At 67.4% G+C, this 56,900-nt stretch carries 54 protein-coding genes and 2 tRNA genes (1 of these 56 running past the window's edge); 12 read left to right on the forward strand and 44 right to left on the reverse strand.

Going from position 1 to position 56,900, the window contains the following annotated elements; genetic code table 11:
• Positions 1–410: 410 nt before the first annotated feature.
• From F2Q65_RS07005 to rpoE, 14 genes are all read right to left on the reverse strand, one after another.
• Complete coding sequence (locus tag F2Q65_RS07005; RefSeq protein ID WP_150091822.1) at positions 411–1,070, reverse strand: endonuclease III domain-containing protein; 660 nt, start codon at positions 1,068–1,070, stop codon at positions 411–413.
• Between the two features lie 103 nt (positions 1,071–1,173).
• A complete protein-coding gene (locus F2Q65_RS07010; protein ID WP_150091824.1) occupies positions 1,174–2,457 on the reverse strand; it encodes a glucose-1-phosphate adenylyltransferase family protein in 1,284 nt (427 codons plus the stop codon).
• Positions 2,439–3,218, reverse strand: coding sequence for a pyridoxine 5'-phosphate synthase (pdxJ, locus tag F2Q65_RS07015; RefSeq protein ID WP_150091826.1), 780 nt, complete (start codon positions 3,216–3,218; stop codon positions 2,439–2,441). The genes F2Q65_RS07010 and pdxJ overlap by 19 nt, the downstream gene beginning before the upstream one ends.
• Positions 3,219–3,266: 48 nt before the next feature.
• Complete coding sequence (gene recO, locus F2Q65_RS07020; protein WP_150091828.1) at positions 3,267–3,998, reverse strand: DNA repair protein RecO; 732 nt, start codon at positions 3,996–3,998, stop codon at positions 3,267–3,269.
• Between the two features lie 43 nt (positions 3,999–4,041).
• On the reverse strand, positions 4,042–4,932 hold the full coding sequence (gene era, locus F2Q65_RS07025; RefSeq protein ID WP_150091830.1) for a GTPase Era: 891 nt from the start codon (positions 4,930–4,932) through the stop codon (positions 4,042–4,044).
• Positions 4,925–5,626 (reverse strand): ribonuclease III, encoded by a 702-nt coding sequence (gene rnc / locus F2Q65_RS07030; protein ID WP_386115743.1) that lies wholly within the window; start codon positions 5,624–5,626, stop codon positions 4,925–4,927. The genes era and rnc overlap by 8 nt, the downstream gene beginning before the upstream one ends.
• Entirely contained in the window at positions 5,623–6,006 is a 384-nt protein-coding gene (locus tag F2Q65_RS07035) for a DUF4845 domain-containing protein (RefSeq protein WP_150091832.1), read from the reverse strand. The genes rnc and F2Q65_RS07035 overlap by 4 nt, the downstream gene beginning before the upstream one ends.
• A gap of 26 nt (positions 6,007–6,032) precedes the next feature.
• Positions 6,033–6,908: a signal peptidase I gene (gene lepB / locus F2Q65_RS07040; protein WP_150091834.1), complete on the reverse strand. Its 876-nt coding sequence runs from the start codon at positions 6,906–6,908 to the stop codon at positions 6,033–6,035.
• Between the two features lie 107 nt (positions 6,909–7,015).
• A complete protein-coding gene (gene lepA / locus F2Q65_RS07045) occupies positions 7,016–8,821 on the reverse strand; it encodes a translation elongation factor 4 (protein WP_150091836.1) in 1,806 nt (601 codons plus the stop codon).
• Positions 8,822–8,959: 138 nt separating this feature from the next.
• Positions 8,960–10,417 (reverse strand): DegQ family serine endoprotease, encoded by a 1,458-nt coding sequence (locus tag F2Q65_RS07050; RefSeq protein ID WP_150091837.1) that lies wholly within the window; start codon positions 10,415–10,417, stop codon positions 8,960–8,962.
• Between the two features lie 98 nt (positions 10,418–10,515).
• Complete coding sequence (locus F2Q65_RS07055; protein WP_150091840.1) at positions 10,516–10,998, reverse strand: SoxR reducing system RseC family protein; 483 nt, start codon at positions 10,996–10,998, stop codon at positions 10,516–10,518.
• Positions 10,999–11,025: 27 nt separating this feature from the next.
• Positions 11,026–12,168 (reverse strand): MucB/RseB C-terminal domain-containing protein, encoded by a 1,143-nt coding sequence (locus F2Q65_RS07060; protein ID WP_170265577.1) that lies wholly within the window; start codon positions 12,166–12,168, stop codon positions 11,026–11,028.
• A 73-nt stretch (positions 12,169–12,241) separates the two neighbouring features.
• A complete protein-coding gene (locus F2Q65_RS07065) occupies positions 12,242–12,886 on the reverse strand; it encodes a sigma-E factor negative regulatory protein (RefSeq protein WP_170265579.1) in 645 nt (214 codons plus the stop codon).
• A 60-nt stretch (positions 12,887–12,946) separates the two neighbouring features.
• Positions 12,947–13,525 (reverse strand): RNA polymerase sigma factor RpoE, encoded by a 579-nt coding sequence (gene rpoE / locus F2Q65_RS07070; RefSeq protein WP_150091846.1) that lies wholly within the window; start codon positions 13,523–13,525, stop codon positions 12,947–12,949.
• Positions 13,526–13,963: 438 nt separating this feature from the next.
• On the opposite strand from rpoE, the gene nadB reads away from it, so the two are divergent.
• On the forward strand, positions 13,964–15,601 hold the full coding sequence (nadB, locus tag F2Q65_RS07075; RefSeq protein ID WP_150091848.1) for an L-aspartate oxidase: 1,638 nt from the start codon (positions 13,964–13,966) through the stop codon (positions 15,599–15,601).
• Here the strand turns inward: nadB and hypF are convergent.
• From hypF to F2Q65_RS07130, 11 genes are all read right to left on the reverse strand, one after another.
• Positions 15,549–17,960 carry a carbamoyltransferase HypF gene (hypF, locus tag F2Q65_RS07080; protein WP_170265581.1) on the reverse strand — a complete coding sequence of 804 codons (2,412 nt, stop codon included), beginning with the start codon at positions 17,958–17,960 and terminating at the stop codon, positions 15,549–15,551. The two genes, nadB and hypF, sit on opposite strands and share 53 nt — an antisense overlap.
• 143 nt (positions 17,961–18,103) lie before the next feature.
• Positions 18,104–18,180, reverse strand: a tRNA-Pro gene (locus F2Q65_RS07085).
• A gap of 35 nt (positions 18,181–18,215) precedes the next feature.
• Positions 18,216–18,584 carry a MerR family transcriptional regulator gene (locus F2Q65_RS07090; protein WP_150091852.1) on the reverse strand — a complete coding sequence of 123 codons (369 nt, stop codon included), beginning with the start codon at positions 18,582–18,584 and terminating at the stop codon, positions 18,216–18,218.
• Entirely contained in the window at positions 18,565–18,864 is a 300-nt protein-coding gene (ihfA, locus tag F2Q65_RS07095) for an integration host factor subunit alpha (protein WP_150091854.1), read from the reverse strand. Before ihfA ends, F2Q65_RS07090 begins: the two co-directional genes overlap by 20 nt.
• Positions 18,865–18,960: 96 nt before the next feature.
• The gene (pheT, locus tag F2Q65_RS07100; RefSeq protein ID WP_150091856.1) at positions 18,961–21,339 is read right to left on the reverse strand and encodes a phenylalanine--tRNA ligase subunit beta; all 2,379 of its coding nucleotides are present in this window, start codon (positions 21,337–21,339) and stop codon (positions 18,961–18,963) included.
• A gap of 83 nt (positions 21,340–21,422) precedes the next feature.
• Positions 21,423–22,457 (reverse strand): phenylalanine--tRNA ligase subunit alpha, encoded by a 1,035-nt coding sequence (pheS, locus tag F2Q65_RS07105; protein ID WP_150091858.1) that lies wholly within the window; start codon positions 22,455–22,457, stop codon positions 21,423–21,425.
• Positions 22,458–22,695: 238 nt separating this feature from the next.
• Entirely contained in the window at positions 22,696–23,052 is a 357-nt protein-coding gene (rplT, locus tag F2Q65_RS07110) for a 50S ribosomal protein L20 (RefSeq protein WP_150091860.1), read from the reverse strand.
• 52 nt (positions 23,053–23,104) lie between these two features.
• Positions 23,105–23,302, reverse strand: a complete 198-nt coding sequence (gene rpmI / locus F2Q65_RS07115) for a 50S ribosomal protein L35 (RefSeq protein ID WP_150091862.1) — start codon at positions 23,300–23,302, stop codon at positions 23,105–23,107.
• 138 nt (positions 23,303–23,440) lie between these two features.
• The gene (infC, locus tag F2Q65_RS07120) at positions 23,441–23,974 is read right to left on the reverse strand and encodes a translation initiation factor IF-3 (protein ID WP_150091864.1); all 534 of its coding nucleotides are present in this window, start codon (positions 23,972–23,974) and stop codon (positions 23,441–23,443) included.
• A gap of 66 nt (positions 23,975–24,040) precedes the next feature.
• Positions 24,041–25,954: a threonine--tRNA ligase gene (gene thrS / locus F2Q65_RS07125; RefSeq protein WP_150091866.1), complete on the reverse strand. Its 1,914-nt coding sequence runs from the start codon at positions 25,952–25,954 to the stop codon at positions 24,041–24,043.
• Positions 25,955–26,194: 240 nt separating this feature from the next.
• Positions 26,195–26,271: transfer RNA gene (locus tag F2Q65_RS07130), tRNA-Val, on the reverse strand.
• A gap of 311 nt (positions 26,272–26,582) precedes the next feature.
• Here F2Q65_RS07130 and F2Q65_RS07135 point away from each other — a divergent pair.
• The 3 genes from F2Q65_RS07135 to F2Q65_RS07145 are packed head-to-tail and all read left to right on the forward strand — an operon-like array spanning position 26,583 to position 29,444.
• Positions 26,583–28,106: a fumarate hydratase gene (locus F2Q65_RS07135; RefSeq protein ID WP_150091868.1), complete on the forward strand. Its 1,524-nt coding sequence runs from the start codon at positions 26,583–26,585 to the stop codon at positions 28,104–28,106.
• 32 nt (positions 28,107–28,138) lie between these two features.
• The gene (locus tag F2Q65_RS07140; RefSeq protein ID WP_150092083.1) at positions 28,139–29,128 is read left to right on the forward strand and encodes a YhdH/YhfP family quinone oxidoreductase; all 990 of its coding nucleotides are present in this window, start codon (positions 28,139–28,141) and stop codon (positions 29,126–29,128) included.
• A gap of 10 nt (positions 29,129–29,138) precedes the next feature.
• Positions 29,139–29,444, forward strand: a complete 306-nt coding sequence (locus F2Q65_RS07145) for a YhbY family RNA-binding protein (RefSeq protein WP_150091870.1) — start codon at positions 29,139–29,141, stop codon at positions 29,442–29,444.
• A 190-nt stretch (positions 29,445–29,634) separates the two neighbouring features.
• On the opposite strand, the gene F2Q65_RS07150 is transcribed toward F2Q65_RS07145, so the two are convergent.
• From F2Q65_RS07150 to F2Q65_RS07165, 4 genes are all read right to left on the reverse strand, one after another.
• Positions 29,635–30,054: a rubrerythrin family protein gene (locus F2Q65_RS07150; protein ID WP_150091873.1), complete on the reverse strand. Its 420-nt coding sequence runs from the start codon at positions 30,052–30,054 to the stop codon at positions 29,635–29,637.
• Between the two features lie 75 nt (positions 30,055–30,129).
• Positions 30,130–30,909: a DNA/RNA nuclease SfsA gene (gene sfsA / locus F2Q65_RS07155; RefSeq protein ID WP_150091875.1), complete on the reverse strand. Its 780-nt coding sequence runs from the start codon at positions 30,907–30,909 to the stop codon at positions 30,130–30,132.
• A 19-nt stretch (positions 30,910–30,928) separates the two neighbouring features.
• Positions 30,929–31,225, reverse strand: a complete 297-nt coding sequence (locus tag F2Q65_RS07160) for an acylphosphatase (RefSeq protein WP_150091877.1) — start codon at positions 31,223–31,225, stop codon at positions 30,929–30,931.
• 3 nt (positions 31,226–31,228) lie between these two features.
• Positions 31,229–31,762 carry a thioredoxin family protein gene (locus tag F2Q65_RS07165; RefSeq protein WP_150092085.1) on the reverse strand — a complete coding sequence of 178 codons (534 nt, stop codon included), beginning with the start codon at positions 31,760–31,762 and terminating at the stop codon, positions 31,229–31,231.
• A 238-nt stretch (positions 31,763–32,000) separates the two neighbouring features.
• On the opposite strand from F2Q65_RS07165, the gene F2Q65_RS07170 reads away from it, so the two are divergent.
• Positions 32,001–33,275: a NupC/NupG family nucleoside CNT transporter gene (locus tag F2Q65_RS07170; protein WP_150091879.1), complete on the forward strand. Its 1,275-nt coding sequence runs from the start codon at positions 32,001–32,003 to the stop codon at positions 33,273–33,275.
• Positions 33,276–33,474: 199 nt separating this feature from the next.
• Here the strand turns inward: F2Q65_RS07170 and F2Q65_RS07175 are convergent, their stop codons facing one another.
• The 4 genes from F2Q65_RS07175 to F2Q65_RS07190 form a co-directional block, all read right to left on the reverse strand.
• Positions 33,475–34,386 (reverse strand): patatin-like phospholipase family protein, encoded by a 912-nt coding sequence (locus F2Q65_RS07175; protein ID WP_150091881.1) that lies wholly within the window; start codon positions 34,384–34,386, stop codon positions 33,475–33,477.
• Positions 34,387–34,449: 63 nt separating this feature from the next.
• Positions 34,450–35,448 (reverse strand): S49 family peptidase, encoded by a 999-nt coding sequence (locus F2Q65_RS07180; RefSeq protein ID WP_211353982.1) that lies wholly within the window; start codon positions 35,446–35,448, stop codon positions 34,450–34,452.
• Positions 35,445–36,152 (reverse strand): HAD-IA family hydrolase, encoded by a 708-nt coding sequence (locus F2Q65_RS07185; RefSeq protein WP_342782226.1) that lies wholly within the window; start codon positions 36,150–36,152, stop codon positions 35,445–35,447. The genes F2Q65_RS07180 and F2Q65_RS07185 overlap by 4 nt, the downstream gene beginning before the upstream one ends.
• A gap of 13 nt (positions 36,153–36,165) precedes the next feature.
• Positions 36,166–37,209 (reverse strand): RluA family pseudouridine synthase, encoded by a 1,044-nt coding sequence (locus F2Q65_RS07190; RefSeq protein WP_386115771.1) that lies wholly within the window; start codon positions 37,207–37,209, stop codon positions 36,166–36,168.
• A gap of 508 nt (positions 37,210–37,717) precedes the next feature.
• Between F2Q65_RS07190 and rne the strand changes: the two genes are divergently transcribed.
• The 6 genes from rne to F2Q65_RS07220 all read left to right on the forward strand — a co-directional run bounded on the left by rne (position 37,718) and on the right by F2Q65_RS07220 (position 45,708).
• Positions 37,718–40,780 (forward strand): ribonuclease E, encoded by a 3,063-nt coding sequence (gene rne / locus F2Q65_RS07195; RefSeq protein WP_150091885.1) that lies wholly within the window; start codon positions 37,718–37,720, stop codon positions 40,778–40,780.
• A 105-nt stretch (positions 40,781–40,885) separates the two neighbouring features.
• Positions 40,886–42,157 carry a sulfotransferase gene (locus F2Q65_RS07200; protein ID WP_150091887.1) on the forward strand — a complete coding sequence of 424 codons (1,272 nt, stop codon included), beginning with the start codon at positions 40,886–40,888 and terminating at the stop codon, positions 42,155–42,157.
• Complete coding sequence (locus tag F2Q65_RS07205; protein ID WP_150091889.1) at positions 42,154–43,332, forward strand: glycosyltransferase; 1,179 nt, start codon at positions 42,154–42,156, stop codon at positions 43,330–43,332. The genes F2Q65_RS07200 and F2Q65_RS07205 overlap by 4 nt, the downstream gene beginning before the upstream one ends.
• A complete protein-coding gene (locus F2Q65_RS07210) occupies positions 43,316–44,122 on the forward strand; it encodes a polysaccharide deacetylase family protein (protein ID WP_150091891.1) in 807 nt (268 codons plus the stop codon). Before F2Q65_RS07205 ends, F2Q65_RS07210 begins: the two co-directional genes overlap by 17 nt.
• 55 nt (positions 44,123–44,177) lie before the next feature.
• Positions 44,178–45,008, forward strand: coding sequence for an acetolactate decarboxylase (gene budA, locus F2Q65_RS07215; RefSeq protein ID WP_150091893.1), 831 nt, complete (start codon positions 44,178–44,180; stop codon positions 45,006–45,008).
• Positions 45,009–45,027: 19 nt separating this feature from the next.
• A complete protein-coding gene (locus tag F2Q65_RS07220; RefSeq protein ID WP_150091895.1) occupies positions 45,028–45,708 on the forward strand; it encodes a hypothetical protein in 681 nt (226 codons plus the stop codon).
• A 133-nt stretch (positions 45,709–45,841) separates the two neighbouring features.
• Here the strand turns inward: F2Q65_RS07220 and F2Q65_RS07225 are convergent, their stop codons facing one another.
• The 11 genes from F2Q65_RS07225 to F2Q65_RS07275 all read right to left on the reverse strand — a co-directional run bounded on the left by F2Q65_RS07225 (position 45,842) and on the right by F2Q65_RS07275 (position 55,150).
• Positions 45,842–46,336, reverse strand: a complete 495-nt coding sequence (locus F2Q65_RS07225; RefSeq protein WP_150091897.1) for a low molecular weight protein-tyrosine-phosphatase — start codon at positions 46,334–46,336, stop codon at positions 45,842–45,844.
• A gap of 46 nt (positions 46,337–46,382) precedes the next feature.
• Positions 46,383–46,787 (reverse strand): hypothetical protein, encoded by a 405-nt coding sequence (locus F2Q65_RS07230; RefSeq protein WP_170265584.1) that lies wholly within the window; start codon positions 46,785–46,787, stop codon positions 46,383–46,385.
• A 377-nt stretch (positions 46,788–47,164) separates the two neighbouring features.
• On the reverse strand, positions 47,165–47,935 hold the full coding sequence (kdsB, locus tag F2Q65_RS07235; protein ID WP_150091901.1) for a 3-deoxy-manno-octulosonate cytidylyltransferase: 771 nt from the start codon (positions 47,933–47,935) through the stop codon (positions 47,165–47,167).
• A complete protein-coding gene (locus F2Q65_RS07240; RefSeq protein ID WP_150091903.1) occupies positions 47,932–48,120 on the reverse strand; it encodes a Trm112 family protein in 189 nt (62 codons plus the stop codon). Before F2Q65_RS07240 ends, kdsB begins: the two co-directional genes overlap by 4 nt.
• Before the next feature lie 81 nt (positions 48,121–48,201).
• Complete coding sequence (gene lpxK / locus F2Q65_RS07245) at positions 48,202–49,212, reverse strand: tetraacyldisaccharide 4'-kinase (protein WP_150091905.1); 1,011 nt, start codon at positions 49,210–49,212, stop codon at positions 48,202–48,204.
• A complete protein-coding gene (msbA, locus tag F2Q65_RS07250) occupies positions 49,209–51,005 on the reverse strand; it encodes a lipid A export permease/ATP-binding protein MsbA (RefSeq protein ID WP_150091907.1) in 1,797 nt (598 codons plus the stop codon). Before msbA ends, lpxK begins: the two co-directional genes overlap by 4 nt.
• Positions 51,002–51,565: an ExbD/TolR family protein gene (locus F2Q65_RS07255; protein ID WP_150091909.1), complete on the reverse strand. Its 564-nt coding sequence runs from the start codon at positions 51,563–51,565 to the stop codon at positions 51,002–51,004. The genes msbA and F2Q65_RS07255 overlap by 4 nt, the downstream gene beginning before the upstream one ends.
• Positions 51,562–52,158: a MotA/TolQ/ExbB proton channel family protein gene (locus F2Q65_RS07260; protein ID WP_386115802.1), complete on the reverse strand. Its 597-nt coding sequence runs from the start codon at positions 52,156–52,158 to the stop codon at positions 51,562–51,564. The genes F2Q65_RS07255 and F2Q65_RS07260 overlap by 4 nt, the downstream gene beginning before the upstream one ends.
• Before the next feature lie 79 nt (positions 52,159–52,237).
• The gene (locus F2Q65_RS07265) at positions 52,238–53,644 is read right to left on the reverse strand and encodes an NAD(P)(+) transhydrogenase (Re/Si-specific) subunit beta (protein WP_150091913.1); all 1,407 of its coding nucleotides are present in this window, start codon (positions 53,642–53,644) and stop codon (positions 52,238–52,240) included.
• Positions 53,645–53,656: 12 nt separating this feature from the next.
• Entirely contained in the window at positions 53,657–53,941 is a 285-nt protein-coding gene (locus F2Q65_RS07270; protein WP_150091915.1) for a proton-translocating transhydrogenase family protein, read from the reverse strand.
• 120 nt (positions 53,942–54,061) lie between these two features.
• Positions 54,062–55,150 (reverse strand): Re/Si-specific NAD(P)(+) transhydrogenase subunit alpha, encoded by a 1,089-nt coding sequence (locus F2Q65_RS07275; protein WP_150091917.1) that lies wholly within the window; start codon positions 55,148–55,150, stop codon positions 54,062–54,064.
• Between the two features lie 493 nt (positions 55,151–55,643).
• Here F2Q65_RS07275 and F2Q65_RS07280 point away from each other — a divergent pair, with 493 nt between their 5' ends.
• A protein-coding gene (locus F2Q65_RS07280) for a proline--tRNA ligase (RefSeq protein WP_150091919.1) crosses the window boundary here: on the forward strand, positions 55,644–56,900 show its 5' portion. The gene runs 471 nt beyond the window's last position; 1,257 of the gene's 1,728 nt are visible here — the first part of the coding sequence; the start codon lies at positions 55,644–55,646; the stop codon falls past the right edge of the window.

Raw genomic sequence — 56,900 nt, forward strand, 5'->3', positions numbered from 1 at the left:
CGGCACAAGTCGTTGATCGCACAACCCTTATGCCAGATAGAGCCGCCCTCCTTCAATCCCTTGGTGAGATTTGCGGGTTAGAATCACAAACGTAGCGTCTGTCAAGCCGAATCGAGCCTGTGGCGAGAGAGGGTAACGGAAATAACGTTAAATCAAAGACCTTCACAATTCGGGTGCGGCATCGACGGCCGTAGCATGCCCGCCCTCGGGCCGATGCGCGTCGTGAAATGCTATGCTCGGCGCGGAAATTGGGGACGTACCATCATTCCGATATGAGGACGCGCCACCGTCGCCTTCTTCGTAGGAGGCCCGCCCTCGGGCCGATTCGCCCGCTCGGGAGCGCGTGCACGGTATCGGTCGCGCTGGGGGCGGCGCACCTAGGCCATGACGCGCCTCCGCGGTTGATTCAGTCAGGCTAAGGCAGCCGGACAGATATCCATCAGGCAGCACTGGGCGCAGCGGGGCTTGCGGGCGCGGCAGACGTCCTTGGCGTGACGGACGATCAGCGCGTGGTATTCGTTGAACAGAGACACATCGGGGCCGAGGGCCTGCTCAAAGCCCAGGCGGATCTGGTCGTAGGTCTCGTCGCCGGCGAGCCAGCCCAGGCGACCGAACAGCCGGCGCGTATAGGCATCGACGACGAACACCGGGCGGTCGAAGGCGTAGAGCAGGATATCGTCGGCGGTTTCGGGTCCGACGCCATGGATGTCCAGCAACAGGCGCCGCAACGGCGGGGTGTCGATGGCGGCGAGGGCCGGCTCGCCACCGGACTCCAGCAGCGTCGCGCAGAAGGCCCGCAGGCGCCGCGCCTTGACGTTGAAATACCCCGCCGGCCGGATTGCCTCTGCCAGGTCCGGCTCCGGCAGTGCCAGCAGCGTGTCGGCCCGCAGCGGTACCCGTGCGCTCAGCCGTTGCAAGGCCCGCTCCACGTTGATCCAGGCCGTGTTTTGTGTCAGCACGGCGCCGATCATGACCTCGAACGGGGTCTCAGCGGGCCACCAGCCCTGGGGACCGTAGGCAATCAGCAGGCGTTCAAAGACCCCGCGCAACAGTTCCACCGGACTTGCCATCGGCCTTCCTATCGGCCGCGCCCCGCCCGGTCATCCGGGGCGGGACCACCGCGGCCCCGGCGGTCGGGACCGGAGGCGACAAACGGATCGAAACGTGCAGGTTTCAGAGGCGCTGTCCCTTCGGAATCACCACGATTCCCTGCGGAGAGACGAAGAAGCGTGCCTCGTCTTCGCCCCGATCGAAACCGATCTTCGCCCCGGCCGGGATGACGACGTCCTTGTCGCAGATGCAGCGGCGGATCTGGGCCCCTGCGCCGACCCTGACCCCTTCGAACAAGATGGCCTCATCGACGATGGCGCCGTCGTCGACCTGAACCTGCGGAAACAGCACCGAATGGCTGACGCCTCCGCCGTGAATCACGCTGCCAGCGGCGAGCATCGAGTTGACGAAGATGCCCTCGGTGCCGGACACGGAGCCGGGGACAGTGCGTGCCGGCGGAAACTGGCCCTGGTAGGTCAGGATGTTCCAGTCCGGTTGATACAGGTCCAGCGGCGGCTCCGCCTCCAGCAGGGCCATGTTGGCGCGGAAGTAGGCATCGATGGAGCCCAGGTCGGCCCAGTAACGGTCCGGCGTCACCCGCCCTCGCTCACCGCCGAAGCGGTAGCCGAAGACCGCCTGCTCCGGGATCAGCGGCGCCAGCAGATGCCGCCCGATGTCGGCCCAGACGCCCGGAAAGGCCCCGGGCGCTCCCTCGTCAACGGATGCCGGATCAACCGCAGATGCCTCCGCTGCGGCCAGGCGGTCGAGTCGGGACAACAGCAGGGCCTTGTCGATCACATAGGCCCCCAGGGGCGCCTCGACGCCAGCCGGCGTCTGCTGTGCCGGATCCGGGTCTGGGTCCGTGTCTGGCGCCAGTGTCATTCCGATGATGCGCCCCGCGGCATCACAGGCAATGCCAAGCCCGGCGCCACCGGCCGCGGCGTCCTCCTGGCGACGCAACGCGCAGGTCACCGCAGCGCCCTGCTCCCGGTGGAAGTCAATCAGTTCGGCGTAATCCATGCGGTACACCAGACCACCGTCCAGCAGCATCACCTGGCTAGCCGGGCTGCGCTCGATCAGATACCGGTTCTGCCGCAGGGCATCGAGCGCACCGCGATACCAGCCGATGCCATCGCGCATCTGCGGCGGCACTGGCGTGATGAACTCGCCGAGTTGCGGATTGAACAGCGACCAGGCGTCGCGCAGATGCTTGTGCAGCGAGTGCGACTTGTACTGCGTCAGCACCAGGATCTGCCGCAGCCCCGAGTGCAGGCAGTTGGCCAGCGTGAAGTCGATCACCCGGTATTTGCCGCCGAAAGGCACCGCCGCCTTGGTGCGATGTCGCGTCAGGGGTTCGGGCTCGCCACGCGCCATGGCGAAGACGAAGGTCAGGGTGTCAACATGCATGGCAAACCAGCCCCCCGCAGCATGACCGCCTTCATCTCCCGCACCGCGTCTGCCAGGCCGGAGAAGACCGCCCGGGCGATGATCGAGTGGCCGATGTTGAGTTCGCTGATGCCCGGCAGCGCCGCCACAGCCTGTACGTTGTGGTAGTCCAGCCCATGGCCGGCATTGACCTGCAAGCCGAGTCCGCGCCCGTGCTCGACGGCGCGCCGGATGCGGGCGAGCTCCGCCGCGCGCGCCTCCGGGGTGCGCGCATCGGCGTAGTGGCCGGTGTGGATCTCCACCACCGGGGCGCCCACCTCGGCGGCGGCGTCCAGCTGCACCGGATCGGCATCGATGAACAGCGACACGCGCACCCCGGCCTCCGCCAGCAGCGCGCAGAAGTCACTGAGGGTCCGTCGCTGGCCGGCCACGTCCAGACCGCCCTCGGTGGTCAGCTCTTCGCGACGCTCCGGCACCAGGCAGCAGTCCTGTGGCTGGATCTCGCTGGCGATGCGCCCCATCTCCGGCGTCGCCGCCATTTCCAGGTTCATCCGCGTCTGCAGGATGTCGCGCAACAGGCGCACGTCGCGATCCTGGATATGACGGCGATCCTCGCGCAGATGCAGCGTGATGGCATCGGCCCCCGCCTGTTCCGCCACCAAGGCCGCCTGAATCGGCTCCGGATAGCGCGTGCCGCGCGCCTCGCGCAGGGTCGCCACATGGTCGATGTTGACGCCGAGCAGGATGGGTGCCCTGCCGGGCGGGTTCTCGGGCGTTGCCATGGTTCTGGTTCCTCTGGCTGAATGGGTCAGGTGCCTGTCATATGCCGTTCATGTACCGGCCGGTCGCCGGGGGCGGGCGGCAAACAGGGCGCGGCTGCGTAGCGGCCGATCCCCGAGATAGGGCGCCAGCAGCGCACGCAGCAGGCGTCGTGCCTCGCGCGCCTGGCTGCCGCTCAGGGCCTCGCCCCGGCTCAGGCACTGCAGCGTCGCACCGCTGACCGCCCCGTCGCCCTGGGGCGACAGCGCCGGCAGCAGACCACGCTCGTGGCTGTAGACGTAGTACAGATGCGGCTGCACCGGCAACCCCTGCTCCGCGTCGCGGTCGAGTTCCACGGCATAGCCCAGCTCTGCCAGCAGGCGCAGCTCGAACCGCCGCAACGGCGTGTCCAGGTCCCTGCTCGCCGCCAGTTCCTGCAACACCATCTGGTAGAACAGGAACAGCCGTTCATGGGGATCCTGCCGGCCCAGCAGCCGTGTCAGCAGCTCGTTGACATAGAAGCCGCAGTACAGGGCATCGCCGACCAGGGCGACGGGCCGCCCGGCGGGCTCAACGCGCACCAGGGTCTGTACCTCGCCGCGACCACGCCAGGCCAGCAACAGCGGCGTGAACGGCTGCAGCAACGCCGCGCTCGGTGCACGACCACGCTTGGCCCCCTTGGCCAGCAGCGGCAGCCGGCCGTGCTCACCGGTGAAGACCTCCAGCAGCAGGCTGCTGTCGGAGTAGTCGCGCCGGTGCAGGACGAAGCCCGGCTGCAGGCGGTCGCGGTCGGCTGGGAACATGCCGTGCCGGTGCTGCGTCGGCGCGGAACCCGACCCGCCGCGGTCAGCGTTCGCTGTAGCCCAGGCTGGCCAGGGCCGCCTCGTCGCTGCTCCAGCTGTCCTTGACCTTGACCCAGACCTCCAGATGCACCGGGCGGTCGAACAAGGCCTGCATCGCGTGCCGCGCCTGTGTGGCGGCCGCCTTCAGGGCCTCGCCGCGATGGCCGATGATGATGGCCTTCTGACCGGGGCGCTCCACCCAGATCAGGGCATGGATCAGGTAGCGCCCGCCCTGGTCCTCGAAGCGTTCGATCTCGACCGTGGTCTGATAGGGCAGTTCCTCGCCATAGCGCCGCGTGAGTTGCTCGCGCAGCAGTTCGGCGGCGAAGAAGCGTTCGGAACGGTCGGTGAGCTGGTCGTCCGGGAACAGGTTGTCCGCCTCCGGCAGCTGCGCCAGGATCAGTTGCTCGAGCCGCTCGAGCTGATCTCCCCGGCGCGCGGACACCGGCACGATGTCCGCGAACGCATGGCGCCGACCCAGCGCGCCCAGGTAGGGCAGCAAGGCGGTCTTGTCACGCATCAGGTCGATCTTGTTGACCACCGCGATGGTGGGCCGACCGGCGGCGATCACCGCCTTCAGCGCCAGTTCGTCCTCGCTGGTGAAGCGCGGCGCCTCCAGCAGCAGCAGCACCAGATCCACGTCTGCCAGCGTCGCCCGCGCCGTGCGATTGAGATAGCGGTTCAGCGCGGAGCCGCCGCGGGCATGGATCCCCGGGGTATCGACGAACAGCATCTGACCGCCATCCACAGTCTTGACGCCGAGGATGGAGTGCCGCGTCGTCTGTGCCTTGTGCGAGGTAATAGCCAGCTTCTGGCCCAGCAGCCGGTTGAGCAGCGTGGACTTGCCGACATTCGGCCGGCCGACGATGGCGATATAGCCGCAGCGGTTAGTCATGCCGGCCTCCTTCCTGCAACAGTTTCAGCATCTGCTCGGCGGCGTCCTGTTCGGCCCGGCGGCGGCTGGTGCCCTCCCCCTGGCTGATCAGTCCCAGGTCCGGCAGACGGCAATGGACGGCAAAGCGCTGCGCATGCTGCTTGCCGCCCACATCCGCCAGGGCGTAGTCCGGCAGTTGCCGCCGACGCGCCTGCAGTATCTCCTGCAGCCGGGTCTTGGGGTCCTTGACGGCGTCCTGCTGGCCGATCCGGGCCAGCGACTGCGCGAACACCCGCAACACCATGTCGCGCGCGACGGCGAAGCCCTGGGCCTGATACACCGCGCCGATCACCGCCTCGAGGGCATCGGCGAGGATGGAGTCCCGCGCATGCCCGCCGGTGCGCGTCTCGCCGGGGCCCAGACACAGGTAGTCGCCGAGACGCAGGCCCCGCGCCAGACCGGCCAGACTCTCCTTGTTGACCAGCGCGGCGCGGCGACGGCTGAGTTCGCCCTCGTCCGCATCGGGAAACCGCTGCCAGAGGGCATCGGCAATGACCAGTCCGAGCAGGGCGTCGCCGACGAACTCCAGCCGCTCGTTGTTGCGCGGGCCGGCGCTGCGATGGGTCAGCGCCTGGCGCAACAGCGGAACCTGCGCCGGGTCTGCATCATCGCCCAGCAGCTGCGCCAGCAGACGTGCGGGTTCAGCGGCCTTCACGGTCGGTCGAACGCCTCCTGGTGAGAGAAGCTCAGCACCAGGTCCAGGTTGTAGACCAGGTGCCGGCGGACCTCATAGGCCAGTAGCAGGTCGAAGCCAGCGGGCGTCCGCTGTACCTCGAAGGCATCCCGATCCACCCCCTCGACGCCGTCGATGGACAGTTGCCGGGCGATGCCGTCGAGCACCGCCGCCGGGCCCGCCTGGATCAGGTCCGGCCGCTCCTGCATGGCCTGCATGGCAGAGCGCACATGCCAGTAAGCCACATAGGCGGGCAGCGTCTTGATGGCGACGCTGGCGAAGAACAGGATCAACGCCAGCACGATCAGGACGCCCCCCAGACCGGCGCCGCGTTGCCCGTGGATTGTCTGCTTGCGGATCATCGGTTCCTTGCCACAGTGCCGTCGGGTCAGCGAATGCCGTCGCCGAGACGGCCGAAGGCGATGGGGAAGCCATCACGCTGGCTGTCCCAGTGCATCCAGATGGCAAATGCCTTGCCCACCAGATTGTCCTCCGGCACCATGCCCCAGCAGCGGCTGTCGTTGCTGTTGTCGCGGTTGTCGCCCATGACGAAGAACGCCCCCTCGGGAACTGTCACCGGGCCGTAGGCGAGCACATCGCAGCCGCCCGGGAAGTCCCGGGCGCGCGGGTTGATCAGGATCTCGTGCTCCAGCTCGCCGATGTGCTCCACCGCGCGCAGGGCGCCGGTGTGCCCCTTGCCGGCGCCCTCGCCCACATACCGCGGCAGCATGACCTGGCGCATGGGCTCGCCGTTGACGTACAGGGTCTTGTTCCGGTAGTAGACCTCGTCGCCCGGCACGGCCACGATGCGCTTGATGTAGTCGACGGCCTCATTCTCCGGAAAACGGAACACCACCACGTCACCGCGTTCGGGTTCGCCCAGATCCAGGAACTTGCCATTGGTGATGGGCCAGCGCAGGCCGTATGACGACTTGCTCACCAGAATGAAATCCCCCACCAGCAGCGTCGGCATCATGGATCCCGACGGGATGCGGAAGGGCTCTACCACGAACGATCGCAGCAGCAGCACGATCAGCAGCACCGGGAAGAAGGACCGGGCATACTCCACCAGCACCGGCTCCTTGTAGGTCGTCTCGGCGACGGACGCGATCGCCGCCTGCTGCTGCGCCGAACCGCCTCCGGCTGGGGCCGACTCCAGCGCCAGACGCTTGCGGCGGGGCGCGAAGATGACGGCATCGATCAGCCAGATGATGCCGGTGATGGCGGTGGCAGCGACGAGAAAGGTGGGAAAATCAAAACTCATGTCGTGTCATCGGATGGCGACTGTCAGTGACGGCAAGACAGGGCTCGCCGATGGGTTATGGCCGATGGGTTTTAGCCGATTGGATATGGCCGGTCGGGTTCGGGCTATCAAGTATCTTTACCGGCCTGCAGGACCGCAAGGAAGGCCTCCTGCGGGATCTCCACCCGTCCGACCTGCTTCATGCGCTTCTTGCCGGCCTTCTGCTTCTCCAGCAGCTTGCGCTTGCGGGTCACGTCACCGCCGTAACACTTGGCCGTGACGTTCTTGCGCAGGGCCTTGACCGTGGTGCGTGCGATGATCTTGCTGCCGATGGCGGCCTGGATGGCCACCTCATACATCTGCCGCGGGATCAGGTCCTTCATGCGTTCGGTGAGTTCGCGCCCGCGCGTCTGCGAGTTGCTGCGGTGCACGATCAGCGACAGGGCATCGACGCGGTCGCCGTTGATCAGGATGTCCAGCTTGACCAGGTCCGCCACCTGGAAGCGCTTGAGTTCGTACTCGAAGGACGCGTAACCGCGGCTGACGGACTTGAGCCGGTCGAAGAAGTCCAGCACCACCTCGTTCAGCGGCAGCTCGTAGGTGACCTGCACCTGGCCGCCCAGGTACTGCAGCTGCTTCTGCACGCCGCGCTTTTCGATACAGAGGGTGATCACGCCGCCGAGCAGATCCTGCGGCACCAGGATGTGCGCCTCGATGATGGGCTCGCGGATCTCCTGGATCTTGCCGGTCTCCGGCAGATTGGCCGGATTGTCCACCTTGATCAGCTCGCCGTCTGACTGCAGCACCTCGTAGACAACGGTGGGGGCCGTGGTGATCAGGTCGAGGTCGTACTCGCGCTCGAGTCGCTCCTGGATGATCTCCATGTGCAGCATGCCGAGGAAGCCGCAGCGGAAGCCGAACCCCAGCGCCTGCGAGGTCTCCGGCTCGTAGAACAGCGCCGAGTCGTTCAGCCGCAGCTTGCGCAGGGCATCGCGCAGGTCCTCATAATCGTCGGACGACACCGGATACAGGCCGGCGAAGACCCGCGGCTGCACCTCGCGGAAACCGGGCAGCCGCGCCTCCGCCGGCCGGTCGGCCCCGGTGATGGTGTCGCCCACCGGGGCGCCGTCGATCTCCTTGATGCCGGCCACCAGAAAGCCCACCTCGCCGGGGCCGAGCTGCGGGCGCTCGGTCTTCTTCGGCGTGAACACGCCGATGCTGTCGGCCTGATGCACGCGGCCGGTGGACATCACCTTGATCTTGTCGCGCTTGTTCAGGGTGCCGTTCATGACCCGGATCAGCGACACCACGCCGACATAGGAATCGAACCAGGAGTCGATGATCAGGGCTTGCAGCGGTGCGTCCGGATCGCCCTGGGGCGGCGGCACCCGGGCCACCAGCATCTCCAGCAGGTCCGGGATACCGAGCCCGGTCTTGGCACTGACCCGCAGGGCGTCATGCGCCTCCAGGCCGATGATCTCCTCGATCTCGCGGATCACCCGATCCGGCTCCGCCGAGGGCAGATCGATCTTGTTCAGCACCGGCAGCACTTCCAGCCCCAGATCGATCGCGGTGTAGCAGTTGGCGACGCTCTGCGCCTCGACACCCTGGGCCGCGTCCACCACCAGCAGGGCCCCCTCGCAGGCCGCCAGGGAACGCGACACCTCGTAGGAGAAGTCCACATGACCGGGGGTGTCGATGAAGTTCAGCTCGTAGACCTGCCCGTCCCGCGCCGGGTAATCCAGGGTGACGCTCTGCGCCTTGATGGTGATGCCCCGCTCGCGCTCCAGGTCCATGGAGTCCAGCACCTGCGCGGACATCTCGCGGTCGGTCAGGGAACCGCAGTGCTGGATGAACCGGTCGGCGATGGTGGACTTGCCATGATCGATGTGCGCGATGATGGAAAAGTTACGAATGTGCTTCAGATCCGACATCGGGGAGAGACTGATCCTTGGAAAGGGGTGAAGTGCGTCCGGGCGTCACGCGCCCTGTTTGGCGCCTGTCTGGCACCGGTCGGGGCCGGTCGATCGTCACGGGCGCCGACCGGCAGCCAGGGCGCGCGCGGGGGCCTGCTATTCCGCCGGGATGCGAATGGGGTAGAACATGCGGCCGTCGCCGCGCTGCACCAGCACGGCCACCGACTGGCCCGGCTTGACGGCCTCCAGCAGGCCGCGGAAGGTCTTGGCGTCCGTCACCGGCTGACCGTCGAAGCTGACGATGATGTCGCCGCTGCGGATGCCCACCTGTTGCGCCGGGCCGTCCTCGACGCTGTCCACCAGGACACCGCCCTCGGGTACGCGCAGTTCCTCGCGCTCCTCGTCGCTGAGGTCCATCACCACCAGGCCGAGGCGATTCGCCGCCGCTCGCTCCACCTGCCCGGACAGCGCCATCATGGCGTCGTCCTCCGGCAGTTCGGCCAGCAGGACCGGCAATTCGATGATCTCGCCGTCCCGCAGCACCTGCACCCGGGCAATGCTGCCGACCTCGGCGACGCCCACCTGCGGCGGCAGGTTGCTGGAGATGGCGATGTCCTTGCCGTTGAAGCTGAGGATGATGTCACCGGCACGCAGTCCGGCCGCCTCTGCCGGGCTGCCGGGCAGCACCTGAGCCACCAGCGCGCCGCGCGGATGGCGCAGGCCGAAGGTCTCCGCCAGCTCGCGGGTCACGTCCTGGATCAGCACCCCCAGCCAGCCGCGGCTGACGCGCCCCTTCTCCTTCAGTTGCTGCACCACGTCCATGGCGACATCGATGGGGATGGCGAAGGACAGCCCCATGAAGCCGCCGGTGCGGCTGTAGATCTGCGAGTTGACCCCGACCACCTCGCCGTCGAGGTTGAACAGCGGACCACCGGAGTTGCCCGGGTTGATGGCCACGTCCGTCTGGATGAAGGGCACGTAGTTTTCCGTCGGCAGGCTGCGGCCCTTGGCACTGACGATGCCGGCGGTGGCGGAATGCTCGAACCCGAACGGCGAGCCGATGGCGAGCACCCACTCGCCCACCTTGAGGTCGCCAGCGGAACCGATGCGCACGCTGGGCAGGTCGGCGCCCTCGATCTTCAGCAGCGCGATGTCGCTGCGCTCGTCGGCGCCGATGATAGTAGCGATGAACTCGCGCCGGTCGCTGGTACGGACGATGATCTCGTCCGCCGCCTCCACCACATGGGAGTTGGTCAGCACATAGCCGTCCGCGGACACGATGAAGCCCGAGCCGAGGGAACGACCGGGGTCCACGTCCTCCGGGATGGTGCCGTCCTCGCCGAAGAAGCGCTGGAAGAAGTCGTAGAGGGGGCTGTCCTCCGGCAGGCCGTCCTCGCCGCCGAACTCCTGCGGACCGTACATCAGGCTCTGCTTGGTGCTGATGTTCACCACCGCCGGGCCGTTGCGCTCCACCAGCACCGTGAAGTCCGGCAATGCATAGACCAGGGCCGGGCGCGACGCCACCGACGACGGCGCCTCTGCCGCCGCGTCTGCGAATGCAGCGGTCACCGCCAGCAGCGGAACGCTCAGCAGCGCGGCAAGTACTCTGTGCATGATTACGGCCATAGGGCGTTTGGGGTGACCTGGTTCAAATCTGTCTTCTGATCCGTCTGCTGTTCTGGCTGCCGGTCCGTTTGCCGGTCCGGCGTCTGTCAGCCGAGCTTCACCGGCACCCCGGCAGGGTGCGGATCGACGCGTCGCAGCAGCACGGCGCGCCAGCGGGCGTCGACGGCCAACCCGATACTATAACGGCGTAACCACCGCATTGCGAGCACCAGACCCGCCAGCGCACCACCGATGGAAGCGGCCTCCACCGCCGGCAGGCCGGCCCATGCCGTCAGTTCCCCACCGACAATGCCGCCGGCCAGCAACGCCAGCAGCGGCACCAGATAGGCCGACAGCGCGGCGCGTAGCAACACCTGCTCCGGCATGCCCACCACCACGCGCTCGCCCGGGCGAGCGCCGATACTGTTGATCAGGGTCAGACGCAGGGGCCGTCGGCCGAGGAACTGGTCCAGCAATGAGGTGCCGCAGGCGCCCTGGGCGCTGCACTGGCCACAGGTCTGCTGACGCAGGGGCTCCACCTCGACGGAGTCGCCCCGCTGCGCAATGACGATGGCCTGCTGTTCGATCACGTGGATCCGCTCCCCGGCAACCAAGGGTCAGTGACTGGTGCGCCGCAGGCCCCGCAGCAGCAGACGGGCGCTGCGCTCGGGGATCTCGCCGATGACCGTTGCATGGTACTCCCCTGCCGGGCCGCCCACGGCGGTGATCGCGCCCAGCTGGGTGGCACCGTTGAGCCCCCGTTCCCCCGGGGGCTCGATGTAGATCGACGCCGACGCCAGGCCGTCGCCGACCACGATCTGCGCCATCCCAAGCAGTTGTTTCCGGTTTGCCCGATCGCCGTTCGCCGGCTTGCCAATCGCCGGCTCGCCCGTCTCGGGGTCCTGGGCCGCCTGCTCCGTGCCCGACTGATCGCGCTCCGCCTCGTCGCGCCGCTCCATCGCCATGATGCGGAATCCGGGGGGCATGGCTGTCAGCGTCCAGTCACCACCCGCGGCCTGGCCGGGTTCTGCATCGGTGGCCGCTCCGGTTGCGACCTTGGCTCCAGGTTCTGCACCGAAGCCTGCTTCGGCGGGGGGGTTGCGGCGTGTGGGGGCCGGAACCCCTGGGTCCTGGACCGCTTCATTCCGGATATGCACGTTCGTGAACATCACCTGTTCGATGGGCAAGGAATCCTCACCGATGAGGTCGGTCTTCAGCGCCAGCCCGGACGCGCGATCGATGAAGAAGCGGTAGCCGTAGCGATAGCTGTCTCGCGGCAGGATGCCCACGACGTCGGTGTCCCGTCCGGCGATCCGCGCCACGCCCAGGTATTCGAGCTGGTAGTACGCCCGCAGCCGGTCGAAGTCCACGGGGCCCGAGCGCAGTGCCGCGCTCGGGGTCGGTCCGTCGGCCTCGGTGACCGGCAGCATGATCGGGGCCGAATCCGGCAGCATGCAGGCGATGCCCTGATCGGTCCGGGCAAGGGCGCGCACCGGTCCGGTGAGCGCCAGCAGGCGCTCTCGCGGCATCCCGTCGTCCAGACGCCGGGCGACATGCAGCGTGGCCAGCCGGGTGCCGTGCAGGTAGACCAGCGTGCCCTCGTACTCCAGGGCGTTCTGCGCGTGGTTCATGCGTACCAGCAGGGCCTCGGCGGACTTGGCTTCCGCCTCGGCGGCGGCTGGCGTGGCGCTGTCCGCCGCCAGAGCTGCCGCCGGTGCCATGGCAGGGACGCCGGCAATCAGCAGCAGCGCCAGGGCCATGGGTCCGTGCACTGCTCCGAGCCACGGAGACCAGCGACGCGTATTCTGGCTACGCCGCAGGGCGGCGCCGCGATCAGCGACCCGACTCATAACCGACGACGGCGGTATAGGACACGAACCCGGGCATTCCGGTCTGCGACAGGCGTTCCTGATGGTCGAGCAACAGGCTGTCGAGCTTGGCCCTTACCAGGGGGTCGGATTGTTGCCAGCGGGGTTCTGCAGTTGCGAGCGCCGCACCTTCAGCGCTGCTGCCAGGCTGGAGCTGGGGCTGGGTCCAGGTCGGTTCGCCAGGTTCTGCGGCGACCAGGGGTCCGGGCCCGCCTGGCTCGAATCCGGGATCGAATCCGGGCATGCCGCTGCTACCGATCACCACGGCCAGCACGGCGACACTGGCAGCGAGGGCCGAGGCCAGGGGCACAACCTGACGGATGCGCGCAGGCGACCAGGTCCGCGACGGCAAGCGCGTTCGCCGGCGCATGGGCACCAGGTCGCTGCCGATGCGTTCGCGCACCCGCGCGGCAATGTCCCGGGCGTCCAGATCCACCGCCTCGGACCGCATCAGGCGGCCGATCAGGTGGTAGCGTTCCCAACGGGCGCGGGCGTCGGGGTCGCCGAGGACGCGGTCGAGTTCTGGGCCGAGCGCCCTGGCCGGGCATTCGCCGTCGAGCAGCGCGGACAGGGTCTGTTGCAGGTCAGTAGGTCGCGGATCGTCATGCATCGCGGCAGTCTCGGGTGAGATCATCGGTTCGGGTGTCGGAAGGGTTGGGTCTGGTTCGGCCTAGGGCCTCAGCAAGGGGCGCAGCCGCTTGTCGATGGCCTCGCGGGCGCGGAAGATGCGCGAGCGCACGGTGCCGATCGGACACTCCATGGTGGTGGCGATCTCCTCATAGCTCATCCCCTCCAGTTCGCGCAGCACGATCGCGGTGCGCAGATCGTCCGGCAGTTCCTCCAGCGCAGCCTGCACGGTTTGAGCGATCTCGTCCGTCAGCAGTTCCCGCTCCGGGGTGGCGGCATCGCGCAATCGCTCGCCCATGTCCATCTGCTCGGCGATCTCGCTGTCCAGGTCATCCGCCGGCGGTCGTCGCCCCTGCGCCACCAGGTGGTTCTTGACCGTGTTGATGGCGATGCGGTAGATCCAGGTATAGAAGGCGCTCTCTCCGCGAAAGCCAGGTAACGCCCGGTAGGCCTTGAGAAACGCCTCCTGTGTGACGTCGAGCACCTCGGCATGGTCACGGATGTAGCGCGCGATCAGCTTTGCCACGCGCTGCTGATACTTCAGCACCAGCAGGTCGAAGGCACGCCGGTCTCCGCCCTGCGCACGCTCCACCAGCGCTTGATCGATCTCTCGTTCAGACACGTAAACACCCGGTCCTGGATGCTGTCGGCGCCTTGCAGGCATTGACAGCCATCGACTGCAGAAAGTTCGTTGCACCCGTCACCCGCAGAACGTTCTGCACCTGTGAATCGGACGGCGGCCCGTTTCACGCTGTGGCGCCGCGGGCGGCCATCCATCATATACCCTGCGAGCCCTGTCCATCAGCCCGACGGTGACGAGATGCAACGACAGCGTCGTGCCCTTGCCTAAACCTGATCGACCGCAGGCGCAGAGAACACCGGGAAACGTCCGAGTTTGCTGATCTTTTCTGCGTCATCTCCGCCTGCGTCGCCTGCTCTGCGGTTCGTGTCGGAAACCGACGGGTACATCAACCCGGGCAGCACGACACCCCGGCTTGGGGCATACTGAGGTCTTGGCCCCAGCCCAGCACCGTAGCGACGCACATTCGAGACCCCCGCCATGAGCCATATCCATCGACACGACGTCCTCATCATCGGCAGCGGCGCAGCCGGCCTGAGCCTGGCCCTGCGGCTGGGCGGGGAGTTGTCCATCGGCATCATCTCCAAACGCGAACTGCGCGAGGGCAACACCCTGTACGCCCAGGGCGGCATCTCCGCCGTGCTCGATGCGGCGGACTCGGTGGAGTCGCACGTGCAGGACACCCTGGACGCCGGCGCCGGACTATGCGACGCAGACCGTGTTCGGCTGGTGGTGGAGCGCGGCCCGGAAAACATCCGCTGGCTGCTCAAGGAGGGGGTGAAATTCACCCGCGACGAGGACGCCCGAGCCTCCGACGGCTACCACCTCACCCGCGAGGGCGGTCATTCCCACCGGCGCGTGGTGCATGCGGCGGACGCCACCGGCCGCGCCGTGGAGGACACGCTCGAGGGTCGCATCCGCGTACAGCCCAACGTCGAGCTGTTCGAGCACCACACCGCCATCGATCTCATCACCGCCGACCGCTTCGGCGGCGAGGATCATCGCTGCGTCGGCGCCTACATCCTGGACAGTCACAGCGGCGAGGTGTCGACCTATCTGGCGCGTTTCGTGGTGGTTGCAACGGGTGGCGCCAGCAAGGTGTATCTCTACACCAGCAACCCGGACGTCGCCACCGGCGACGGCATCGCCATGGCCTGGCGCGCCGGCAGCCGGGTGGCCAACATGGAATTCATCCAGTTCCATCCCACCTGCCTGTATCACCCCAAGGCCAAGTCGTTCCTGGTCACCGAGGCCTTGCGCGGCGAAGGGGCGCGACTGCTGCTGCCCAACGGCGACCGCTTCATGCCGCGCTTCGACCCGCGCGCCGAACTGGCGCCGCGCGACATCGTCGCCCGCGCCATCGACCATGAGATGAAGCGCATCGGCAGCAAGTACGTCCTGCTGGACATCTCCCACCGCGAGCCGGACTTCATCCGCGAGCACTTCCCCACCATCCATGCCCGCTGCCTCGAACTCGGCATCGACATGACCCGCGAGCCCATCCCGGTGGTGCCGGCGGCGCATTACACCTGCGGCGGCATCCTCACCGATGCCCGCGCCCGCACCGACATCCCGGGGCTGTACGCCGTTGGCGAGGCGGCCTACACCGGCCTGCACGGCGCCAACCGCATGGCCAGCAACTCGCTGCTGGAATGCCTGGTCTTCGCCGAACTGGCGGCGGCGGACATCCTGTCGCTGGCACCGCAGTGGCCGACGCCGTCGGACATCCCGCCCTGGGACGCCAGTCGCGTCACCGAGCCGGACGAGGAGGTGGTGATCTCGCACAACTGGGAGGAACTGCGCCGATTCATGTGGGACTATGTCGGCATCGTGCGTACCAACAAGCGTCTGCAGCGCGCCAAGCGCCGTATCGACCTGCTGCGCCAGGAGATCATCGAGAACTACAGCGATTTCCGCGTCGACAACGACCTGCTGGAACTGCGCAACCTGGTGGAGGTGGCCGACCTGATCGTGCAGTCAGCGCAACGCCGCTGCGAGAGCCGCGGCCTGCATTACACGCTGGACTTCCAGCAGCAGGATCCGGAACAGCTCGCCCCCACCATCCTCATCCCCCACCGCTACCAGCCGCGACCAGCGCGCTGGAACGCAGCGGCCTGAGCAGCCGCGCCGCCGCCATGGCCGCCTGCCCGAGCGCCAGGCCGCCGTCGTTGCTCGGCACCTGCCGGTGGGCCAGGACCTTGAACTGCCGGGCCCGCAGGCCCTGGCTGACGCGCTCGAACAGGGTGCGATTCTGGAACACGCCGCCGGACAGGGCCAGGGTGTCGATACCCCGGGCCGAGGCGAGGCGTGCGCCAAGCCCGACCACGGCGTCCGCCAGTCCGGCGTGGAAGCGGGCGCTGATCAGCGGGGCCTCGACCCCCTCCGCCAGATCATCAAACAACTGCCGCCACATCGGGCTTGGATCCAGCACCAATGCCGCGGTGTCCGCCCGGAGCGCGAACGCATAGCCGTGATCGGGCGCGATGCCCTGGCACAGGGATTCCAGTTCGATGGCCGCCTGCCCCTCGTAGCGGATGCCGTCCGCGCAGATATCCAGCGCGGCAGCAACGGCGTCGAACAGCCGACCGCAGGACGAGGTCATGGGCGAATTGACGCCGGCGGCGATCATCCGGCTAAGCACGGCGACGGGCCGCTGCCGAAGGCGCGCCGTGATCGCCAGATCAGGGTATTGCCGCTGGAAGGCCTCCCAGCCGATGCCGGCGACGATCTGGGCGAACAGGTTGCGCCAGGGCTCCAGGATCGCCTGGGTGCCGCCCGGCAACGCCACTGGCTGCAGGTGCGCGACCCGGGTCAGTTGCCGGTAACCGCCGATGAAGCACTCACCACCCCAGATGCTGCCGTCGTCTCCATAGCCCGAGCCATCCAGGGCAATGCCGAGCACCGGCGGGCCGTCCAGCGGCCAGCCGTTGTCCGCCAGCACCGCGGCCACATGGGCGCGATGGTGCTGCACCTCCAGCAGTGCGAGGCCCTCCGCCGCCGCCAGCGCGCGTCCGGTCCGGCCCGAGTGGTAACCAGGGTGGGCGTCCACTACCACCAGCTGTGTCCGGTGCTGCAGCAGGGCGCGGTACAGGGCGATGGTGCGCTCGTACTCCAGCAGCGTGGTGGTCTCATGCAGGTCGCCAAGGTGCTGCGACAGCACCGCCTGGCCGTGCTGCACCAGGCAGAGGGTGCTCTTGAGTTCGCCCCCCATGGCCAGGATGGGCGACGCATCAACAAAGCCCTCCGGCAGGCGCAGCGGTGCCGGCGCATGGCCCCGTGCCCGGCGCAGCAGTCGCGGCGCCCCGTCCATGATCCGCGCCACGGAGTCGTCCACCCGGTTGACGATGTCGCGGTCATGCAGCAGAAAGGCGTCTGCGAGATCGCCGAGCCGACGGACGGTGTCGTCATTGTTGATACATTGGGGCTCGTCGCTGCTGTTGCCGCTGGTCATCACCAAGGGCACGGACCAGTCCTGCAGCAACAGCCGATGCAGCGGACTGTAAGGCAGCATGAACCCCAGGCTGTGCTGTCCGGGGGCCAGCCCGGACGGCAGGCCCTCACCTCCGTTGGGGGCCAGCAACACGATGGGTGCGGCCGGGCTGCGTAGCAGGTCCGCCTCCGCTGGCGTCACGGTGCAATAGCGCCGAATCACGTCCAGGTCCCGCGCCATCAGCGCAAAGGGCTTTGCCCAGCGGCGCTTGCGTCGACGCAGCTCGGCGATAGCCGCAGGGTTGGTGGCGTCACAGGCCAGATGAACGCCGCCGATGCCCTTCAGCGCGAGGATTCGCCCCTGGGCGAGCAGCCTGCTGGCGACGGCGATGGGGTCGGCCAGGGCACCAATGGCAGCCTGGCTCGCAGGTTGGCTCGCAGGTTCGCTGGCAGGCTGGTCAACCGGCTGGCCATCGGCGTCCTGCAGCCAGACCCGTGGCCCACAGACGGGACAGGCATTGGGCTGGGCATGGAAGCGTCGATCTGCGGGATCGGCATACTCCGCGGCACAGGCAGGGCATTGCCGGAAGGCCGCCATGCTGGTGTTGGCGCGGTCATAGGGGATGGCGCGCACGATACTGAGGCGCGGGCCACAATGGGTGCAATTGGTGAAGGCATAGCGGAACCGGCGGTTGGCCGGATCAGCGATCTCTGCTGCGCAGGCGTCGCAGACGGCCGCATCGGGAACCACGCCGGTCTGCACACTGGTGGCGGCACTGTCGACGATGGCGAACCCCCGCGGTCGGTCCTGGCCGGACAGCGGCGTGCGCTCCAGCGCATCGATGCGCGCCAACGGCGGGCAGTCACGGCGCAGGCGCTCGCAGAATGCGTTCCGCGCATCGGCGTCGCCCCAGAGCGTTACCAGAACGCCCTCGCCGTCGTTTCGCACCGAGCCCTGCAGACCGAGTTCAGTGGCAAGACGCCACACGGTGGGCCGAAAGCCGACCCCCTGCACCAGGCCGCGGACACGGATGGACTCGGCTGCCACCGGCGACTCCGCAGAGGACGCTGACAGAGCCCGCGAGGGTAGCCGCGCTGGATGGTCGGTCATGTCGGGGCTAACATGGAGAGGAAGGGCCAGAAACGAAAAAGGACGCGGCAACTGCTCATGGTTACCGCGTCCTTTAGATATGGTCCGGGCGGCAGGATTTGAACCTGCGACCCCCACAACCCCATTGTGGTGCGCTACCAGACTGCGCTACGCCCGGAAAGCTCGACAGAATACCCGCCGCCGAGAGGCCTGTCAATGGGCGGCTTGCTTCAACTCTTTGAGCAACTCTTCCAGTTCGATCCGCAACTGGCGGATGATCTGGTGACTCTGGGAGCTGTCCTGCCGTGCGGACTCCCCGGAGAGTTGCTGGCGCGCGCCGCCGATGGTGAACCCCTGCTCGTACAGCAGGCCCCGGATCTGGCGCACCATCAGCACGTCATGACGCTGGTAATAGCGGCGATTGCCGCGCCGCTTGACCGGCTTCAGCTGCGGAAACTCCTGCTCCCAGTAGCGCAGCACATGGGGCTTGACATCGCACAGCTCGCTGACCTCGCCGATGGTGAAATAGCGTTTGTCGGGGATCGGCGGCAGCTCGTCGACGCTAATGTTCGTGTCCGGCATAGCTCTCTACCCGTGACTTGAGTTTCTGCCCGGGGCGGAAGGTCACTACCCGACGGGCCGTGATTGGAATCTCTTCACCGGTCTTCGGGTTGCGCCCCGGCCGCTCCTTCTTTTCCCGCAGGTCGAAGTTGCCGAACCCGGACAGCTTGACCTGCTCGCCCCGCTCCAGGGCAACGCGAATCTCTTCGAAGAACGACTCCACCACGTCCTTCGCCTCACGCTTGTTCAGGCCGAGCCTCGCGTGCAGATGCTCGGCCATGTCTGCTTTTGTCAATGCCATCTACTGATTCTCTTCGCGCATTCCGGCACCATCGCGCACCGGCTGTTGACATCCCGGCCCGGCGGTCTTTCCGCCAGTCTCGCCATTGGCCTCTGTCTAACCCCGCAACTCCGCGCCGAACGCCGACGCCAAATGCTCCAGCACCCGGCTGATGACGGCCTCCACATCCTGATCCGTGAGCGTCTGCGACGGCGCCTGCAACATCAGCCCCAGCGCCAGGCTCTTGCGGCCCGCTGCAACATGCTCGCCGGCATACACATCGAACAGCAGCAGCTCGCGCAGCAGTTCCCCCGCCGACTCGCGGATGCCGTCGCGGACCTGTTCGTATGTGAGTGATGCATCGACCACGATGGCGATGTCGCGCCGGATGGAGGGATATTTCGACAACGGACTGAAGCCGGGCTTGGCCGCGTTGCCAAGCCGGTCCACGGCCAGATCGAACAGCTGCAGATTGGCCGGCAGGTCCAGCTCCGCCGCCAGCGATGGATGCAGGGTTCCGGCCCAGCCCAGGGTCTCGCCATCACGCAGCAGTCGGGCGCTCTGCCCCGGGTGCAGCGCCGGGTGCTGATCGGCCACCCACTGGCAGTCCCGCTCGCAGCCGCTGGCCGCCAGCACTGCCGCCACCTCGGCCTTGAGGTCGAAGAAGTCCAGCGGCCGGCTCGGCTCGCCCCATTGCTCCGGCCGCGCGCTGCCGGTCATCAGACCGGACCACATCATCTCCTGATGCAGCACCGTGCCGTCGGGACGGAATCGCAGGCCGCTCTCGAACAACCAGACCCTCCCCTGCTGACGGGCCAGGTTCTGCCGCGCCGCCTGCAGCAGGCCCGGCCAGAGACTGGTGCGCATCACCGACAATTCCGCCGACAGCGGGTTGGACAACGCCAGCGGGGTCAGCGCCGGGTCTACCCAGGCCTGCTGCTCCGGGCTGATGAAGCTGTAGGTAATGGCCTCGAACCAGCCCCGTGCCACCAGCACCTGGCGCACGCGCTCCGGGTCGAAGGCCATCTCCAGCGGGGCGCGCGTGGTGGCCGCGGAACGGGCGTGGGTCACCGGGATCCGGTCGTAGCCATGGACCCGGCCGATCTCGGCGATCAGGTCCTCCTCCAGCAGCACGTCGAAACGGCTGCTGGGGGGCGTCACCTGCCAGCCGTCGGCCCGGGGCTGCAAGCGCATGCCGAGCCGCGACAGGATGTCCTCGATGCGGGCATCGTCCAGCTCGACGCCGAGCACGCGCCCGATCCGCTGGCGACGCAGGTTCAGCGCCAGGGGCTGCGGCAGCCACTGTGCCGATGTCACCTCCTGCACGGGTCCGGCTGAGCCGCCGACAATGTCCAGCAGCAATGCGGTGGCGCGCTCCATGGCCTGTGCCTGCAGGGCGGGATCGACGCCACGCTCGAAGCGGTGCGAGGAATCCGTATGCAGTCCGTAGCTGCGCGCCTTGCCGCTGATGGCGCTGGGCGCGAAGAATGCGCTCTCCAGCAGCAGATTCGTGGTGTCGGCATCGACAGCGGTCTCGGCGCCCCCCATGATGCCGGCCAGGGCCACAGGGCGCGCGGCGTCGGCGATCACCAGGGTGTCGTCCCGCAGGCTGACGTGATCGCCGTTCAGCAGTGCCAGCGACTCGCCGGCCTGCGCCAGGCGCACCTGGATGTCGCCCTGCAGGCGGTCCAGGTCGAAGGCGTGCATCGGCTGCCCCAGTTCCAGCAGCACATAGTTGGTGACATCCACCACCGCACTGATCGGCCGCAGGCCGCTGCGGCGCAGACGCTCCCGCATCCACAGCGGCGTCTCGGCGGCGGCATCGACCCCTTGCACCACTCGGCAGAGGTAACGCGGGCACGCCTCGTCCGCGGACAGGGTCACGGACACGCGGGCATCGATCCCGGTGTCCACCGATGCCGGCGCCGGGGCGCGCACCGGGAGCTGGTTCAGCACCCCGACCTCCCGCGCGACGCCGGCGACGCTGAGGCAATCACCGCGATCCGGGGTCAGGTCCAGTTCGATGCACTGGTCGTCCAGCGCCAGCACGTCGCGCACGGAATCGCCCACGGGCGCTCCCGCCGGCAGCGGCAGGATGCCTTCGGAGCTCTCCGCCAGGCCGAGCTCGGCGGCGGAGCAGATCATGCCGAACGAGGCCACCCCCCGCAGCTTGGCCTTCTTGATCTTGAAACCGCCGGGCAGACAGGCCCCCACCGTGGCCACGGGCACACGCATGCCTGCGGCCACATTGGCCGCTCCACAGACGATCTGCAAAGGCGCGTCGGCCCCAACGTCCACGGTGCAAAGTCGGAGTTTGTGCGCGTCCGGATGCGGCTCCACCGTCATCACATGGCCCACCAGCACGCCGTCGAACGCCGGCGCCGCCGGCTCGACGGCGTCAACCTCGAGACCGGCCATGCTCAGCTGGTCCGCGAGGGCCTGGGTGCCGATGGCGGGGTCCACCCACTCCCGCAGCCAGGCCTCACTGAAGCGCATCAGGCTTCTCCCTCACCCGTAGTGACGTGCGTGCCGAAGTCATAAGTGCCGTAATCACAGTGCAATAGTCACAGCCTGACAAATCAGGCGAATTGCGACAAGAACCTAAGATCGTTGTCGAAGTATAGGCGAATGTCGTCGATGCCGTAACGCAACATGGCCAGACGCTCCACCCCCATGCCGAAGGCATATCCCAGCCAGCGCTCCGGATCGATGCCCACATGGCCGAGCACGGACGGGTGGATCATGCCGCAGCCCAGTACCTCGAGCCAGCCGGTCTGCTTGCAGACCCGGCAGCCGCGGCCACCGCATTTGACACACTGCACGTCCACTTCGGCAGACGGCTCGGTGAAGGGAAAGTAGGACGGACGAAAGCGCAGGCGCAGGTCGTCCTGCTCGAAGAAGTTGCGCAGGAAGTCGTACAGCACACCCTTGAGGTCGGCGAAGGTCGCCTGCTCGTCTACCAGGAACCCTTCCACCTGGTGGAACATCGGCGTGTGGGTCAGGTCGGAATCGCAGCGGTAGACGCGGCCGGGCGCGATGACCCGAAACGGCGGTTGCTGCCCTTCCATCACGCGGATCTGCACCGGCGAGGTGTGCGTTCGCAACAGCCGGCCGTCGTCGAAGTAAAAGGTATCGTGCATGGCCCGGGCGGGATGATGCGCCGGGATGTTGAGCGCCTCGAAGTTGTGGTAGTAGTCCTCGACCTCGGGCCCTTCCTCCACGCCGAAGCCGGCATTGGCGAACAGGCGCTCGATGCGTTGCAGGGTGCGCGTGAGCGGGTGCAGGGCGCCGACGGACTGGCCACGGCCGGGCAGGGTCACGTCCACGCGCTCGTCGGCCAGGCGCCGCGCCAGCACGGCCTGCTCCAGTTCGGCGCGGCGGGTATCCACCAGCCCCTGCAGCACGACCTTGACCTCGTTGATGGCCTGACCCGCCGCCGGACGCTGCTCGGCGGGGAGTTTTCCCAGCCCCTTGAGCCGCGCCGTCAGCAGACCGCTCTTGCCCAGGTACCGCACCCGGACCTCGTCCAGTTCGGCCAGGTCCGATGCCTGCCCCACCGCGGCAGCCGCGGCGGCATGCAGGTCCTCGATGGCGGCAACGTCGCCTTCGCTCATGTTCGACTTCTCCATCACCCGAGGCAGCAATCTCCGGGCGGCGGCGTGGCCCGCGGGAAGCCGGAGAGGTGTGTGCGGCGCCGCGAGGGGAGGCGGCGCCTGTCAGGCCTGCGACCATGATCCGGCCAGGCACCCAGGACCGGGCGCGGCCGATGACAACTGGGTGACCTGAGTCGGGCCTTGTCAGATCCCAGCAAGATCCCGGTCAGGCCGGTTCGGGCCCAGTTCGGGCCGGGTATCAGGCCAGCGCCGCCTTGGCCTGTTCCGCCAATGCGGCGAAGGCCGCCTCGTCGTGGTAGGCGATGTCTGCCAGCACCTTGCGGTCCACCTCGACGCCGGCCTTGTTCAGGCCATCCATGAAGCGGCTGTAGGACAGGCCGTTCATGCGCGCCGCTGCATTGATGCGCGCGATCCACAGGGTGCGGAACTGGCGCTTGCGTTGACGCCGGTCGCGGTAGGCGTACTGCCCTGCCTTGATGACGGCCTGCTTGGCGACACGAAAGACCTTGCTGCGGGCGCCGTAGTAGCCCTTGGCCTCGCTCAGGATCTTCTTGTGACGGGCGTGGGCGGTAACGCCGCGTTTTACTCTTGGCATGATTCAAAGTTCTCCGGGTAGGTTCGCGTTGCGAAAGTGCGCAAGACGGGGCTCAGCAGTAGGGCATCATCCGGCGCGCGGCACGGACATCGGCCTTATGCAGCAGGTGCGAGGCACGCAACTGGCGCTTCCGCTTGGTGCTTTTCTTGGTGAGGATGTGCCGCCGGTGCGACGCATTGCGCTTGAACATCCCGGAGGCGGTGGGCGAAAAACGCTTCGCCGCGCCGCGATTGGTCTTGATCTTGGGCATTTTCGACTCCTTGGTCCTGACGAGACCAGATTATTGGACACGGCTGACTCGGAAGCCCTCCCCGGCCGCCGCTGATGTGCGAGACCGGCCGAACCGACCGCCTCGCCTGTGTGTTGCCGCCCCGCAGGGCGGCGACGATTATTTCTTCTTCGGCCCCAGCACCATCACCATCTGCCGCCCTTCCATCTGCGGCTGCTGCTCGACGATGCTGATGTCGGCCAGGTCCGCCTCGACCCGCCGCAGCAGTTCCAGACCCAACTCGCGGTGGGCATGCTCGCGACCGCGAAAGCGCATGGTCACCTTGGCCTTGTCGCCCTCTTGCAAGAAGCGCGTGAGGTTGCGCAGCTTGACCTGATAGTCGCCGATGTCGGTGCCGGGCCGGAACTTGACCTCCTTGACCTGCACCTGCTTTTGCTTCTTGCGCGCCTCGGCCTGCTTCTTTTTCTGATCGAACCTGAAGCGCCCATAGTCCATCAGGCGACAGACCGGCGGTTCGGCATTCGGCACGATCTCCACCAGGTCCAGACCTTCCTGGTTCGCCCGCTCTTGCGCCGAGGCGACGTCCAACACTCCGACCTGGTCTCCATCCGCGCCAATCAACCGGACCTGTGAGGCGGTGATCTCGTCGTTGACGCGGTTACGTTTTGGTGCAGCGATAGCAGGCTCCTCCAATCGGCTTCAGCAATTCCCTCCGCGGGCCGGCGCAGACGTGCGAGGCTCGCGCGCGCGAGGGTTGGTTCATTGGCGACTTGCGACGGCGTCGGACAGGTGCCGGGTCACGGATTCGATGTCCATCGAACCGAGATCCTGGCCCTTGCGATCGCGCACGGCGACTGTGCCCTGTTCGACCTCCCGGTCGCCCACCACCAGCAGGAATGGGACCCGCTGCAGGGTGTGCTCGCGGATTTTAAAGCCGATTTTTTCGTTCCTCAAGTCGGATTCGACACGGAAGCCGTTGTCGTGCAAGGCCTTGGTGACCTGCCTCACGAAATCGGCCTGGCGATCGGTGATGTTCAGCACCACCGCCTGCACCGGCGACAGCCAGACGGGCATGGCGCCGGCGTAGTGCTCGATCAGGATACCGATGAAGCGCTCCATGGAGCCGAGGATGGCGCGATGGATCATCACCGGCACCTGCTTGCTGTTGTCCTCGGCAATGTAGTGGGCGTCGAGCCGACCGGGCATCGAAAAGTCCACCTGGATGGTGCCGCACTGCCAGGTGCGGCCGATGCTGTCGCGCAGCGTGAACTCGATCTTGGGCCCGTAGAAGGCGCCCTCGCCGGGCTGCACCTTGAACACCAGCCCCTTGTCGCGCAGCGACTTGTCCAGCGCCGCCTCGCCCTTGTCCCACAGGGCGTCACTGCCGACGCGTTTCTCGGGGCGCAGGGACAGGGCCAGCTCGATGTGATCGAAGCCGAAATCGCGATAGGTCTCGAACACCATGTCGATCAGCGTCGAGACTTCCTGCTGCAGCTGGTCTTCGGTGCAGAAGACGTGCGCGTCGTCCTGGGTGAAGCGGCGGGCACGCATCAGCCCGTGCAGGGTGCCGGAGGGCTCGTTGCGATGCACCACGCCGAACTCGGCGATGCGCAGCGGCAGGTCGCGGTAGCTCTTCAGCCCTTGGTTGAATAGCTGGATGTGCCCCGGGCAGTTCATCGGCTTGATGGCGAAGTCATGCTCGTCCAGCTGGGTGGTGAACATGTCGTCGGCAAACTTTTCCCAGTGCCCGGAGCGTTCCCACAGGCTGCGGTCGAGCACCTGGGGCGTCTCCACCTCCTGGTAACCGTACTCGTCCAGCTTGGCCCGCATGTAGCGCTCTACCTCGCGGTAGATGACCCGGCCCTTGTGGTGCCAGAAGGCCATGCCCGGGGCCTCTTCCTGGAAATGGAACAAATCAAGCTGCTTGCCGAGCCGGCGATGGTCGCGCTTTTCGGCCTCTTCCAGGCGATGCAGGTAGGCCTTGAGCTCCTTCTTGTCGCGCCAGGCGGTACCGTAGATGCGCTGCAGCATGGCGTTGCTGGAGTCGCCACGCCAGTAGGCGCCGGCCACCTTCATCAGTTTGAAGCCGTTGCCGAGCTTGCCGGTGCTGGGCAGATGCGGGCCGCGACAGACATCGAACCAGTCTCCCTGACGGTAGACGGACACCGCCTCACCTTCCGGAATGATGTCGTCGATGATCTCCACCTTGTAGGTCTCGCCGAGCTCGGCGAAGGTCTGCTTGGCGGTTTCGCGGTCCCAGACCTCGCGCTCCAGCGGCAGGTCGCGCTTGACGATCTCGTGCATGCGCGCCTCGATGGCGGCCAGGTCGTCGGGCGTGAAGGGCTCGTCGCGCGCGAAGTCGTAGTAGAAGCCGTTCTCGATGGCCGGACCGATGGTCACCTGGGTGTCGGGGTAGAGCTCCTGCACCGCCTGGGCCATGACATGGGCGGCATCGTGACGCAGCAGCTCCAGCGCGTCGTCGTCGCTGCGCGTGACGATGGCCAGGGACGCATCCTGATCGATGACGTGGGAGGTATCCACCAGCACGCCGTCCAGCCGACCGGCCAGGGCGGCCTTGGCAAGGCCGGCACCGATGTCGGCGGCGACGTCTCGCACCGCAACCGGTGCGTCGTACTTTCGAAGGGAACCGTCGGGAAGGGTGATTTGCGGCATCTCGAACCTGCTGGGTCAGTGGTGATCGATACGAGGGATCACATGCAAGAAGTGGCGCGTCGGCCTTGCCGGGATGGCGTGCCGGCCAACGGAATCCCGCTCTCGGCGAGGCGTCAGGTTTTGCGGGTCGCCCACCAGGATGTCGGCCAATGTTGGCCGGGCAACTTGCTGGCACCTGCTGGCAACAGGCCTGCAAAAAATAAAGGCCGCCAGCCTGACGTGAGGCTGGCGGCCTGTGCTTGGTAGGCACGAGTGGACTCGAACCACCGACCCCCACCATGTCAAGGTGGTGCTCTAACCAACTGAGCTACGCGCCTTCAGAAGCCGAGGATAATACCCGGCCGATCCGGCACTGGCAAGCGAAATTTATTTCAACATCCATGTCAGCGGTCACGGCACGCCTGCCTGCAGAGCTTCAGCCGCAAGCCACAACATTCTCAATAGAAAATCGAACACAAATCTGAGACTCATGCATTCCTCTGCGCCCTCTTTGCCTCTGCGGTTGATCCCGAGCCACGGCGAAGGGATGCGTCCTGGATGCCCCAAAGTTCGCAAGGCCGCACGAAAGGCGTGAAATCTCTATACTGGTGGGCTTGATCACTGACCACTGACCACCCGTCCCGAGGCCATGACCACCATCCGGCAGCAAGACCTGATCCAGAGCGTCGCCGACGCCCTGCAGTACATCTCCTATTACCACCCGCCAGACTACATCCGTGCCCTCACCGCCGCCTACGAGGCCGAGGCATCACCCGCCGCCAAGGACGCCATGGCGCAGATCCTGGTGAACTCGCGCCTGTGCGCCGAGGGGCATCGGCCCATCTGTCAGGACACGGGCATGGTGGTGGCCTTCGTGCGCGTCGGCATGGACGTGCGCTGGGAGGCCGAACTGGACCTGCAGGCGATGATCGACGAAGGGGTCCGCCAGGCCTACGGGCATCCGGACAATGTGCTGCGCGCCTCCATGGTGTCGCCACCCATCGGCGCGCGCAAGAACACCGGCGACAACACCCCCGCCATCGTCCATGTGGAACTGGTCCCCGGCGATACGGTGGAGGTGCGCCTGGCAGCCAAGGGCGGCGGTTCCGAGAACAAGGCGCGCTTTGCCATCCTCAATCCCAGCGACAGCCTGGTGGACTGGGTGCTGAAGACCGTGCCCACCCTCGGTGCCGGCTGGTGCCCCCCCGGCATGCTCGGCATCGGCATCGGCGGCTCCGCGGAGAAGGCGATGCTGCTGGCCAAAGAGGCGCTGCTGGAGGACATCGATATCCACGAGCTGAAGGCCCGCAGCCCGGCCGATGCCATCGAAGAACTGCGCCTGGAGCTGTTCGAGAAGGTCAACGCCTTAGGAATCGGCGCCCAGGGCCTCGGTGGCCTGACCACGGTGCTGGACGTGAAGGTCAAGACCTTTCCGACCCACGCCGCCTCCCTGCCCGTGGCCATCATTCCCAATTGCGCCGCCACGCGGCACATCCATTTCCGGCTCGACGGCAGTGGCCCCGCTACGCTGACGCCGCCGCGGCTGGACGACTGGCCCAGGCTCGACTATGACCCGACCGCGGGGGCCAGACGCGTCCAGCTCGACGGCATCACCCGCGAGGAGATCGCCAGCTGGCAGCCCGGCGACCGCCTGCTGTTGTCGGGCAAGCTGCTGACCGGCCGCGACGCCGCGCACAAGCGCATCGCCGATCTGCTCAGCCGCGGCGAGCCGCTACCCGAGGGCGTCGACCTGAGCGATCGCTTCATCTACTACGTCGGGCCGGTGGACCCGGTGCGCGACGAGGTGGTCGGCCCGGCCGGCCCCACCACGGCCACGCGCATGGACAAGTTCACCGAGCAGATACTCGCCGAGACCGGTCTCATCGGCATGATCGGCAAGGCCGAGCGCGGCCCCGCCGCCATCGAGGCCATCCGGCGCCACGGGGCGGTGTATCTCATGGCCGTCGGCGGCGCCGCCTATCTGGTGGCCAAGGCCATCAAGGCCTCACGCCTGGTGGCCTTCGAGGACCTGGGGATGGAAGCGATCCGCGAGTTCGAGGTGCTCGACATGCCGGTTACCGTCGCCGTCGACAGCCGCGGCACATCGGTGCACCAGACCGGTCCGCGAGAATGGCAGCAACGCATTGGCAAGATCCCGGTGGTGGTGGAGTAAGAACCATGACAGGACCTGTAAAGACCCAGCCAATGAGCACCCAGCGCGCCTTTCGTATCCATCATGACGCACAGGGTCATCGCGCCGGCGTCGAGACCCTGGCCGTGCCGGCGCCCGCCGACGGCGAGGTGCTGATCCGCGTCGGCTACTCCGGCGTCAACTACAAGGACGCCCTGGCCGGCACCGGCAAGGGCAAGGTGATCAAGCGCTTTCCGATCACCGGCGGCATCGATGCCGCAGGTGTCGTCGAGACCTCTCTGGACGCGCGCTTCCAGCCCGGCGATGCGGTCATCGCCACCGGCTGGGGCCTGGCCTTCGACCACGATGGCGGCTATGCGCAATTCCTCTGCGTGCCCGGCGACTGGCTGGTGCCCATGCCCGCCGGGCTGGATCCCCGCGCGGCCATGCTCCTCGGCACCGCCGGCTTCACCGCGGCGCTGGCCGTGCAGCGTCTGCTGGTGAACGGCCAGACGCCGGAGATGGGGCCGATCCTGGTCACCGGCGCCAGCGGCGGCGTCGGCTCCATCGCCATTGCCATCCTCGCACGGCTCGGCTTCGAGGTCGCCGCCGTGTCCGGCAAGGCCGAGCTCCAGGACTGGCTGACCACCCTTGGCGCGACGCGCATCCTCGGCCGCGACGCGCTGCCGGGCGGCGACCGCCCGCTGGAGCAGGCCGTGTGGGGCGGCGCCATCGACAATGTCGGCGGCGCCATGCTCGCGCAGATCACCCGTACCGTCGTGCCCTACGGCAACATCGCCGCCGTCGGCCTCGCCGGCGGCACGGCGCTGAACACCACCGTCATGCCCTTCATCCTACGCGGTGTCGGTCTGCTCGGCTGCGATTCCGTGCACATCGCCCAGTCCTTGCGCAACGAGCTCTGGCAGCATCTGGCCAGCGACTGGCGCCCGGCGGACCTGGACGCCATCCGATCGGACAGCACGGGCCTGGACGGCCTGCCGGCGGTCTTCGAGCGCATGCTGGCCGGCCAGACCCACGGGCGCGTACTGGTAGAACTGGGATAGAGAACACCTTATGCCAACGTCCATCACAGAACCACAGCGCCGCTGGCTGAAGAAGCAGGCGCACCACCTGAAGCCTGTCGTGCAGCTGGGCCAGGCCGGCCTGAGCGACGCCGTGCTGGCAGAGATCGAGAGCGCGCTCGATCACCACGAACTGCTCAAGGTCCGCGTCAACGGCGGTGACCACGCACTGCGCGACGCCGAGGTGGCCGGCATTGCCGCGCGCACCGGCGCAACCCTGGTCCAGCGCATCGGCAATGTCGCCATCTACTACCGCGCCAACCCCAAGCGCCGGGAGCCCATCCGCCTGCCCGCCTGACGCTGCTCCGCGCCGCGTTAGGAGTCAGGGAAATGCTGATTTATTCAGCATTTCCCGCGCGGGGCAGGAGGCCCCGCCATGTTTTGCGGCGCACGCCGCTGAATTTGAAGCGATTCGGAAACCGCATTTTCGACTCGCGTGCTGATTTTTGCCTGGCTCGGATCAGGCAGACCAGTCAATCAGCGTCTCCTCAGGTGTCGAGATTGTCCAGCGCCTTGCGGAAACGGTTGGCGTGGGAGCGCTCGGCCTTGGCCAGGGTCTCGAACCAGTCGGCAATCTCGTCGAACCCCTCGTCCCGGGCCGCCCTGGCCATGCCCGGGTACATGTCGGTGTACTCATGGGCCTCGCCAACGATGGCCGACTTCAGGTTGTCGTCGGTGGCGCCGAACGGCAGGCCGGTGATCGGATCACCCACCCGTTCCAGGTACTCCAGATGGCCATGGGCGTGCCCGGTCTCTCCCTCGGCGGTGGAACGGAACACCGCGGCCACGTCGTTGTACCCCTCGATGTCCGCCTTCGACGCGAAATACAGATAGCGTCGGTTGGCTTGGGACTCGCGCGCGAAGGCCAGTTTCAGATTTTCTTCGGTCTTGCTGCCCTTCAGGTCCATGCCTTGCTCCACGTGTTCTCGATCGCGTCAACGACCATCAGTTTTCACCCCTGTCCCGAGCGGTCCGGGCGGCGTTCACCCTGAACCATCTTGCTGGAAACCACCTTGCCGGGAACCATCTTGCCGGGAACCGTCTTGCTGGAGATCCACGGGAACCGAGGCCCCCACCCGGATGCCGTCGGCCTCGTGCAGCAGACGCAGGGCCATCACCTCCACCCCCGCCGCTGCGGCCTGCTGCAACCGCTCCCCGTAGGCCTGATCAATGGCCCATGCGGGTGCGAAACGGTCGCCCTCCGGCCGATTCAGCGCGAATACCATCACACCCCGCAGCCCCTCGGCCACCGCCGCCATCAGCAGGTCCAGATGCCGACGGCCGCGTTCGGTGCGGGCATCCGGAAAGCGCAGACAGTCCCCGTCCAGCAGCGTGACGTTCTTCACCTCCACCAGCACCCGGGGCCGGAAGGGCTGTGCGTCATCGCCCAGTCCGATGTCCAGCCGCCCGGCGCTGCCGTCCGCTGCGCGATAGGCCACCTCGCGTCGCAGCCGCGGATAGCCCGCCAGGGGCGGAATCGCACCACTGGCGATGCCCTCGGCGATCACCGCATTCGGACGGGCGGTGTTGATGCCGATCCAGCCGCCACCCATATCCACCCGCTCCAGGGTCCAGGCCAGCTTGCGCCGCGGATCATCGCTGTGACTCAACTGCACCGGCGCGCCGGGCTCCCAGCAGCCGGCCATGCTGCCGGTATTGGGCACGTGCGCCACCACGGTAGTCCCGTCGGCGAGGGTCACGTCGGCCAGGAAGCGTTTGTAGCGGCGAACGATCCGACCGGCTGTCAGCGTCGGCAGTTGCAGGGTTCCACTCCCGTGTCCTTCAGCCGGTGACGAAGCCCGTCAGGGGACGGTACGCCATCGGCTCGCATGCCACCCCGGTCACCCGGGCATTCGCCGGACCGCGGCTCAGCCAGGCGCGCAGGGCGTCGACCGCCTCCGCCGGGCCACAGGCCAGCACCTCGACCCGGCCGTCCGGCAGATTCCGGGCGTGGCCCGTCAGCCCCAGGTTCTTTGCCTGCTCCCGGGTCGAGGCACGGAAGAAGACACCTTGCACGTGCCCTGCCACATGACAAAGCACGCAGACCTGACCGGATGCATCCTGGTGAAGATCAGACATCGATCATCCGGCTGACGCCGCGCTGTCGCTCTGCTGACGCTTGTACTTGCTGAACGTGGTGTCCCGGTAGGCCCCCTCAACGACATAACGGCCAAGCAGCAGAAATTCCTCCGCGTCCCCTGTCGCCCCGGTGTAGCGGGCGACCAGGTTGCCGTCCAGATCGAAGAAGGCGAACACTGGCGTGGCACGCACACGAAACTGCTTCAGTGCGAAGTCCTTCTGCACCGCCGTGTTGCCCTGGAAATCCGTCACTTCCACGTCGCCTTCCACATCCACTGCGAAGATCAGGAAGTTGTCCTTGAAAAAGTCCTGCACCTCGGGCTGGTTCAGCACCTGGGACTTCATCCGATGACAGAACGGGCATTCGTCCATCTCGAACATCAGCAGGATGCCCTGCTTGCCGTCATCCCGAGCGGTCTGTAACTCTTCGCTGAAATCGCCGAAGGTCTGATCGAAGAAATACTGTCCGGGATCCCGCGGCTCAGCGGCCGCCGCGGCGCCACCCAACCCGAACAGCAGCCCGAACATGAACACCATCAGCACCCCCGGGAGCGGGGTTCGCCGCCAGAGTGAATACGGCACGGAAACCGCAGGCATTGGGCAGTTGGCTGGCATCGTCTGTCTCCTTAGCGGTGGTTTACTTCGGGATTGTCCGCAGATCCGGGGCGCTTTTCAACGCGTGCGTTTGCCGCTGCCGCAGCGCTGATCCGGAAGCGGAGGCGATGGAGTAGACTGGCACGGTCAGCCTTCCCCACGACAGGACGCAGCATCACCCATGGGCGCCATCCTTCACGGCCTGTTCGGCATCACCGTTCTGCTCGGGTTCGCCTGGCTGCTGAGCGAGGACCGGCGACGCATCAGTCTGCGGCTGATCATCGGCGGGCTTGCGCTGCAGATCATGCTCGCGCTGCTGCTGCTGAAGCTGCCGGCGGCACCGGAGCTGTTCGGTGCGGTCAATCAGGTGGTGCTGGCACTGCAACGCGCGACCGAGGCCGGTACCAGTTTCGTCTTCGGTTACCTGGGTGGTGGGCCGACGCCGTTCGAGATCGTCTCGCCGGAGCACGGTTTCGCGCTGGCCTTCAACGCGCTGCCGCTGGTGCTGGTGATCGGCGCCCTGTCATCACTGCTGTTCCACTGGCGCGTGCTGCCGCTGGTGGTCCGCGGCCTGGCCTGGATCCTGCGGCGCACGCTGGGCATCAGCGGGGCGCTGGGACTGGGCGCCGCCGCCAACGTCTTCGTCGGCATGGTGGAGTCGCCGCTGCTGATCAAGCCCTATCTGCACCAGATGAGCCGCGGCGCGCTGTTCGCGCTCATGACCACCGGCATGGCCACCATCGCCGGCACCGTCATGGTGCTCTATGCCACGCTGATCGCGGATGCCGTGCCCAACGCCATCGGCCATATCCTGACCGCATCGCTGATCAACGCGCCCGGCGCACTGATCATCGCCGGCATCCTGGTGCCGGAGTCCGCACCATCGCCGCGCGGGCAGTTGCCGGACAGTGGCCCCGACATCGGTGCCGAGCTTGGCCGAGACACGGGCAGCGCCATGGATGCCCTGACCCGGGGCGCCCTGGACGCCATCCCGCTGCTGCTGAACATCATTGCCATGCTCATCGTCATGATCGCGCTGGTGAGCATCGTCAACGAACTGCTGGGCCTGCTGCCGGGTCCCGGCGGCACCGACCTGACCCTGCAGCGGCTGCTGGGCTGGCTGTTTGCGCCGGTGGTCTGGCTCATGGGCATCCCATGGCACGAGGCCTTCACCGCGGGCCAACTCATGGGCGTAAAGACCGCCCTGAACGAACTGCTCGCCTACCTGGACCTGGCTGCACTGCCCGCCGACGCACTGAGCGAGCGCAGCCGGCTGATCATGACCTACGCCCTGTGCGGTTTCGCCAACTTCGGCAGCCTGGGCATCATGCTCGGCGGCATGGGCACCATGGCCCCGCAGCGCCGTGCCGAGATCGTCGCCCTGGGTCCCCGCTCGATCCTCGCCGGGACCCTGGCCACCCTGCTCACTGGCACCATCGTCGGCATGCTGATCTAGGGAAATGCTGATTTATTCGGCATTTCCCGTGCGGGGCAGGAGGCCCCGCCATTTTTAGCGGCGCAAGCCGCTGAAAATGAAGCGATTCGGAAACCGCGTTTTCGAATCGCGTGCTGATTTTTGGCCAGGAGGCCAATAAATCAGCGTCTCCCTAGCCGAACCCCCGGCACAACATGCAATGCAACAGCGTGCACCGGCCTCAGTCCGGTCGATCACCCCTGGCCATGGCATCCGCCGCCAGCCGGTAGCCGATGTCGATCAATTCGCGGGCGCGGTGGAACTCGTGGGCCTCGCAGACGTCGCGTGAGACGTCGATCACCACGTCAGGGGCGTAGGCCGCCAGCTTGACGGCGGCGATGGCGTTCTGCATGGTCTCGAAGGAGCGGCTGACCAGATCGAACATGCCCAATTCCTCCGCCTTGCCGGAGGATCTGAAGTTCTCGCCGATGTCGTCCAGAAACTGCAGGATGCGAGCTCGCAGGTCGAGGTCGCCCTCCTCCCGTCGGTCGGCAGATGGCGTCGCGGCAGGCGCCGGCGGTGGACAGCTGACCGGATCGGCGTTGAGGTTCACGGCGATGGTCAGGTCGGTGAAGTCGCGAAAGGTCGGCGCAATGGGGATGGGGTTGAGCAGGCCACCGTCGAGCAGCGTCAGTCCCCGGTACTGGTGCGGTGTGAACACCGTCGGCACGGCGATGGAGGCGCGGATGGCATCGAACAGCGGGCCGTCGGAGAACCAGACCTCGCGCTGGCGCTCGATGTCGGTGGCCACCGCCGTGAAGTGGATGGGCAGGTCCTCGATGGCATGCTCGCCGACCATGCGTTTGAGGGTGTCCATGATGCGGTCGCCCTTGATCAGCCCGCCGGAGGCGAATGCCAGATCCAGGAAGCGCAGCACGTCGGTGCGCCGCAGGGCGCAGACCCAGTCGCGATAGCTGTCGAGCTGACCTGCCGCATGGATGCCGCCCACCAGGGCGCCCATGGACGCGCCGGCGATGGATTCGATGCGGTAACCGTTTTCCTCCAGCCACTGGATGATGCCGATGTGGGCCAGCCCCCGGGCGCCGCCGCTGCCCAGGACCAGAGAGACGCGTCGGGCCGATGTATCGGACATGGCCGGGTTCAGCGCCGGATCACGGTCGTTTCGAAGCCGGGCAGGCGCCGTATCATCGCCGGTTCAGCGCAGCGCCGGCGCCGCGTCGAGACCCGTCACCCGGGCCAGGGTGGACGCAAACGACGCGCCCAGGCGGTCGGACAGACGCTCGATCAGGTCCTGCTTGGCGCTGTACTCGACGATGTCCTCGACGCCGATGACCTCGCGGGCCACATAGCTGCTGCTGCCCAGGCCATCGCTCAGCCCCAGCGCGACGCTCTCTTCACCGGTCCAGAACAGGCCGCTGAAGACCTCGTCGCCGCCGGTGAGCCGCTCGCCGCGACCGTCCTTCACTGCCTGGATGAATTGCCCGTGCAGCTTGTCGAGCAACCCCTGGACATAGGCGGTGTCCCAGTCGCTCAGCGGCAGGAAGGGATCGAGGATGCCCTTGTGCTCGCCGGCGGTGAGCAGCCGACGCTGGATGCCGAGTTCGTCGATGGCCCGCTGGAAGCCGAAGCTGTCCAGGCGGACGCCGATGGAGCCGATCAGGGTAGCCTTGTCGACGTAGATCGCGTCGGTTGCGACGGCCACGTAGTAGGCGCCGGAGGCACAGATGTCCGAAGCGACGGCGTAGACCGGCTTGTCGGGATACTCGCCGCGCAGGCGACGGATCTCGTCGTTGATGTACCCGGACTGCACCGGACTGCCGCCGGGGCTGTTGATGCGCAGGATGATGCCCTTGGCGTGGTCCGCCTCGAACGCCTTGCGCAGCGCCGTCACCACCCGGTCGGCGCTGGCGTCGCTGTCCGGCGCGATGATGCCGTCGATGTCGATGAGCGCGGTGTGCTCTTCCACCGCCTTGAGCGAGTCGCCGAAGCCATCGGCGTAGTAGGCGCCCACCAGCAGCAGCAGGTAGAGCAGGATGCCGATGCGGAAGACGATGCCCCAGCGGCGCGAGCGGCGCTGGTCGCGCAGGAACTCGGCCGCCATCTTGTTGATCAGCGCCCGCTCCCACTGCGGATCGTCCGGCGCCGGCATGTCCGAGGTGGACGGCTTCCAGAACTTCCAGGACTCCCTGTTCATGCGCTCGCGACCTCCAGTGCGCCGGTGACGGAAGAGGGGTGCTCCGGCCTTGCCCCCTGCCCCAGCCACTGCGGCAGTTCCGCGATGGCGGACAGGCACCCCAGGGGCTCGAGGGCGAGCAGTCGCTCCGGGGCATGCACACCGTAGCTGACCCCAAGCGCGGCAACACCTGCGTTGCGGGCCATCTGCAGGTCGTATTCGGTGTCACCGATCATCAGGCAGCGGCCGGCGTCGGTGCCGAGTTCGTCCAGCAACTCCAGCAGCATCTGCGGATGCGGCTTGGAGAAGGTCTCGTCGGCACAGCGGGTGGCATGAAAAACGGCATCGAGCCCGGTCTGCCGCAGGGCGCTGTCCAGCCCGCGGCGGCTCTTGCCCGTGGCCACGGCCAGCAGGTAGCCCGCCGCATGCAGTTCGGTGACCACCTCGGCAGCCTGCTCGAACAACGGCGTCGGTGTGTCGTTGGCCTCCAGGAAGTGGTGCCGGTAGCGCTGGATCAGGTCCAGGCGCTGGGTGGGTGCCGACTCTGGCCACAGACGCCGGATCGCCTGCTCCAGCCCGAGCCCGATCACGTCCCGCGCCTGGGCCGGCGGCGGCGGCTGCAGGCCGAGATCGGCAAAGGCCGCGGACATGCTGGCCACGATCCGCGCCTCGGAATCCATCAGGGTCCCATCCCAGTCAAACACCAGCAGGTCGAATTTCATCATCTGTCGGCCATCGTCATCTTGCGGATTTCATCTTTCGGACTTCATGAATAGGGTCTTGTTCCTCGAGTCGCTGCAGGAAGACCGTCAACTCCGTCGGCAGGGGTGCCTCCACGCGGGTCTGCGGCGCCCCTTCGGCGGGCGTGAAGCTCAGGGCGGCGGCGTGCAAAAACAAGCGCTTCAGCCCGACCTGTCGCAACGCGCGGTCAGCTTCGGCATCGCCGTACTTGTCATCGCCAGCCACCGGCGCGCCGATGCTGGCCGCATGCACCCGGATCTGGTGGGTGCGACCGGTATAGAGGTCCACATCCACCAGCGTCAGGCCACCGTAGGCGCGGACGCGCCGGAACACCGTGCGCGCGGGTTTGCCCTGCTCGGTGTCCACCTGCACCAGGCGCTCGCCCCCACGCAACTGGTACTTGCGCAACGGCGCGGTCACCTCCACCGTCGCCCGCGGCAGGGTGCCGGCCAGCAGCGCCTGGTAGCGCTTGCGGATCTCGCCCTCGCGCATCTGCCGATGCAGTTCCCGCAGTGCACTGCGCCGCTTGCTGATCAGCAGGCAGCCCGAGGTGTCGCGGTCCAGCCGGTGCACCAGTTCCAGCTCCGCACCCGGCCGCAGCGCGCGCAGGGCTTCGATGACGCCGTTGCTGATGCCGCTACCGCCATGCACCGCCATACCGGCCGGCTTGTTCACCACCAGCACCCGGGCATCTTCGTACAGCACCGCGTCCGCCAGCGCAGCCAGCATGCCCGTTGCCGGCGCCGGACGCGATGCGGTCTCCGCCTGGCGCACCGGCGGCAGGCGCACCCAGTCGCCGGCGGCGAGGCGCTGCGACGGCTTGGCCCGCCCCTTGTTGACGCGTACTTCGCCGCGTCGCAGCAGCTTGTACACCAGGCTGCGCGGCACACCCTTGAGGCGCTGCAGCAGGAAATTATCCAGCCGCTGACCGGCCAGGGCCGCCGGCACCTGCACCTGCTGCACGCCCGTGGGCCCGTTTCGCGCCGCACTCTCCGGCGACGCGGACGCGTCGCCGAGCCGCGGACGCGAAGCCCGGCGCACGCCGCCACCGCTTGGCCGGGTCGCCCTGCCCCGTGGTTGTCTGGAATCCGGCGTCGAGGTCAATTGCTGGTCCCGCAAAAGCTTGCTAGTATGCCGGACTTGTGTTGCGCTGGCGAGACGATTGCCCGAAAAGGGCTCACCGCCTGCGCGCCCGGTCCGCCGGTCGCGGCATCCCGCAGCCGGCATCGAGCGCCAGCCAAACCCGCAGTACAGAGAATTCTTAACCGGTCGGCAACCAAGGTCGCCGACCTGCCCGGCACCTGCATCCACCCTGGCAGGGGCACACTTTGAATTTTGGCGCGTGCTCGACGCGCGCCCCGCCTCGGACCGCCCGTCCCGCTGCTCCGGCCCTCCGCCGGATGCCCGGACTGGCAGGCGCCCCCTGGCGGCCCGCGTCGAGCGTGGCGGCACAGGGGGCCGACTGCGCGCGTACACCCCTCGGGAACTGGCCAGATGCCGGCCCGAGGGCCTGTCGCCCCGCGCCATGGCGAGAGACTCACCTCACCTCATGAAACGCATGCTGATCAACGCAACGCAGCCTGAAGAGCTGCGCGTTGCGATCGTCGACGGTCAACAACTGTTCAACCTGGATATCGAAACCCCCGGCCGGGAACAAAAGAAGGCCAATATCTATAAGGGCGTGATCACCCGGGTGGAGCCCAGCCTGGAGGCAGCCTTCGTCGACTACGGCGCCGAGCGCCACGGCTTCCTGCCGCTGAAGGAGGTCTCCCGCAGCTACTTCCGGCAGGAGCTCAAGCCGGGGGCCAAGGCCAATATCCGCGAGCTGCTCAACGAGGGTCAGCAGGTCGTGGTGCAGATCGACAAGGAGGAGCGCGGCACCAAGGGCGCGGCCCTGACCACCTTCATCTCCCTGGCCGGGCGCTATCTGGTGCTGATGCCCAACAACCCGCGTGCCGGCGGGGTATCCCGCCGCATCGAGGGGGCGGACCGATCCGAACTGCGCGAGGTCCTGAGCCAGCTGCAGATCCCCGAAGACATGGGGCTGATCGTGCGCACCGCCGGCGTCGGCAAGAACACCGAAGAGCTGCAATGGGACCTGGACTACCTGCTGCAGCTGTGGGACGCGATCAAGACCTCCAGCGAGGAGCGTAGCGGACCCTTCCTGATCTATCAGGAAAGCGACATCATCATCCGCTCCATCCGCGACCACCTGCGCGCCGACATCGGCGAGATCGTCGTCGACAGCCCCGAGATGTATCGCCGGGCCGAGGCCTTCGTGCAGCAGGTGATGCCGAACAACCTGAAGAAGCTGCGGCTGTACCAGGACGAGGTGCCGCTGTTCACCCGCTATCAGATCGAGAGCCAGATCGAATCCGCCTTTCAGCGCGAGGTGCGGCTGCCCTCCGGCGGCTCGGTGGTCATCGACCACACCGAGGCGCTGACCTCCATCGACATCAACTCCGCCCGGGCCACCAAGGGCGCCGACATCGAGGAGACGGCGCTCAACACCAACCTGGAGGCGGCCGACGAGATCGCCCGCCAGCTGCGCCTGCGCGACCTCGGCGGCCTGTTCGTCATCGACTTCATCGACATGACGCCGGCCAAGCACCAGCGCGAGGTGGAAAACCGGCTGCGCGACGCGCTGAAACAGGATCGTGCCCGGGTGCAGGTGGCGCGCATCTCGCGCTTCGGCCTGCTCGAGATGTCGCGCCAGCGACTGCGCCCGTCACTGGGTGAGTCCAGCCAGCACGTCTGCCCGCGCTGCAAGGGTCAGGGCACCATCCGCGGCATCGAGTCGCTGGCCCTGTCGGTGCTGCGCATCGTCGAGGAAGAGGCGATGAAGGACAGCACTGCGCGCATCCTTGCCCAGCTGCCGGTGGATGTGGCCACCTTCCTGCTGAACGAGAAGCGCCGCGCCATCCTGGAGATCGAGCAACGCCACCGCATCGAGGTGCTGCTGCTGCCGAACAGACACCTGGAGACCCCGGACTACCGCATCGAGCGCATCCGCGTGCAGGAGACCGATCGGCTGTCGGACGAGGAGCCGAGCTGGAAGCTGGCGGCGGCCCCCGAGAGCGAGGTACCCGGCTTCGCCCGCCCCGCAGTCGAGATCCGCGCCGAGGAACCCGCGGTGAAGGCCGTCACGCCGGCGATGCCCGCACCACAGCGCCGCGAGCCTGAAGACGCGGTTCCGGTCGCGCAGGACACATCCTCCGTCGCCGATGCCGTCGAGCAAGGCCGGCGCAATGAGAGCCTGATCAAGCGCATCTGGACCCTGCTGGTCGCACCGCCCGGATCTGATCAGGGCTCGGATCAGGCGGCCCATCAGGCAGCCGACCAGCAGCCGATGTCGGCCGGCACCCGCTCCTCCAGTGCGCAGGCCTCCGAGACCACATCCCGCGGCGAGTCCAGGACCTCGCGCGGCAGCCAGTCCGCCGGACAACCCCGTCGGCGCGACCGCACCACCGGCCGGGATCAGCAGGGCGAGCAACGACAACGCCGACCCCGTACTCGGCGCGACGGCGAGGTCTCCGCCGAGAGCGGCACCGAGGGCAAGGGGCGCTCGCCCGCCGCCAAATCGGCATCCGCTGGGACATCCGCCGCCACGGGGGCCGACGGCGACCGCCAGCGTAGCGGCGGGCGCAAGGGTGGCCGCAGCCGCGGCGCCCAGCGCAGCGGCGACCAGACAGGCACCGGTCGCGATGAGACCACCGCCAGCGACGCCCATCTGCCGATGGTGATAGAGCCATCGGACACAACGCAGTCTAGGGAGGCCCAGTCCGGCCAGCGCAGCAAGACATCCGAGACCGGCAGGCAGAGCGAGAAACAGACCGGAGACCGACCCGAGGGCCAGACCACGGCCCCCGACGCAACCACGGCAGATGCCGCGGCCGAAGGCGACCAGGGCAACGGTCGCAGCCGCTCCAGCCGACGTCGCCGAGGCGGGCGTCGCCGCCGCAGCAGCGCACAGGGTCCGGTCGAGACCTCGGCAGCCGAGACCAGGGTACAGGAGGGCTCCGAGGCGTCCGGTGCTCAGACCGACAGCGGCAGCCCGTCGGCGGGACCGACCCGGCAGCAAGGGGATCAGCAGGGAGATCAGCAACCCGGCCAGCGATCAGAGCAACCGCCCGTTCAAGCCGCTGGTCAAGCCGTCGGGCAAGCGTCGGACAAGCCCGCCAGGCAGACATCCGACCAGCAACAGTCACCGGTCCAGCAGGCGCCGAGTCGGCCGGAACCGAAACCGGAACCGAAGCCGGAACCGAAGCCGGTGCCCGAGTCGAAATCGGAATCGAAGCCTGAGTCAAAGCCCGAGCCAAAACCCGAGCCAAAACCCGAGCCAAAGCCCGAGCCAAAGCCCGAGCCAAAGCCCGAGCCAAAGCCCGAGCCAAAACCTGAGCCGGAACCGAAGCCTGAGCCCAAGCCTGAGCCCAAGCCTGAGCCCAAGCCTGAGCCCAAACCGGAACCCGTTTCCGCCCCCGCGAAGGCGGCGGCGTCGCCGGCCACCCCTGCGATGACGCCAGCCACGCCGAAGCCCGAGGCGACACCGCCCTCCCCCAGGCCCGCGGCCGAACCTGAGCCGGCGCGCAAGTCGGAGACCGGCGAAGGCTGAGGATGCTCACGTCCCGGTACAGGCACTGAAGCAAAAGGCGCCCTTGCGCAGGGCGCCGCATCCCGGCCAAAGTAGCGAAACCCACCGCCTACCGATGGACATCGTATGTTCGACCTCGTCCCGATCAGCACCCGGCGCCTGTTCAAGCTGGCCCTGACGGCGCTGCGGCAATCACCGGACGGGGAGGCGCCGCTGACGGCGTACCGGGTGTTGGTCCTGCTCGGGTTCCTGCCGCTTTTCGCGCTGGTGCAGGGGATCCACTGGCTGGGATTCCTGTGCGATGATGTCTTCTTCCGCGGCTGGCGCCAGGTTCGCGTCCGCGATCCGCTGTTTGTGCTCGGGGTGCCCCGCAGCGGTACCACGCGGCTGCACCAAGTGCTGGCGCGGGATGCGCAGTTCACGACCTTCGCCGCCTGGGAGTGCCTGTTCGCGCTGTCGGTGACCGAGCGCCGCTTCTGGCTCGCCCTGGCCCGGCTCGACAAGCGGATCGGCGCACCGGCGGGCCGCATCGTCGGCTGGCTCGAACGGCGCGTGTTCGGTGCGCTGGATGCCGTCCACCCTATGGGGCTGACCACGCCGGAAGAGGACTACTTCACGCTGATGCCGATCCTCTCCTGCTTCATCCTGGTACTCGCCTTTCCCGCCAGCGAGCATCTGTGGCGCATGGGGCTGTTCGACCGGGACATGCCCGAAGACGAGCGTCGCCGCATCCTCGACTTCTACGAAAACTGCCTGAAAAAGCACCTGTATGTGCATGGCGAGCACAAGCGGCTGCTGTCGAAGAACGCCTCCTTCGCACCCCTGGCGCTGAGCCTGGCGGAGCACTTCCCGGATGCCCGTTTCATCGTCTGCCTGCGCGATCCGCAACAGACCATTCCGTCGCAACTGAGCTCCATCACCCCGGGGCTGCAACTGTTCGGCGTCCCGCAGGACAGCGCCCCGGTGCGGGAACGGCTGCTGGAGCAACTGGCGTTCTACTACGACAACCTGCAGCGGCTCGAGGCATCGCAACCCGCCGAGCGTTGCGTGACCCTGACCCTGCCGCAACTGAAGGGCGAGCTGGCGGCCACCCTGACCGCGGTCTACGCCCGCTTCGGTCTGCAGCTCGGCGCGGCCTTCGCCGACGCCTTGCGGGCCGAGGCCGGTGCCGCACGCCGCTATAGCAGCGGCCATCGCTACACCCTGGAACAGTTCGGTCTGGATGCGAGCCAGATCGCACAACGCTTCGCCACTGCCTACGCCCACGCCGGGATGCAGGCCGGCGCCGGACCGATGCCGGCGGACCGCTCCGCTGTGGCTGCGGAGGCAACCGGGGCACAGACCACCCTGCCGGCTCCAGGGGAACGGGCGGGGACCGGGACGGGGGCGGGGTCATGAACAGCCCCGCTGCATCCGCACCGGGCACGATCGACGCCATTGGCGGTGCCGGTGTGCCGGACGCCCGCGGACTGCGTGTGGCAGTGGTCTCCGACGCCGCCCCCGAGCGCAACGGCGTCGGCGCCTACTACCGCGATCTGGTGGATCACCTCAGGGCCGTCGGCGCCCGCGTGGAACTGATCTCGCCCCGGTTTCGCGCCGGGCGCTGGTACGGCGGGCTCGGCCTGCCATTGCCCGGCGACCCGACGCAGAAGTTCGTGCTGCCCCGGGTGTCATTGCTGACACGGCGCTTCGATCGGCTCCAGCCCCAAGTGGTGGTGGTGCCCACCCCCGGACCCTTCGGCATGCTCGGCATGTTCCTGGCCCGTCGGCGCGGGGCGCGCCTGATCATCGGCTTCCATACCCATTTCGAGCGGCTGGCGGATCTGAACCAGCACGGGCGCCTGTTCGGCGCCCTCGCCCAGGGCTACCTCAACGCCTGTAATCGCGCGCTGTTCCGCGCCTCGGACCTGGTGCTCGCCAACTCCCCGGAGATGGTGGACATCGCCCGCAGCATCGGCGCCTCGCACGCGGGCCTCATGGGCACGCCGATACCGCGCGTCTTCCTGCAGCAGCCGCCCACGCCCATGTCGCCGCAGATCGGCCGCGTGCTGTTCGCCGGCCGACTGGCGCCGGAAAAGAACCTTGACGCCGTGGTCGACGCGGCCCGGGCGCATCCCGACCTGCGCTTCCTGATCGCCGGCGACGGCCCGCTACGGGGCTGGCTCGAGCAGCAGGCGGCGGACCTGCCCAACCTGGACTACATCGGCTGGGTTCGGCGCGGCCGCATCCTGCCGCTGATCGACAGCATCGACGCCCTGGTCTTGCCCTCCACCGTGGAGTCCTTCGGCACCATCGCGCTGGAGGCCATGGCCCGGGCGCGACTGGTGATCGTCTCCGCCCACTGCGGTATCCTCAGCTGGGACCGGCTCGAACAGGGCCTGTTCCGGATTCGCGACGACGAGACCCTGGCGGACACGCTGACACGGCTGCAAGGGCTGAACCGGGCGACCCTGGAGCACAAGGCGGCCACCGCACGCAGCGCCGCCGACGACATCAATGCGCGCAATCTGCGCCACTGGCTGCGCATCCTCCAGCACGGCGACACACGGGGCATCGATGAACCTGCCGACTGAGCAACCCGACCCGACAGCGCAGACCACCGCCGGCGACGACCCGGTCGGGCTGGTGTCGATTCACGACCTGATGCCGGCCACCCTGCCCGCGGTGCGGCGAACCATCCGGCTGCTGGAGGGGCTGGGCAGCACGCCGGTCACGCTGCTGGTGGTACCCGGCACGGGCTGGAGCCGCGACGGCATCCGCTACCTGCGGTCGCTGCAGGACAACGGCTACCGCCTGGCCGGGCATGGCTGGCAGCACCGGGTCGACGCCTTCGGCGGCCTGTATCATCGCCTGCACGGGCTGTTGCTGTCGCGGCGCGTGGCGGAGCATCTGGCCCTGGACGAGGACGCGATCATTGCCCTGATGGCACGCTGTCACGCCTGGTTCGGCGACAACGGCCTGACGCCGCCGTCGCTCTATGTGCCGCCGGCCTGGGCCATGGGGCGGGTGTCCCTTGCCCGTCTTGCCCAGGACAGTCCGTTCCGTCTATACGAGACCTTCAGCGGCCTGCAGGACGCCGAAAGCGGACGCCTGCTGCGGTTGCCCCTGCTCGGCTACGAGGCCGACAGTGCGCTGCGGGTGCCCGTCATCCGCGCCTGGAACGCGCTCAACCGATACCTGGCCCGACGCTGCGGCCGGCTGCGCATCGGGCTGCACCCCTTCGACCACGAACTGCATCTGCGCGCCGATCTGATCGCCGATCTGCAACGCTACCGGTCCTTGGTCGACTACGACACGCTGCGCGCGACACTGCCGGCACCGGCCCTGGGCAGCTGTCCCGGGCCCGAAACCGGCGGCCGATGAGCCAGCCCCATACGCGTTACCCCCGATGAACGAGCCCCGGACGAACACGCCACCGATGCAGGAAACAGGACCGCTTCCGCCCGAGCTCCTGCAGCAACTGCAGCGCCGAGCCCGGGCCAGCGGCCAGAGCGTCGACGCCTGCCTGCAGCAGGCCCTGCGCCAGTATCTGAAACCGACAACGGGCAACCACGCGCTGTACGTCTCTGCGCCGGTGAACGCCCTCATCGAGGGCATCTACCAGGAAAACACCCGCATCGGCGACATCCTTGCCCACGGGGACTTTGGCCTCGGCACCTTCAACGACCTGGACGGGGAGATGCTGGTGCTCGATGGCGTGGTGTACCAGATGCGCGCCGACGGCCATACCTATCCGGTGGACGCCGACACCCGCACGCCCTACACCTGCGTCTGCTTCTTCTCGGCGGACAGCACGGAGCAGGTGCGCGAGCCGATCGACAGCTTCGCCGACCTGCAGGCCCTGCTGGCGCGCCTGCTGCCGTCGGCCAACATGATCTACGCCATCCGCATCGAGGGAGCGTTCGACGCCATCCGCTTCCGCTCAGTGCCGCGACAGGACAGCTACCGCCCCTTGGTGGAGGTGGCCCGGGAGCAGCCCGAGTTCGAGCTGCAGCAGGTCCGCGGCGTGCTGGCGGGCTTCTGGACGCCGGACTTCATGGGGTCGCTGACGGTTCCTGGATATCATCTGCACTTCATCGACGCCGAGCATCGCACCGGCGGCCATCTGCTGGACTGTCGCGCCCGCGAGCTGAAGATCAGCCTGCAGCATCTGGCCAGCCTGCAGGTCGGACTGCCGATCACGCTGGACTACCTCACCGCCGATTTCACTCGGGACCTCGGGGCCGATCTTCAGGAAGCCGAGCATTGAGCTGGCGCGGAGTCTGCGCATGACCTTCACCGAACGGAGCCAAGATAGCCGAACCCTGATCCGTCTGGTGGGCTTTGTGCTGTTGTTGGTGCTGCTCAACAGCATCGCCGGACTGGTCGCCATCCGCTACACCCACACCAGCTATCAGGAGGCCTTGGCGCAGCTGCGCGACTTGGCCGAGACCCGGGACCTGGCCCGCTCCGCCCAGATCCAGTTCAAGATCCAGGTGCAGGAGTGGAAAAACACACTGCTGCGCGGCAATGATGCGGACGACCTGCAGCGCTACCGCGCCGCCTTCGAGCAGCGCTCGAAGACGGTGTCCGAGCTGCTCGCCAAGCTGCGAGAGCACGCCGCCACCGCCGAACTCCCCGAGGCCGACATCGACGACCTGCTGCGCCGCCACGCGGCCATGCTGGCAAGCTATCGCCAGGCACTGGCGCCATTCACAGAGAACGCAGGCCAGACGCCGCGGGAGACGGATCAGCAGGTCCGCGGCATCGACCGCCGCCTGGCCGTCGACATCGACCGCATCGGCGACATGACCAACACCCGGGCGCTGACGCTGCAACAGCGCCTGGAGCAGGCCTCGCGCGAGCGCTATGAGACCGTATTCCTCTACAGCGTGATCGCCAACCTGCTGGTGGCGGCCCTGGTGCTGCTGATCCTGCTGACCTCGCTGTCCGCCATGCGGCAGCGCTGACCCCCGCCCGACCGCGCCGTCGCGCCAAGGTGGGCGATGACGAGATGGCGCACATCCCGTTCGGCGCGGTGGCCATGTACGTCTACGTCGATAAGCTAGGCTGCGGCCTGCAGCTGACGCCGTTCAGGCCCGTTCAGAAATGGCGCCGCCGGATCTCCTCCAGCAGCCCCTGAGAGGCGGCCTCCACCAGATCGAAGACGGTCTCGAAGCCGCCGGCACCGCCATAGTACGGATCCGGCACCTCACGCTGCCCCATGTGTGGCGCAAACTCCATGAACAGCCGCAGCCGCTGCTCGAGCCCGCGTCCGGCGGGACAGAGCAGCGCAAGGTTGTCGTAGTTGTCCTGATCCATGGCGAGGATGTACTGGAACAGCTCGAAGTCTTCCGCCAGCGCCCGACGGGCCCGCAGATCCGACAGCGGGATGCCGCGACGCAACGCCGTCTCCTGCGCACGCCGATCCGGCGCCTCACCCAGGTGATAGGCATGGGTGCCGGCGGAATCTACCGTGATCCGCTCCGCCAGCCCGGACTCCTGCACCAGCTTGCGAAAGACCCCGTGTGCCGTGGGTGATCGGCAGATATTACCCATGCACACGAATAGCACTCGAATCGTTTGCTGATCGTTCATTATCAAGTCGCTCCGGTTGTGTCGCCGGTTTTGTCCGGGCGCGGACTCAGCGCCGGCCGAACGGCAATTGCGAGCGGCGGATCTCCTGCTGCAGCCGCAAGCGTTCCGAGGCACGACGCCAGTCGGCCCGATGATCGCCCGGCGGGATCTGTCGTGGTGCATCCAGTGTCGGGCCAGGATCAGGACGTGGCAATCGGCGCTCGCGTGCCTGGCGCTGCTGCAGCGCGCGCTGTTCCAGGCGTTGCTGGCGCTCCACGGCATCGAGCTGCCGACGTTGCCGCAGGTCCAGCGGCGCAATGCGCTCGCGATACGCCGTCTGGTCCTGCTCCAGCTGCAGCCAGCCGGTTGCCTCGCGCCGGGTCTGCGCCAGCGCCGGATCCGTCACCAGCCCGATCAGCAGGAACAACAGGATGGCCCTCGCCCGGCCATGCAGGGCCGAGGTCCATGTCACCGGAGGTCTGCCCAGCTGCACCGGGCCGGGGCAAAAGCCACTCTCCATGCACCAACGCGATGCGCTCGCGGACAGCGCCGCCGGGGTTTTGCGGCGAGCCGGCCACGGACGCGCACCAGCCGAGACGCCTCCATGGTCGCACCGCCAGGCATACCGACCATCACACAGACCGCCACGCCGGCATGTTCATCGTCAGCCCGGCCGCAGACATCAGCGTTCAGCCCCGGAGAGCACAACATTGGCACCATCTCTGCTTCACCCTTGGCGAGGCGGCAGTTCGATTCGTTCTCCGAATGCCGTTCTCTGACCTCCTCAGTGGTGAATTGCCCCGCCCCAGCGGGGCCTTTTTTTACATGCTATCGCACGTGGCTCCGATCCTATTCTAGAGCCAGGCGCCGCAAGACCACCGCCACATCCGCCGGCGTGTCCACGCCAGGCCCGGGCTCCTCGTCGGCCAGGGAGACATGGATCCGCTCGCCGTGCCACAGGATCCGCAACTGTTCCAGGGACTCCGCCACCTCCAGTGGCGCCGGCGGCCAGTCGACATACTGCTGCAGGAACCCGGCGCGATAGGCGTAGAGCCCGATGTGGCGCAGGAACGGCACCTTATCCGGCAAGTGCGACTGGTTGCGCAGAAACTCGTCCCGATGCCAGGGAATGGGCGCCCGGGAGAAGAACAGCGCGAATCCCTGGGCATCCGTGACCACCTTGACCACATGCGGGTCGAACAGCTGATCGCGGTCGGTGATCGGGTAGGCCAGGGTGGCGACACCCACACCTGCCAGGGCCGCCAGATCGGCCGCGACCCGATCGATCAGCCCGGGGGGCATGCAGGGCTCGTCTCCCTGCAGATTGACGACGATGTCGTCTGCGCCCCAGCCGCGCGCACGGATCACCTCAGCGACCCGATCGCTGCCACTGCGGTGCGCGTTGCTGGTCATGGCGACCTCTGCGCCGAATTCCCGGCAGGCGGCGGCGACCCGGGCATCGTCGGTGGCCACGACCACCTCGGTTGCCCGACTGGCGCGGGCCCGCTCCCAGACATGGGCCACCAGCGGTCGGCCGCCGATGTCCAACAAGGGTTTCCCGGGCAACCGGCTAGCGCCGTGGCGCGCCGGGATGACGACCTTGTATGCGCCCTCGCTCAAGACGCAGCCACCGCTTCGTCTGCCGCCAGCGACCGTGCCTCCTCTTCCAGCATGATGGGCAACCCATCGCGGATGGGGTAGGCAAGACGATCGGCACGACAGATCAGCTCCTCCGCGGCCTTGTCGTAGTGGAGTTCGCCCTTGCACACGGGGCAACGCAGAATCTCGAGCAATCTCTTGTCCATTGAAATATCCCCGTTCTAAACGAGAGTTCAGTGTTCGCAGGTTATGGCCAAAAATCGATGGCCGTCAATTTGCCTTGATCATCAGCTCAGCCGGGTGGCACGGGCTGCCAATAGGCGGTTCAGCAGGGCATCCAGGGCCGCGGTGAATCCGGCATCGGGCAGCGCCTGCACCGGCACGTACCAATGCGACGGCGTCGCCATGGAACGGCACTTGACGGCATCCTTCTCGGTCATCAACACCGGGCCTTCCGGCCAGCTGCCGACGTCCTGCGGCGTATAGCGATGGTGGTCCGGATAGCGCCTGGGCACGATGTCCAGCCCCAGGGCACGCAGCATGTCGAAAAAGCGTGCCGGATTGCCGATCCCCGCCACGGCGGACACCAGCCCGTCGGCGAAATCGACCAATGGCCGCGACTGCTGCACATGATACAGATTCACCGCATCCCCCGGCTGCAACTGCATGGCCCAGCGACCCGACGCATCACCGCCATTGACGATGGTCAGATCCGCCCGGCGGGCCCGCGCCGGCGGCTCGCGCAGGGGGCCCGACGGCAGGCAACGCCGGTTGCCGAGCTGACGCTGTCCATCGATCACCAGGATCTCGCAGTCGCGCTGCAACCGATAGTGCTGCAGGCCGTCGTCCGCCACCACCAGGTCACAGCCGTGGTTGGCCACCAGCATCCGCGCCGCCGCCACCCGATCCTGGCCCACCACCACCGGGCAGCGCGCCCGGACAGCGATCAGCACAGGTTCATCGCCATCACGCCGTGGATCGGCGGCCCCGTCCACCAAACGCGGTGTGCGGGCGGGCTCGCCACCGTAGCCGCGCAGCACCACCCCAGGCCGCAGGCCCCGGCGGCGTAAGTGCTCCACCAGCCAGATCACCAGCGGGGTCTTGCCGGTGCCGCCCACCGTCAGGTTGCCGATGACGATCACCGGCGCCCCGGTGTCCTGCACGGCCAGCCAGCGCCGGCGATAGGCGAAGGCCCGGGCGCCGGCAATGCCGCAATAGAGCCAGCCCAGCGGGGCCAGCAGGGCGGCGAACAGCCGTGCGACGGGGCCCTGTCCGTACCAGATGGCGTCCGGACTCACGCCGGGGCACCGCGCCCCGGCGGCGGCAGGGGGCCAGCGTCGTGGAACTGCAGCCGATGCAGGCGGGCATAGTAACCGTCCCGGGCCAGCAGTTCGGCATGCCGTCCCTGCTCGACGATGCGCCCACCGTCCAGCACCACGATGCGATCCACATGCTCGATGGTAGACAGCCGGTGAGCGATCACCAGCGTGGTGCGGTGGGCCATCAGTGCCGCCAGCGCGGCCTGGATGTGCCGCTCGGATTCCGTGTCCAGCGCCGAGGTCGCCTCGTCCAGCACCAGGATGGGCGCATCCTTGAGCATCGCCCTGGCAATGGCGATGCGCTGGCGCTGGCCACCAGACAGCAGCACGCCCCGATCGCCGACCAGGGTATCCAGCCCCTGGGGCAATTGCCGGATGAACTCCAGCGCATGGGCCGCCTCGGCCACCCGCTCGATCTCGGCGCGGGACACCGCCTCGGGCTGACCGTAGGCGATGTTCCGGGCCACCGTGTCGTTGAACAGCACCACGTCCTGGGTCACCAGGGAGATCTGTGCCCGCAGGCTCGCCAGGGTCAGGGAGCGGATGTCCACGCCATCCAGCAGGATCTGACCGGCGCTGGGGTCGTAGAAGCGCGGCAACAGGCTGGCCAGGGTGGACTTGCCGCTGCCTGAGCGCCCCACCAGGGCCACGCTCTCACCGGGCTCCACCACCAGGTTCAGGTCATGGATGACCGGCCCCTTGTCATCGGCGTAGACATGGGTCAGATGACGGTATTCGATACGGCCCTGGGCGCGCTGCACCTGGTGCGCGCCCGTGTCAGATTCGGTCTCGCTGTCCAGCAGCTGGAACAGGCTGTCGGCGGCGACGATGCCGCGCTGCAACTGGGAATTCACCGCGGTCAGGCGCTTCACCGGCGGCAGCATCAGGCCCATGGCGACGACGAAGGACATGAAGGTGCCGACGGTGATGTCCTCGCGCAGGCCCTGCATGGTCGACAGGTAGACGATGACGCCGATGGCCACCGCCGACAGCAGCTGCACCAGCGGCACGCTGACCGACTCCACGGCAATGACCTTCATCTGCAGCGAGCGCGTCTTCTCGTTGATGCGCGAGAACTCGGCGGACTCCGCCGCCTCGCCGCCGAAGGCCTTGACCACCCGGTGCCCGTCGATGGCCTCCTGCGCCACATGGGTCAGAGAGCCCACCCGCTCCTGGATGCGTTTGCCATAGCGGCGAAAGCGCTTGGTGGCGTACTTGATGGAGAAGGCCATGGCCGGCCCGACCAGCAGAAAGATCACCGACAGCGCCGCGTCCAGATAGAGCATGTAGCCCAGCAGCGCCAGCGCCGTGAAACCGTCGCGTACCAGCGTGGTCACCGCGGAGGTGGTGGCCGAGGCGACGCTCTCGACGTTGTAGGTCAGCTTGGCGAGGAGTTGCCCCGTGTCGTGGCTGTCGTAGTAGCGGGTCGGCGAGCGCAGCAGGTGGTCGAACATCTGCTGGCGCAGATCCGCCACCACGCGCCGCCCAACCCACTTGAGGCAGTAGGTGTTGACGAAACCGGCAACGCCGCGCACGGCGAACACCGCCACCAGCAGGAGCGGCATCAGCCGCACCACGTCCGGGTCACGGTCGACAAAGCTGCCGTCCAGCAGCGGCTTGATCATGGCCGCAAACACCGGCTCGGTGGCGGCAAATACCAGCATGCCGACGATGGACAGCGCGAACATGCGCCAGTATGGCCGCACATAGCGCAGCAGCCGGCGGTAGGTGTCGCCGCCGGAGAAGACATCGACCGCGTGTTCCTCTCTCATTGCGGGCCGTCCGGTTGGCCGTCCCGGCTTTGGGCCGGGCGCTGTTCCGGGCCCATCAGCTCCGCGCTCTGGGCCGGCCCGCTCTCTGGCCGGCTGGCAGCAAACGCGACCTGCGACAGACCGATCCGGCCGACCACGTCCAGCGCCGTCATCACCGCCTGGTGCGGCGTCTGCGCATCCGCCCGGATCAGCACCGGCAGATCACGCCGCTCGCCGAGCACCTGTTGCAGCGCGTCGGCCAGAGGCTCCGCCATGCGCTCTGCCGTGTGCCCCAGTGGCCGTTCGGGCATCCGCCCGGCCATCGCCTGCCGCAGCGTTCGCTGCACCACGGGCTGGCCGTCCACGTAGTAGCGGCCGTTGCTATCGATGGTGATCTCCAGCAGCTGCAGTTCCTCCGCCGCAACGGGCTCGCCCTCCGCCTGGGGCAGTTGCAGGCGCAGCCGCGCATCCTCGCGAAAGGTGGTGGACACCATGAAGAAGATCAGCAGCAGGAACACCACGTCGATCAGCGGCGTCAGGTTGATGTCCGCCGGCTCGGGCCTGTGCTGCCTGAGATTCACGGCGTACGGGTCTCCGCCGCCTCGCGCTCGCCCTTCATCACCTCGATCAGGCGCAGCGCCTGTTCTTCCATGCCGATGACGAGCTTGTTCACGCGGGCATTGAAGTAGCGATGGAACATCAGGGTGGGAATGGCCACCGACAGCCCGGCGGCGGTAGTGATCAGGGCCTTGGAGATGCCCCCTGCCAACACCTCGGGGTTGCCCACGCCCGCCTGCACGATGACGCCGAACACATCGATCATGCCGAGCACGGTGCCCAGCAGTCCTAGCAAGGGCGTCACCGCGGCAATGGTACCCAGGGCGTCCAGGTGACGCTCCAGGCCCGCGACCACCTGGCGTCCGGTGTCCTGGATGGCCTCCTTCATCACTTCGCGGGAGTGGAAGCGGTTGATCAGCCCGGCCGCCAGCATTCGGCCCAGGGCCGAGCCGTCGCGAATCTCGTCGATGCGGGCGTTGTCCAGCTGCCGCCGGCTGTGCAGCTGCCAGATCCGGGTCACCAGGTTATCCGGCAGGATGACCCGCGGGCGCAGGGCCCAGAAACGCTCGATGACAATCGCCATGGCCACCACCGAACACAGCAGGATCGGCACCATCAGCCAACCGCCGGCCTGAATCAGCTGGAACAAGGCTGCCTATCCTCCACGCGTGTCACGGCCGCAGGGTACACGACCGTCAGTGGCCCCCGCCCTTCAGCGCCGACACCATGCCCTCGATAGTGTCCTTGGCATCACCGAAGATCAGCGACGTGTTGTCCTGATAGAACAGCAGATTGTCCACGCCCGAATAGCCCGGGCGCATGGAGCGCTTGAGGAAGTAGACCTGCCGTGCCTTGCCGGCCTCGAGGATGGGCATGCCATAGATGGGGCTGGCGGTGTCTTCCTTCGCCGCCGGGTTGACCACGTCGTTGGCGCCGACCACCAGCGCCACGTCGGCGGTCTGGAACTCCGGATTGATTTCGTCCATCTCCAGCACCTGGTCATAGGGAATGTCCGCCTCGGCCAGCAGCACGTTCATGTGCCCGGGCATGCGGCCAGCCACCGGATGGATGGCGAACTTCACCTCCACGCCGCGCGCCTGCAGCAGTTCCATCATTTCCTTCAGGGCATGCTGCGCCTGGGCCACCGCCATGCCGTAGCCGGGCACGATGATGACCTTGCCGGCATCCTCCATCCAGTAGACCGCATCCTCCACCGACGCCGACTTGACGCCCTTTTCCGCCGCCACCGCACCGGCGCTGTCGCCACCGCCGGCATCGGTCCCGAAGCCACCGAACACCACGTTCAGGATGCTGCGGTTCATCGCGCGGCACATGATGTACGACAGGATGGCGCCGGAGAAGCCCACCAGTGCACCAACGATGATGAGCAGGTTGTTGTGCAGCGTGAAGCCGGTGGCCGCGGCGGCCCAGCCAGAATAGCTGTTGAGCATGGAGATGATCACCGGCATGTCCGCACCGCCGATGGGGATGATCAGGGTCCCGCCCAGGACGAAGGCCAAAAGCGTCATCAGGACCAATGCCCAGACCGACCCGGTCATGGCGAAGTAGACCGCCAAGGCCACCGTCAGCACGCCGATCAGGGCATTCAGGGCATGCTGACCGGCAAACTTGATCGGTGCCCCGCTCATGATGCCCTGCAGCTTGGCGAAGGCGATCACCGAGCCGGTGAAGGTGATGGCGCCGATGACAATGCCGGCGGACAGCTCGCCCATGAGCACGGCATCGAGGGTGCCGGCCTGTTGGCGGTTGATGAAGGTGCCGATGGCCACCAGCACCGCCGCCATGCCGACAAAACTGTGCAGGGCTGCGACCAGCTGCGGCATGGCAGTCATCTGGATGCGCAGCGCAATGACGATGCCGACCACGGCACCGATGATGCCGGCCACGGCAATCAGCCAGTAGTCCTGCACCTCGGCGCCGAGCAGGGTCGCGCCGATGGCGATACCCATGCCGAGCATGCCGAACAGGTTGCCGCGGCGCGCGGTGGAGGGATGCGTCAGCCCCTTCAGCGCGAAGATGAACAGGACCGCCGAGACCAGGTAGGCCAGGGCCTGATGCGTCGGGTTAAGAGTCAATTCCATGTGACGGTATCCTTATTTCTTCTTCTTGAACATGGACAGCATCCGGTGCGTCACCAGAAAGCCGCCGAAGACGTTGATGCTGGCCAGCAGCACGGCCAGGAAGCCCATGCCCGAGGCCAGGAAGCCGGCCTCGTCGAGCCCGGTGACCAGCAGCGCGCCCACCAGCACGATGCCTGAGATGGCATTGGTCAGGGCCACCAGCGGCGTGTGCAGGGACGGCGTGACGCCCCAGACCACGTAGTAGCCGATGAAGCAGGCCAGCACGAAGATATAGAGTGCGAGGATGGATTCGGACATCCGATGGCTCCAGAGTCTGTTCGGTCAAGGCGCCGCCGGCCCGGGGGCCGCGCGGCGGAATCGGAAAGGCGATTGCGGGAAGGCGTTGCGCGATCCGGCGAGTCAGGCGTATCTGCCCGCTCAGCCGACCAGCATCGCCCGGGTGATCTCGTCCTCGGCAAGGTCCTTCAGCACCAGACCGCTGTCGCCCTGCTCCACCATGATCTCCAGCAGGTTGGACAGGTTCCTGGCGTAGAAGGCGCTGGCATCCGCCGGCACCATGGACGGGTAGTTGGTGTGGCCCACCAGGGTCACGCCATGCTCGACCACCACTTCGTCGGCTCGGGTCAGTTTGCAGTTGCCGCCGTTGGCCGCGGCCAGGTCGACGACGACCGAGCCCTCGCGCATGCGCTGCACGACCTCGGCGGTGATCAGCTCCGGCGCCGGCCGGCAGGGAATCAGCGCCGTGCTGATGATGATGTGGGCCTTGGCCAGCTCGTCTGCCAGCAGGCTCTGCTGCCGCGCCTTGGCCTCGTCGGAGAGCTCCTTGGCATAGCCGCCCTCTCCCGCGCCGCTTTCGCCCAGGTCCAGCTCGATGGCCTTGGCCCCCAGTGACTGGATCTGTTCCCTGGTCTCCGGGCGCACGTCGTAGGCATAGACATCGGCGCCGAGCCTGCGCGCGGTGGCGATGGCCTGCAGCCCGGCCACACCGGCCCCCAGCACCACCAGCCGGGCCGGCTTGGCGGAGCCGGCAGAGGTCATCATCATGGGCAGGAAGCGCCCGTAGTGGGCCGCCGCCTCGATCACCGCGCGATAGCCGGCGATGTTGCTCTGGGACGACAGCGCGTCCATGGACTGGGCGCGGGAAATGCGTGGCATGCGCTCCATGCCCAGCACGCGTACGCCGTTCGCCGCCATCCGGCCGATGAGCGGGTCATCGCCGCAGCTCTCCAGCAGGCTGATGTAGAGTGCGCCGGAGCGCACCTTCCCGGCCTCGTCATCGGTCGGCCGGCGTACCTTCAGCACGATGTCCGCGCCGAAGCAGAGGTCGCGGTCCACCAGCTGCGCGCCGGCCTCGGCATAGTCCTGGTCGGGGTAGTGGGCTGCACTGCCCGCGCCCACCTCCAGCAGGACCTCAAAGCCCTTGCCGACGAGCCGCTTCGCAATCTCGGGCGTGGTCGCGACGCGCCGCTCTCCGGCCAACGTCTCTTTCGGGATTCCGAGCTTCATCTGACCTCGCTCTGTGGTGATTCTGTGGTGATTCGATGGTGACTGCAGGGGCGATGGTGGGGGTGAGTGCAGGATACCTGTTGCAACTGCCACGTTCGCCTTCGCCCCAAAAATGCCGCGCATTATCGGCCCTTGCAGCCGCGATCTCAAGCGAGGGCGCCCAAGCACGCAATGTGGCTTACCTGCCTTGCACGCCTGTTGACGCCATACCTGTTTGACGCGAGATTTCGATTTTCGCGGATTTGAGTGCCGGCGCTCTGGGAAGGCTGTGAAAATATCCCTGCAGGCTTCACGATCGCGTCCCCGTTCAGATCGGGGGCGACCGAGCCCCCAGAGCGCCGACGAATTACCCAGTGCACACGAGCGATAGCCGAAAACTGGTGATCCCCGCTTCTGCACGAGTGACGCAATCTTGCAGGCGGATTCGGCCCTCGCCTTGTCTGCCGTGGGACGGGCGGATAAACTCCAAACTTTTGCTCAGCCGGCCCCGACGATGCGCACCTCCCAGTTTCCGCTCCAGACCGTCAAAGAGACCCCGGCCGACGCCGAGATCGCCAGCCACCGGCTGATGCTGCGCGCCGGCATGATCCGCAAGCTCGCCGCCGGGCTCTATACCTGGCTGCCGCTGGGCCTGCGGGTGCTGCGCAAGGTGGAGCGCATCGTGCGCGAAGAGATGGACCGCGCCGGTGCGCTGGAGGTATCCATGCCCGCGGTGCAACCGGCGGAGCTGTGGCAGGAGTCCGGCCGCTGGGAGCAGTACGGCCCGGAGCTGCTGCGCATCCGCGACCGCCATCAGCGTGACTTCTGCTTCGGCCCGACCCATGAGGAGATCATCACCGACCTCGCCCGCGGTGAGCTCAAGAGCTACAAGCAGCTGCCGGTCAACTTCTACCAGATCCAGACCAAGTTCCGCGACGAGATCCGCCCACGCTTCGGCGTGATGCGGGCGCGCGAGTTCCTGATGAAGGACGCCTACTCCTTCCACGCCGACCAGGCCTCGCTGGAACAGACCTACCAGGTCATGTATGAAACCTACAGCCGCATCTTCCGCCGCTGCGGCCTGGACTTCCGCGCCGTGCAGGCGGACACCGGCAGCATCGGCGGCAACGCCTCGCACGAGTTCCATGTGTTGGCAGACTCCGGCGAGGACGCCATCGCCTTCTCCACCGCCAGCGACTACGCCGCCAACGTGGAACTGGCCGAGGCCATGGCGCCTGCCGATGCGGCACCAGCACCGACGGAAGCGCCGCGTCTGGTGGACACCCCGGATGCCAGGACCATCGCCGATCTGGTGGAGCAGTTCGGCCAGCCCGTCGAGCGCACCATCAAGACCCTGATGGTGGCCGCAGCGGACCCGGAGACCGGCGAGGAACGCGGACTGATCGCGCTGCTGGTGCGCGGCGACCACGAGCTGAACGCCGTCAAGGCCGAGAAGCTGCCGCAGGTGGCAAGCCCGTTGCGCATGGCCACCGAGGACGAGATCCGCGCCGCCATCGGCGCCGGCCCGGGTTCACTGGGTCCGCGGGATTTGCCGATCCCCTGTCTGGTAGACCGCGCCGCCGCGGTTGCGGCCGACTTCAGCGCCGGCGCCAATCAGGACGGCAAGCACTGGTTCGGTCTGAACTGGGGCCGTGACCTGCCGGCGCCGACGGTGGCAGACCTGCGCAACGTGGTGGACGGCGATGCCAGCCCCGATGGACAGGGCCGCATCACCATCGCCCGCGGCATCGAGGTGGGCCACATCTTCCAG

It is taken from the genome of Thiohalocapsa marina (assembly GCF_008632335.1).
Classification (GTDB): domain Bacteria; phylum Pseudomonadota; class Gammaproteobacteria; order Chromatiales; family Chromatiaceae; genus Thiohalocapsa; species Thiohalocapsa marina.

Bases quoted from the DNA above. Each gene is read 5' to 3' on its own strand.
- F2Q65_RS07005 (WP_150091822.1), bottom strand. From the start codon at position 1,070: ATGGCAAGTCCGGTGGAACTGTTGCGCGGGGTCTTTGAACGCCTGCTG.
- F2Q65_RS07010 (WP_150091824.1), bottom strand. From the start codon at position 2,457: ATGCATGTTGACACCCTGACCTTCGTCTTCGCCATGGCGCGTGGCGAG.
- pdxJ (WP_150091826.1), bottom strand. From the start codon at position 3,218: ATGGCAACGCCCGAGAACCCGCCCGGCAGGGCACCCATCCTGCTCGGC.
- recO (WP_150091828.1), bottom strand. From the start codon at position 3,998: ATGTTCCCAGCCGACCGCGACCGCCTGCAGCCGGGCTTCGTCCTGCAC.
- era (WP_150091830.1), bottom strand. From the start codon at position 4,932: ATGACTAACCGCTGCGGCTATATCGCCATCGTCGGCCGGCCGAATGTC.
- F2Q65_RS07035 (WP_150091832.1), bottom strand. From the start codon at position 6,006: ATGATCCGCAAGCAGACAATCCACGGGCAACGCGGCGCCGGTCTGGGG.
- lepB (WP_150091834.1), bottom strand. From the start codon at position 6,908: ATGAGTTTTGATTTTCCCACCTTTCTCGTCGCTGCCACCGCCATCACC.
- lepA (WP_150091836.1), bottom strand. From the start codon at position 8,821: ATGTCGGATCTGAAGCACATTCGTAACTTTTCCATCATCGCGCACATC.
- F2Q65_RS07050 (WP_150091837.1), bottom strand. From the start codon at position 10,417: ATGCACAGAGTACTTGCCGCGCTGCTGAGCGTTCCGCTGCTGGCGGTG.
- F2Q65_RS07060 (WP_170265577.1), bottom strand. From the start codon at position 12,168: ATGGCCCTGGCGCTGCTGCTGATTGCCGGCGTCCCTGCCATGGCACCG.
- F2Q65_RS07065 (WP_170265579.1), bottom strand. From the start codon at position 12,886: ATGCATGACGATCCGCGACCTACTGACCTGCAACAGACCCTGTCCGCG.
- nadB (WP_150091848.1), top strand. From the start codon at position 13,964: ATGAGCCATATCCATCGACACGACGTCCTCATCATCGGCAGCGGCGCA.
- F2Q65_RS07090 (WP_150091852.1), bottom strand. From the start codon at position 18,584: ATGCCGGACACGAACATTAGCGTCGACGAGCTGCCGCCGATCCCCGAC.
- ihfA (WP_150091854.1), bottom strand. From the start codon at position 18,864: ATGGCATTGACAAAAGCAGACATGGCCGAGCATCTGCACGCGAGGCTC.
- pheT (WP_150091856.1), bottom strand. From the start codon at position 21,339: ATGCGCTTCAGTGAGGCCTGGCTGCGGGAGTGGGTGGACCCCGCCATC.
- pheS (WP_150091858.1), bottom strand. From the start codon at position 22,457: ATGAGCGAAGGCGACGTTGCCGCCATCGAGGACCTGCATGCCGCCGCG.
- rplT (WP_150091860.1), bottom strand. From the start codon at position 23,052: ATGCCAAGAGTAAAACGCGGCGTTACCGCCCACGCCCGTCACAAGAAG.
- rpmI (WP_150091862.1), bottom strand. From the start codon at position 23,302: ATGCCCAAGATCAAGACCAATCGCGGCGCGGCGAAGCGTTTTTCGCCC.
- thrS (WP_150091866.1), bottom strand. From the start codon at position 25,954: ATGCCGCAAATCACCCTTCCCGACGGTTCCCTTCGAAAGTACGACGCA.
- F2Q65_RS07135 (WP_150091868.1), top strand. From the start codon at position 26,583: ATGACCACCATCCGGCAGCAAGACCTGATCCAGAGCGTCGCCGACGCC.
- F2Q65_RS07140 (WP_150092083.1), top strand. From the start codon at position 28,139: ATGAGCACCCAGCGCGCCTTTCGTATCCATCATGACGCACAGGGTCAT.
- F2Q65_RS07145 (WP_150091870.1), top strand. From the start codon at position 29,139: ATGCCAACGTCCATCACAGAACCACAGCGCCGCTGGCTGAAGAAGCAG.
- F2Q65_RS07150 (WP_150091873.1), bottom strand. From the start codon at position 30,054: ATGGACCTGAAGGGCAGCAAGACCGAAGAAAATCTGAAACTGGCCTTC.
- F2Q65_RS07160 (WP_150091877.1), bottom strand. From the start codon at position 31,225: ATGTCTGATCTTCACCAGGATGCATCCGGTCAGGTCTGCGTGCTTTGT.
- F2Q65_RS07165 (WP_150092085.1), bottom strand. From the start codon at position 31,762: ATGGTGTTCATGTTCGGGCTGCTGTTCGGGTTGGGTGGCGCCGCGGCG.
- F2Q65_RS07170 (WP_150091879.1), top strand. From the start codon at position 32,001: ATGGGCGCCATCCTTCACGGCCTGTTCGGCATCACCGTTCTGCTCGGG.
- F2Q65_RS07175 (WP_150091881.1), bottom strand. From the start codon at position 34,386: ATGTCCGATACATCGGCCCGACGCGTCTCTCTGGTCCTGGGCAGCGGC.
- F2Q65_RS07180 (WP_211353982.1), bottom strand. From the start codon at position 35,448: ATGAACAGGGAGTCCTGGAAGTTCTGGAAGCCGTCCACCTCGGACATG.
- F2Q65_RS07185 (WP_342782226.1), bottom strand. From the start codon at position 36,152: ATGATGAAATTCGACCTGCTGGTGTTTGACTGGGATGGGACCCTGATG.
- rne (WP_150091885.1), top strand. From the start codon at position 37,718: ATGAAACGCATGCTGATCAACGCAACGCAGCCTGAAGAGCTGCGCGTT.
- F2Q65_RS07200 (WP_150091887.1), top strand. From the start codon at position 40,886: ATGTTCGACCTCGTCCCGATCAGCACCCGGCGCCTGTTCAAGCTGGCC.
- F2Q65_RS07205 (WP_150091889.1), top strand. From the start codon at position 42,154: ATGAACAGCCCCGCTGCATCCGCACCGGGCACGATCGACGCCATTGGC.
- F2Q65_RS07210 (WP_150091891.1), top strand. From the start codon at position 43,316: ATGAACCTGCCGACTGAGCAACCCGACCCGACAGCGCAGACCACCGCC.
- budA (WP_150091893.1), top strand. From the start codon at position 44,178: ATGCAGGAAACAGGACCGCTTCCGCCCGAGCTCCTGCAGCAACTGCAG.
- F2Q65_RS07220 (WP_150091895.1), top strand. From the start codon at position 45,028: ATGACCTTCACCGAACGGAGCCAAGATAGCCGAACCCTGATCCGTCTG.
- F2Q65_RS07225 (WP_150091897.1), bottom strand. From the start codon at position 46,336: ATGAACGATCAGCAAACGATTCGAGTGCTATTCGTGTGCATGGGTAAT.
- F2Q65_RS07240 (WP_150091903.1), bottom strand. From the start codon at position 48,120: ATGGACAAGAGATTGCTCGAGATTCTGCGTTGCCCCGTGTGCAAGGGC.
- msbA (WP_150091907.1), bottom strand. From the start codon at position 51,005: ATGAGAGAGGAACACGCGGTCGATGTCTTCTCCGGCGGCGACACCTAC.
- F2Q65_RS07260 (WP_386115802.1), bottom strand. From the start codon at position 52,158: ATGGTGCCGATCCTGCTGTGTTCGGTGGTGGCCATGGCGATTGTCATC.
- F2Q65_RS07265 (WP_150091913.1), bottom strand. From the start codon at position 53,644: ATGGAATTGACTCTTAACCCGACGCATCAGGCCCTGGCCTACCTGGTC.
- F2Q65_RS07270 (WP_150091915.1), bottom strand. From the start codon at position 53,941: ATGTCCGAATCCATCCTCGCACTCTATATCTTCGTGCTGGCCTGCTTC.
- F2Q65_RS07275 (WP_150091917.1), bottom strand. From the start codon at position 55,150: ATGAAGCTCGGAATCCCGAAAGAGACGTTGGCCGGAGAGCGGCGCGTC.